Origin of the sequence: Blautia sp. Marseille-P2398, from assembly GCF_964240315.1 — a bacterium.
GTDB lineage: Bacteria > Bacillota > Clostridia > Lachnospirales > Lachnospiraceae > Blautia_A > Blautia_A wexlerae.
This window is the reverse complement of record NZ_CAXSTD010000002.1, coordinates 173015-230685: the sequence shown is the minus strand read 5'-3', so window position 1 is coordinate 230685 and position 57671 is coordinate 173015. Positions and strand designations below refer to the sequence as shown.

General features: G+C 38.3%; 50 protein-coding genes and 1 pseudogene (1 of these 51 cut by a window edge). 41 read left to right on the top strand and 10 right to left on the bottom strand.

Going from position 1 to position 57671, the window contains the following annotated elements:
• Positions 1 to 54: 54 nt before the first annotated feature.
• On the bottom strand, positions 55 to 1422 hold the full coding sequence (locus ACESZG_RS03730) for a nucleotidyltransferase family protein (RefSeq protein ID WP_373217591.1): 1368 nt from the start codon (positions 1420 to 1422) through the stop codon (positions 55 to 57).
• Between the two features lie 252 nt (positions 1423 to 1674).
• Here ACESZG_RS03730 and pta point away from each other — a divergent pair, with 252 nt between their 5' ends.
• The 7 genes from pta (at position 1675) to ACESZG_RS03695 (ending at position 10929) form a co-directional block, all read left to right on the top strand.
• The gene (gene pta, locus ACESZG_RS03725; protein WP_291806142.1) at positions 1675 to 2685 is read left to right on the top strand and encodes a phosphate acetyltransferase; all 1011 of its coding nucleotides are present in this window, start codon (positions 1675 to 1677) and stop codon (positions 2683 to 2685) included.
• Positions 2686 to 2922: 237 nt separating this feature from the next.
• Positions 2923 to 4113, top strand: a complete 1191-nt coding sequence (locus ACESZG_RS03720; protein WP_373217589.1) for an acetate/propionate family kinase — start codon at positions 2923 to 2925, stop codon at positions 4111 to 4113.
• Positions 4114 to 4387: 274 nt separating this feature from the next.
• Positions 4388 to 4915 carry a DUF177 domain-containing protein gene (locus ACESZG_RS03715; protein WP_008704711.1) on the top strand — a complete coding sequence of 176 codons (528 nt, stop codon included), beginning with the start codon at positions 4388 to 4390 and terminating at the stop codon, positions 4913 to 4915.
• A gap of 4 nt (positions 4916 to 4919) precedes the next feature.
• Positions 4920 to 5102, top strand: a complete 183-nt coding sequence (gene rpmF, locus ACESZG_RS03710) for a 50S ribosomal protein L32 (RefSeq protein WP_008704709.1) — start codon at positions 4920 to 4922, stop codon at positions 5100 to 5102.
• Between the two features lie 148 nt (positions 5103 to 5250).
• Positions 5251 to 6603 (top strand): MATE family efflux transporter, encoded by a 1353-nt coding sequence (locus ACESZG_RS03705; protein WP_373217586.1) that lies wholly within the window; start codon positions 5251 to 5253, stop codon positions 6601 to 6603.
• 152 nt (positions 6604 to 6755) lie between these two features.
• The gene (locus tag ACESZG_RS03700; RefSeq protein ID WP_373217584.1) at positions 6756 to 8972 is read left to right on the top strand and encodes a hypothetical protein; all 2217 of its coding nucleotides are present in this window, start codon (positions 6756 to 6758) and stop codon (positions 8970 to 8972) included.
• Positions 8973 to 9024: 52 nt separating this feature from the next.
• Positions 9025 to 10929, top strand: coding sequence for a sensor histidine kinase (locus ACESZG_RS03695; protein ID WP_373217582.1), 1905 nt, complete (start codon positions 9025 to 9027; stop codon positions 10927 to 10929).
• 44 nt (positions 10930 to 10973) lie between these two features.
• Here the strand turns inward: ACESZG_RS03695 and ACESZG_RS03690 are convergent, their stop codons facing one another.
• Positions 10974 to 11696 carry a LytTR family DNA-binding domain-containing protein gene (locus ACESZG_RS03690; RefSeq protein WP_008704705.1) on the bottom strand — a complete coding sequence of 241 codons (723 nt, stop codon included), beginning with the start codon at positions 11694 to 11696 and terminating at the stop codon, positions 10974 to 10976.
• Between the two features lie 248 nt (positions 11697 to 11944).
• On the opposite strand from ACESZG_RS03690, the gene ACESZG_RS03685 reads away from it, so the two are divergent.
• The 16 genes from ACESZG_RS03685 (at position 11945) to ACESZG_RS03610 (ending at position 32005) form a co-directional block, all read left to right on the top strand.
• Positions 11945 to 12757 (top strand): hypothetical protein, encoded by an 813-nt coding sequence (locus ACESZG_RS03685; protein WP_373217580.1) that lies wholly within the window; start codon positions 11945 to 11947, stop codon positions 12755 to 12757.
• A gap of 210 nt (positions 12758 to 12967) precedes the next feature.
• Positions 12968 to 14785 carry an ABC-F family ATP-binding cassette domain-containing protein gene (locus tag ACESZG_RS03680; protein ID WP_373217578.1) on the top strand — a complete coding sequence of 606 codons (1818 nt, stop codon included), beginning with the start codon at positions 12968 to 12970 and terminating at the stop codon, positions 14783 to 14785.
• A gap of 175 nt (positions 14786 to 14960) precedes the next feature.
• Positions 14961 to 15998 carry a phosphate acyltransferase PlsX gene (gene plsX, locus ACESZG_RS03675; RefSeq protein ID WP_373217576.1) on the top strand — a complete coding sequence of 346 codons (1038 nt, stop codon included), beginning with the start codon at positions 14961 to 14963 and terminating at the stop codon, positions 15996 to 15998.
• 37 nt (positions 15999 to 16035) lie between these two features.
• On the top strand, positions 16036 to 16263 hold the full coding sequence (acpP, locus tag ACESZG_RS03670) for an acyl carrier protein (RefSeq protein WP_020993747.1): 228 nt from the start codon (positions 16036 to 16038) through the stop codon (positions 16261 to 16263).
• Positions 16264 to 16388: 125 nt separating this feature from the next.
• Positions 16389 to 17072, top strand: a complete 684-nt coding sequence (gene rnc, locus ACESZG_RS03665) for a ribonuclease III (RefSeq protein WP_008704699.1) — start codon at positions 16389 to 16391, stop codon at positions 17070 to 17072.
• An 11-nt stretch (positions 17073 to 17083) separates the two neighbouring features.
• On the top strand, positions 17084 to 20644 hold the full coding sequence (gene smc, locus ACESZG_RS03660) for a chromosome segregation protein SMC (RefSeq protein WP_227226171.1): 3561 nt from the start codon (positions 17084 to 17086) through the stop codon (positions 20642 to 20644).
• Positions 20645 to 20659: 15 nt separating this feature from the next.
• The gene (gene ftsY / locus ACESZG_RS03655) at positions 20660 to 21610 is read left to right on the top strand and encodes a signal recognition particle-docking protein FtsY (RefSeq protein WP_173702469.1); all 951 of its coding nucleotides are present in this window, start codon (positions 20660 to 20662) and stop codon (positions 21608 to 21610) included.
• A gap of 79 nt (positions 21611 to 21689) precedes the next feature.
• Entirely contained in the window at positions 21690 to 22901 is a 1212-nt protein-coding gene (ilvA, locus tag ACESZG_RS03650; protein WP_161233299.1) for a threonine ammonia-lyase, read from the top strand.
• 378 nt (positions 22902 to 23279) lie between these two features.
• Positions 23280 to 23621 carry a nucleotidyltransferase domain-containing protein gene (locus ACESZG_RS03645; RefSeq protein WP_025576915.1) on the top strand — a complete coding sequence of 114 codons (342 nt, stop codon included), beginning with the start codon at positions 23280 to 23282 and terminating at the stop codon, positions 23619 to 23621.
• Positions 23608 to 24081, top strand: a complete 474-nt coding sequence (locus ACESZG_RS03640) for a HEPN domain-containing protein (protein WP_271726781.1) — start codon at positions 23608 to 23610, stop codon at positions 24079 to 24081. The genes ACESZG_RS03645 and ACESZG_RS03640 overlap by 14 nt, the downstream gene beginning before the upstream one ends.
• Before the next feature lie 11 nt (positions 24082 to 24092).
• A complete protein-coding gene (locus tag ACESZG_RS03635) occupies positions 24093 to 25763 on the top strand; it encodes a hypothetical protein (RefSeq protein ID WP_161233302.1) in 1671 nt (556 codons plus the stop codon).
• A gap of 181 nt (positions 25764 to 25944) precedes the next feature.
• Positions 25945 to 26550, top strand: a complete 606-nt coding sequence (locus ACESZG_RS03630; protein ID WP_055057356.1) for a hypothetical protein — start codon at positions 25945 to 25947, stop codon at positions 26548 to 26550.
• Between the two features lie 23 nt (positions 26551 to 26573).
• Positions 26574 to 27167, top strand: coding sequence for a sigma factor-like helix-turn-helix DNA-binding protein (locus ACESZG_RS03625; protein ID WP_055057355.1), 594 nt, complete (start codon positions 26574 to 26576; stop codon positions 27165 to 27167).
• Between the two features lie 25 nt (positions 27168 to 27192).
• The gene (locus ACESZG_RS03620) at positions 27193 to 29262 is read left to right on the top strand and encodes an ATP-dependent DNA helicase (RefSeq protein WP_226840172.1); all 2070 of its coding nucleotides are present in this window, start codon (positions 27193 to 27195) and stop codon (positions 29260 to 29262) included.
• Between the two features lie 184 nt (positions 29263 to 29446).
• Positions 29447 to 30364: a tyrosine-type recombinase/integrase gene (locus ACESZG_RS03615; RefSeq protein ID WP_055057354.1), complete on the top strand. Its 918-nt coding sequence runs from the start codon at positions 29447 to 29449 to the stop codon at positions 30362 to 30364.
• A gap of 267 nt (positions 30365 to 30631) precedes the next feature.
• Entirely contained in the window at positions 30632 to 32005 is a 1374-nt protein-coding gene (locus ACESZG_RS03610; protein ID WP_055057353.1) for an SIR2 family protein, read from the top strand.
• Here the strand turns inward: ACESZG_RS03610 and ACESZG_RS03605 are convergent.
• The 5 genes from ACESZG_RS03605 to ACESZG_RS03585 form a co-directional block, all read right to left on the bottom strand.
• On the bottom strand, positions 31972 to 32715 hold the full coding sequence (locus tag ACESZG_RS03605) for a toll/interleukin-1 receptor domain-containing protein (protein WP_226840173.1): 744 nt from the start codon (positions 32713 to 32715) through the stop codon (positions 31972 to 31974). The two genes, ACESZG_RS03610 and ACESZG_RS03605, sit on opposite strands and share 34 nt — an antisense overlap.
• A 705-nt stretch (positions 32716 to 33420) precedes the next feature.
• On the bottom strand, positions 33421 to 34005 hold the full coding sequence (locus ACESZG_RS03600; protein ID WP_055057352.1) for an accessory gene regulator B family protein: 585 nt from the start codon (positions 34003 to 34005) through the stop codon (positions 33421 to 33423).
• The gene (locus ACESZG_RS03595) at positions 34006 to 34170 is read right to left on the bottom strand and encodes a cyclic lactone autoinducer peptide (RefSeq protein ID WP_081026356.1); all 165 of its coding nucleotides are present in this window, start codon (positions 34168 to 34170) and stop codon (positions 34006 to 34008) included.
• A gap of 119 nt (positions 34171 to 34289) precedes the next feature.
• Positions 34290 to 34997 (bottom strand): LytTR family DNA-binding domain-containing protein, encoded by a 708-nt coding sequence (locus ACESZG_RS03590; RefSeq protein WP_161234285.1) that lies wholly within the window; start codon positions 34995 to 34997, stop codon positions 34290 to 34292.
• A gap of 17 nt (positions 34998 to 35014) precedes the next feature.
• The gene (locus ACESZG_RS03585) at positions 35015 to 35218 is read right to left on the bottom strand and encodes a helix-turn-helix transcriptional regulator (RefSeq protein WP_226852809.1); all 204 of its coding nucleotides are present in this window, start codon (positions 35216 to 35218) and stop codon (positions 35015 to 35017) included.
• Between the two features lie 241 nt (positions 35219 to 35459).
• On the opposite strand from ACESZG_RS03585, the pseudogene metK reads away from it, so the two are divergent.
• The 3 genes and pseudogenes from metK to ACESZG_RS03570 all read left to right on the top strand — a co-directional run bounded on the left by metK (position 35460) and on the right by ACESZG_RS03570 (position 38745).
• Positions 35460 to 36646 (top strand): annotated as a pseudogene (metK, locus tag ACESZG_RS03580) (methionine adenosyltransferase).
• Between the two features lie 53 nt (positions 36647 to 36699).
• Positions 36700 to 38070 (top strand): B12-binding domain-containing radical SAM protein, encoded by a 1371-nt coding sequence (locus ACESZG_RS03575; RefSeq protein ID WP_161234287.1) that lies wholly within the window; start codon positions 36700 to 36702, stop codon positions 38068 to 38070.
• A gap of 339 nt (positions 38071 to 38409) precedes the next feature.
• A complete protein-coding gene (locus ACESZG_RS03570) occupies positions 38410 to 38745 on the top strand; it encodes a hypothetical protein (RefSeq protein ID WP_155512404.1) in 336 nt (111 codons plus the stop codon).
• Between the two features lie 525 nt (positions 38746 to 39270).
• Here ACESZG_RS03570 and ACESZG_RS03565 read toward each other — a convergent pair.
• The 3 genes from ACESZG_RS03565 to ACESZG_RS03555 are packed head-to-tail and all read right to left on the bottom strand — an operon-like array spanning position 39271 to position 41733.
• Positions 39271 to 39969 (bottom strand): ATP-binding cassette domain-containing protein, encoded by a 699-nt coding sequence (locus tag ACESZG_RS03565; protein ID WP_119243069.1) that lies wholly within the window; start codon positions 39967 to 39969, stop codon positions 39271 to 39273.
• Positions 39962 to 41389: a hypothetical protein gene (locus ACESZG_RS03560; protein WP_055058935.1), complete on the bottom strand. Its 1428-nt coding sequence runs from the start codon at positions 41387 to 41389 to the stop codon at positions 39962 to 39964. The genes ACESZG_RS03565 and ACESZG_RS03560 overlap by 8 nt, the downstream gene beginning before the upstream one ends.
• A 17-nt stretch (positions 41390 to 41406) precedes the next feature.
• A complete protein-coding gene (locus ACESZG_RS03555) occupies positions 41407 to 41733 on the bottom strand; it encodes a hypothetical protein (RefSeq protein WP_055058936.1) in 327 nt (108 codons plus the stop codon).
• Positions 41734 to 42077: 344 nt separating this feature from the next.
• On the opposite strand from ACESZG_RS03555, the gene ACESZG_RS03550 reads away from it, so the two are divergent.
• The 15 genes from ACESZG_RS03550 to ACESZG_RS03480 form a co-directional block, all read left to right on the top strand.
• On the top strand, positions 42078 to 43712 hold the full coding sequence (locus ACESZG_RS03550) for an ABC transporter ATP-binding protein (RefSeq protein ID WP_055058937.1): 1635 nt from the start codon (positions 42078 to 42080) through the stop codon (positions 43710 to 43712).
• 16 nt (positions 43713 to 43728) lie between these two features.
• Complete coding sequence (locus ACESZG_RS03545) at positions 43729 to 44607, top strand: PqqD family peptide modification chaperone (RefSeq protein WP_055058938.1); 879 nt, start codon at positions 43729 to 43731, stop codon at positions 44605 to 44607.
• Entirely contained in the window at positions 44601 to 45635 is a 1035-nt protein-coding gene (locus tag ACESZG_RS03540) for a radical SAM/SPASM domain-containing protein (protein WP_055058939.1), read from the top strand. The genes ACESZG_RS03545 and ACESZG_RS03540 overlap by 7 nt, the downstream gene beginning before the upstream one ends.
• Positions 45636 to 45663: 28 nt before the next feature.
• Positions 45664 to 45834, top strand: a complete 171-nt coding sequence (locus ACESZG_RS03535; protein WP_155512398.1) for a hypothetical protein — start codon at positions 45664 to 45666, stop codon at positions 45832 to 45834.
• 261 nt (positions 45835 to 46095) lie between these two features.
• Entirely contained in the window at positions 46096 to 46803 is a 708-nt protein-coding gene (locus ACESZG_RS03530; RefSeq protein ID WP_055058940.1) for a LytTR family DNA-binding domain-containing protein, read from the top strand.
• Between the two features lie 2 nt (positions 46804 to 46805).
• The gene (locus tag ACESZG_RS03525) at positions 46806 to 48092 is read left to right on the top strand and encodes a sensor histidine kinase (RefSeq protein WP_055058941.1); all 1287 of its coding nucleotides are present in this window, start codon (positions 46806 to 46808) and stop codon (positions 48090 to 48092) included.
• An 818-nt stretch (positions 48093 to 48910) separates the two neighbouring features.
• The gene (locus ACESZG_RS03520; RefSeq protein WP_055058942.1) at positions 48911 to 49261 is read left to right on the top strand and encodes a helix-turn-helix domain-containing protein; all 351 of its coding nucleotides are present in this window, start codon (positions 48911 to 48913) and stop codon (positions 49259 to 49261) included.
• Positions 49262 to 49692: 431 nt separating this feature from the next.
• Complete coding sequence (locus ACESZG_RS03515; protein ID WP_161233677.1) at positions 49693 to 50076, top strand: IS66 family insertion sequence element accessory protein TnpB; 384 nt, start codon at positions 49693 to 49695, stop codon at positions 50074 to 50076.
• Positions 50070 to 50429: an IS66 family insertion sequence element accessory protein TnpB gene (tnpB, locus tag ACESZG_RS03510; RefSeq protein WP_081019426.1), complete on the top strand. Its 360-nt coding sequence runs from the start codon at positions 50070 to 50072 to the stop codon at positions 50427 to 50429. The genes ACESZG_RS03515 and tnpB overlap by 7 nt, the downstream gene beginning before the upstream one ends.
• A 311-nt stretch (positions 50430 to 50740) precedes the next feature.
• The gene (locus tag ACESZG_RS03505; RefSeq protein WP_055056075.1) at positions 50741 to 52402 is read left to right on the top strand and encodes an IS66 family transposase; all 1662 of its coding nucleotides are present in this window, start codon (positions 50741 to 50743) and stop codon (positions 52400 to 52402) included.
• A 357-nt stretch (positions 52403 to 52759) separates the two neighbouring features.
• Positions 52760 to 53584 carry a recombinase family protein gene (locus ACESZG_RS03500; protein ID WP_373217567.1) on the top strand — a complete coding sequence of 275 codons (825 nt, stop codon included), beginning with the start codon at positions 52760 to 52762 and terminating at the stop codon, positions 53582 to 53584.
• A gap of 33 nt (positions 53585 to 53617) precedes the next feature.
• The gene (locus ACESZG_RS03495; RefSeq protein WP_147418534.1) at positions 53618 to 53845 is read left to right on the top strand and encodes a DUF6870 family protein; all 228 of its coding nucleotides are present in this window, start codon (positions 53618 to 53620) and stop codon (positions 53843 to 53845) included.
• A 154-nt stretch (positions 53846 to 53999) separates the two neighbouring features.
• Entirely contained in the window at positions 54000 to 55667 is a 1668-nt protein-coding gene (locus ACESZG_RS03490) for a recombinase family protein (protein ID WP_161233676.1), read from the top strand.
• Complete coding sequence (locus tag ACESZG_RS03485; RefSeq protein ID WP_147418535.1) at positions 55660 to 57339, top strand: recombinase family protein; 1680 nt, start codon at positions 55660 to 55662, stop codon at positions 57337 to 57339. The genes ACESZG_RS03490 and ACESZG_RS03485 overlap by 8 nt, the downstream gene beginning before the upstream one ends.
• Positions 57329 to 57671: the 5' portion of a recombinase family protein gene (locus ACESZG_RS03480; protein ID WP_161233675.1), read on the top strand. It continues 1244 nt past the right edge of the window; 343 of the gene's 1587 nt are visible here — the first part of the coding sequence; its start codon is at positions 57329 to 57331; the stop codon falls past the right edge of the window. Before ACESZG_RS03485 ends, ACESZG_RS03480 begins: the two co-directional genes overlap by 11 nt.

Genomic DNA, 57671 nt, shown 5'->3' with positions numbered 1-57671 from the left:
TATCCTTATCCTCACTGTTTGTATTTTAACATAAGTGCATCAAAACAACAAGAATTATAGGATAATAAGCTGTTTCTGGGACTCGTGGCAGAATTTTCTGCCGGTTTTCAGACACAGAAGTTTTTCATATAAATTGGAAGAAAAAACAGTTTCAGATAAAATCTGATTACCTTCACTGCCCAAAAGATTTTGTGCGTCCGCAAGCTTGGTGATAAGAGGAATTCGGCTGTGCTGCTTGATCTGGCTTAGCAGTTCACTGCTTTCCCTGCGGAAGCCAAGAACCCTGGCAAAGGGAATCTGAGTGGGTGCAGTGTGGATATTTAATATAATATGAAGCAATGCCCTCTGTATCCTTGTCTGAGTCAATTCTCTGGTTTTTAAAACAGATACAGATTGGGAAAAGGACAACAGAAGATTCTGCTGATTTATGATTCGCCGGGCGAGATCCTCGGAAACATCCATATAGGAAGAAAGGCTTTCTACATTTTCTTTCATAAGGCAGTAAGAAAGAATAGAGTCCAGAGAATTTTCTGTGAGAAATTCACCGGAGTCTAGCGCCTTTTTGAAAACGTAAAAAGCATCTGGTGGAATCTGGGATGATAATATATTGGCAGTTTTGGTATCCGGATTCCTGACTGGATTATTTATGTCTGAGATTGCCTCTGAATGGCCACCTCCCGGATTCTGAATAAGACTGCGTATAGCAGTTGCAGATGCAAAGAAATCAGTAGATGACTGTAAATCAGGGGAGGAGCTTGCTGAATCACCTTCAGGGACAGCGGTTTCATGATACCCCATTCCTTCCCTGCGGATGGTAACAGGGCGGATTTGGCTGTTCAGGCGGAGAAGTGCCTTGCAGTATTCGATTCCCAGAATATTATTCGGTGTATTCAGAATCTGTGTAACTTCATTTAACAGAGGAGTAAGAACTCCGTCAAAATCGTCACCATTGAAGTTGCGCGGATTCTTAAAATATTCTGTCAGTGCCTGGCTTCTGGCAGCGGGAAAAGTCAGACCTTCGCTTAAAAAGCTTTTCAGCAGTTTTTTATATTCTTCAGGTTCTTCTACAAGAATCTCGGCCAGTTCTCGCAGTGCGCTGATCTCCCCTGACTCACTTCCAAAGCAGAGCATATCAACAACACCAAGGCTGTCTAACAGGGAAACACCGCCCATTGCGAAGGCTTCCGCACTTGCTGTAGAGATGGATACCGGCATTTCAAGCACAAGGTCAGCGCCGCACCGCAGAGCCATTTCTGCACGTGTATGTTTGGAGATGAGAGCAGGGGTGCCACGCTGCACATAATCTCCGCTCATGGCAACGATAACATAGTCTGCTTTTAGCTTTTCTTTTGTATACCGGATCTGATATTCATGTCCTTTGTGAAAAGGATTATATTCTGCAATAATTCCTGCTGTTTTCATAAATTTACACAGATGCTCCTTCCTGAAATTCTGTAGAGTTCTCTTTTTTTAACCATATTGCATCTTAAAAAATACTTTTTTATGTCATATTCTACCATTCAGATGCTTGAAATACAAGGCTTCAGGAGTTATAATGAAAACAGCGCAGAAAACAGATTACTGTTCACTGTATATATTCGGTGAATGGTAATGACATCTGGTATACAGATATTGTGATATCAGAACTGCTATATGAAAGGAGCCATTTTAATCATGGGATTTATTGACACACTCAAAGAGAGAGCAAAAGCAAACGTAAAAACAATCGTACTTCCGGAGACAGAGGATAAGAGAACTCTGGCAGCTACAGAGAAAATTTTAAAAGAAGGAATTGCAAAGGTTATCCTTGTTGGTAACGAAGAAGCTGTTAAAAAGAGTGCAGCTGAAGACGGATATGATATTTCCGGCGCACAGATCGTAGATCCTGCTACATCAGAGAAAACACAGGGATACATTGACAAGTTAGTAGAATTAAGACAGAAAAAAGGCATGACACCGGATCAGGCTAAAGAGATTCTTCTTAACCAGTATCTGTACTATGGTGTAATGATGGTAAAAATGGGCGATGCAGACGGTATGGTATCCGGTGCATGTCATTCTACAGCTGATACATTAAGACCATGCCTTCAGATCCTGAAAACAAAACCAGGTACAAAACTTGTATCCGCATTCTTCTTAATGGTAGTTCCGAACTGCGAATATGGCGCAAACGGCGCATTTGTATTTGCTGATTCCGGTCTGAACCAGAACCCGAATCCAGAAGAACTTGCAGCAATCGCAGCATCTTCTGCAGAATCTTTCGAACTTCTCGTTCAGGAGAAACCAGTTGTAGCTATGCTTTCACACTCCACTAAAGGCAGTGCAAAACATGCTGACGTAGACAAAGTTGTAGAAGCTACAAAGATCGCAAAAGAGCAGAATCCAGACCTTGCACTTGACGGAGAATTCCAGCTTGACGCAGCTATCGTTCCAAGCGTAGGTGCATCCAAAGCTCCGGGAAGCGAAGTAGCTGGTAAAGCTAACGTACTTGTATTCCCGGACCTTGATGCAGGTAACATCGGATACAAACTTGTACAGCGTCTTGCAAAGGCAGAAGCTTATGGACCTGTAACTCAGGGTATCGCTAAACCTGTAAACGACCTGTCCCGTGGATGCTCTGCAGACGATATCGTTGGTGTAGTAGCTATCACAGCAGTACAGTGCCAGGCTGACGACAACAAATAAGATTTCGTCATATAACAGATTCCAATCGGATCGAAAATATTTGATCGACTACATAATTAAAGGCATCGGAGGAGATATGTTCTGATTCTGATGCCTTTGATATCATTGCTCATATTTCCTTGGAAATAGTGAGAATATTAATATTATAATATGAAAGGAAAAGCTGACAGAAATATCCGAAGACTTGTACCGGGATTATGGACAATATTCGAAATTTGTTGCCGGCAGAATATGAAAATGAACGTATTAGTAATCAACTGTGGAAGTTCATCCCTGAAATATCAGCTGATCAACTCTGATTCAGAAGCAGTTCTTGCAAAGGGTCTCTGCGAGAGAATCGGTATTGACGGAAGATTAGTATATCAGAAAACAGGCTGTGACAAAGAGATCACAGAAGCTGCAATGCCTACACATAAAGAAGCAATCCAGATGGTACTGGATGCTCTCACAAATGACAAAACAGGCGCAATCGGAAGCCTGAAAGAAGTAAACGCTGTTGGACACCGTGTTGTACATGGTGGTGAGAAATTTGCCAAATCTGTAGTGATCACAGACGAAGTTATCGCAGCAGTAGAAGAGTGCAACGACCTTGCACCGCTTCACAACCCTGCAAACCTGATCGGTATCCGTGTATGCTCCGAGCTTATGCCAGGTGTACCTCAGGTAGCAGTATTCGATACAGCTTTCCATCAGACAATGCCTGCAAAAGCATATCTCTATGGTCTTCCGATCGAATATTACAAGAACTACAAAGTAAGAAGATATGGTTTCCACGGAACATCCCACAGCTTCGTTTCCAAACGTGCTGTTGAATTCCTTGGTCTTGACAAAGACAACTCCAAAGTTATCGTTTGCCACCTTGGAAATGGTTCTTCCATCAGTGCTGTTGTAAACGGCAAGTGTGTTGATACAACAATGGGTCTTACTCCACTTGAAGGTGTTGTTATGGGAACACGTTCAGGTAACATTGACCCGGCTATCATGGAATTTATCGCTAAGAAAGAGAACCTTGACATCACAGGTATGATGAACGTTCTCAACAAGAAATCCGGTCTTCTTGGATTATCCGGCGGATTATCCAGTGACTTCCGTGACCTGAACGATGCAGCTCAGAGCGGAAACGAAGATGCAGCTAACGCAATCGACGTTCTCTGCTATGGTATCGCTAAATTTGTTGGCGGATATGTTGCAGCTATGAACGGTGTAGATGCGATCGTATTTACAGCAGGTATCGGTGAAAACGCTATTCCTGTACGTGAGAAAGTTGTAAGCTATCTTGGATACCTTGGAGTTACACTTGACAAAGAAGCTAACGGCGTTCGTGGAGAAGAGATCGTGATCTCTACACCGGATTCCAAAGTTAAAGTTGCTGTAATTCCTACAAACGAAGAACTTGCAATCTGCAGAGAGACAGTAGCTCTGGTTTAATTTTCACAGATAATAAAGTGTCTGTTTTGTGTCCAAACGAGAGAAATATAACTGGATAAAAGTTATATTTATATAGAAGGGAAGGGTGCATCTGTCAGGAGCACCCTTCTTTGTGCCCGTAAGGCATGTGGAAATTACCTGATAATAATGCCGCCGGATGATAAAATACTTCGTAAAGGAATATTACTTGACAAAATGTGAAATTTTTCTAATTTATCGTTGACAAAAGCAGAGGCGGTATGTATAATAAAACAAGTGTGGATAGGAGAAAAGTATGCAGATACATTTATCAGATATTTCATCCAGTGAAGGAATGCGTATTCAGAAGACTGCAGAGTTTGGAATGGATACGATCACCTTTCAGTCAGGAAGCTTTCCGGTACTTGCAAAAGAACCCATAGAGCTTACGATCACGAATACAGGTGACAGAAATCTTGAAATCAGAGGAACAGGTAAGATTACCGTAGGTATTCCCTGTGACAGATGTCTGGAAGAGGTTTCAACAGAGATTCCTTTGGAGATTGAGCGAAAACTTGATATGAAGCTTACGGATGAAGACCGTGTGAATGATCTGGACGAAAGTTCTTATCTCACAGGTATGGACCTGGATGTGGACCAGCTGGTCTATCTTGAGGTACTGATGAGCTGGCCTTTGAAGGTTTTATGTAGAGAAGACTGCAAAGGAATCTGTAGCCAGTGCGGGAAAAACCTCAATGACGGTCCCTGTGGATGCGTCGAGGAACCTAAGGATCCCCGTATGGCAGCTATCAGTGATATATTTAGTAAATTTAAGGAGGTGTAACATAATGTCCATCTGTCCGAAGAATAAATCTTCCAAAGCAAGACGCGATAAGAGAAGAGCAAACTGGAAAATGAGCGCTCCGAACCTTGTAAAATGCAGCAAATGTGGCGAACTGATGATGCCGCACAGAGTATGCAAAGCTTGCGGAAGCTACAACAAAAAGGAAATCATTAAAGTTGAAGACTAATTTTTAATGATTGCAAAGTATGGCAGGTTCTCACATTTTGTGGGATGCCTGCTTTTTTGTATGTTAAAATATAATGCCATGGAACCCATGGTGCTCAGACTGCGGTAAAATGCAGAAATATTTTTAAAATGTGGATGAGGGAAAAGAAATGGAGAAAAAGGAAAAGGTAAATCAGATTACAGAAGGGGTGATCTGGAAACAATTGCTGTTATTTTTCTTTCCTATTGTATTTGGAACGTTTTTTCAGCAGATTTATAACACTGCAGATACGATCGTTGTCGGCCGTTTCGTAGGAAAACAGGCACTTGCTGCAGTTGGAGGTTCTGCCAGTCAGATCGCCAATCTGATCGTTGGCTTTTTTGTAGGACTTTCTTCAGGGGCAGCAGTTGTGATCTCGCAGTTTTATGGGGCAAAAGATAAGAAGAATCTGAGTAAGGCACTGCATACAGCATTTGCATTCTCCATTGCAGCGGGAATTGTTCTTACTGTAGTGGGGATTTTTCTGACCAGACCTGCATTGCTGCTTATGAAGACACCTGCAGATGTAGTAGCGGACTCTGCAGTGTATCTTCATATTTATTTCGGCGGAATGGTTTTTAACCTGGTTTATAATATGGGAGCAGCCATCCTGCGTGCAGTAGGAGACTCCAAAAGACCACTGTATGTTCTGATCATTACCTGTGTGCTGAACATTATTCTTGATCTGCTGTTTGTGGTTGCGTTTGGCATGGGTGTGACAGGAGTAGCTGTTGCTACAGTTACTTCTCAGGTGATCAGTGCGCTGATCGTAACAGTAATGCTTCTGAAAACCAGAGAGATATATGTGCTGAAGATCAATCAGATCCGTTTTGACAGAAGAATGCTGTTTTCAGTTCTGAGAATCGGTATTCCGGCAGGTCTGGAATCTGTAATGTATAATATTTCCAATATTGTGATACAGGTATTTGTAAATAATCTGGGAACTGACACAGTGGCGGCATGGGGAACTCTTGGGAAAATCGATGCTATTTTCTGGATGGTGATCAATGCGTTCGCAATTTCCATTACTACCTTTGTGGGACAGAATTTCGGAGCCGGCAAATATCACCGTATGCGAAAGAGTGTGAGTGTCTGCATGGTCATGAGTATGGTCAGTTCTGCGGTGATGATCATTTTGATGTATTCATTTGCTCCCTGGATTTATCGTCTGTTTACCACAGACAGCGCAGTGATTGTCCATGGTGTTCATATGAGTCGTTTTTTACTGCCGTCCTATTTCATTTATGTGATCATAGGGATTCTGTCCGGGGCACTGAGGGGTACCGGGAAGGTTCTGGTGCCTATGCTCCTTACCTGCGGCGGTGTGTGTTCCCTGAGAATCCTGTGGCTTTTTACAGCCGGACAGATGTACCCGGGAATTAATACGATCATGCTCAGCTATCCGGTTTCATGGAGCATTACGGCAGTATTGTTTATTGTATATTATTTTATGAAATTTCCAGGAAAGAAAAAGGAGAATTAATCATTTTTCGGTACACCATTTTTCATGAAATAATGCAGTTTATCCTATGTCTGTTGCCGAAATTCACCAGATAAGGTAAGCTAAGAACAAAGGAAATTGAGAATAAAGATAACGGATCGAGTAGTAATGTAAAATGAAAGTATGAAAAAAGCATGAGAAAACAGAAAATAACAGTTCTGATTTTAATGATAACTCTGTGCCTGACTGGCATATGGGGAATGAAAAAAAATACCACAGTATGGGGCGCGGTGATCCGGGTAAATGATGTGATCGTACCGAAGGATATTCCTGCAGTAGCTGTAGAAATAAATAAAAGCAGCGAACTGATCGCTGAGAAACTGTCTCGGGTTTTCTATACAGTTTATACAGACACAGATACACTGCATATTCCAGTGTTCTGGGATGTTTCGTCTGTAAATATGAAACTGGCAGGCGTTTACACAATGAAAGGTGTACTGAAGCTTCCGCCTGAGTATGCTTTTGATGAGAGTGAAAGTCTGCAGGTACAGACAACTGTTTCTGTGCAGTACCCGGACAAACCGGATATTAATATATATTACAGGCTGACTGCGGCAGGAATCTATATATTTCCCTGGTTGAAGCAGGAAAATTTTGACTCCATGGAAGCTTATCTGAAGAAAGAAAGCGGACAGTGGATCAACCTCACTGAGGAGGGCTTTGCTCTCTGTGAAGAGGAGGGCCTGTATGTATCTAACCAGAGTATGGTTGTGGGCAATACCTATTCTCTGTTGGTAACCTATGATAATGGAAGGAAGCAGACCAATACTCTGCGGTTTCAATATCAAAAAGACGGCAGTCTTAAAATTTACGGTTATCAGCACAGTTTGCTTGGAAACACACAGAAGCCTGGAAAGATCATCTGCTCTTATGATACCGGAGATGAGAAATATCTCAGCAGATGTGCTGCCTATGCAGTAAAAACGGGGGGAAGCCTGAAGCAGATTGAGAAAGAATTGAAGGAGAATGTCAGACTGAGGGTCAGTACTGCTGAAACATTTGAAAATACAGCCGAGAATCCGGAACTGATTCTGGAATCTTCCTGGGATCTGAGCCGGGTGAACAGGGAAAAACAAGGCGTGTACAAGGTAACCGGATCATTTGTGATCCCAGAGGGATATGAAGTATCTGACAGCCTGACGCTGCCAGAGGCATATGCATATCTTTCTGTACAGAAAAAAGGAGAACCACAGATTAATACCTACAGCATGCCGATGGTAGACCTGCTGGAATTTCCTATGCTGCTGGATGGATTTTCAGCAGAGGAACGCCGGAACATACAGGTTTACCTCTCTGAGAATGCGGGAAATTACCGGAAAATTGATGATGACCTGGTGGAAGTGACTTCTGATGGAATTCAGATTTATTACAGAGAGATATTAAAGAAAGGACAGAACTACCAGATCTGTGCTGTCTATGAGAAAGGGAGCACAGGAATTTATTCTTTTTCCTATAATGATGCGTTTATTGTCAATGAATACTGGCATGAGCGAAATTTTTCGGACAGAGAGGAAAAAGATCTTCCTGACATTGTGCAGAAAACACCTGCTTCGTCAGAAGTAGTACAGGAAGAAAAGAAAGAGAATCTGAATACGGGAAGTGCCGGATATCATTATGGTGACTCTTACGGAACAGACAATAATACAGAAGGACAGAATAGCAGCAGTAACAAAGCTTCTGATGCAAAATCTGCTGAAATATCGGATACAGAGAATTCCGTGACAGAGTTAAGCACCGACACCATTACTGCAGTCAGTGGAAAGAGAATGCTTCTTATGATCCAACAGAATGGAAGTGCAAGGTTTGAGAAACAGGGAATCTCTGTAACATTTTCTCCGGATACAGTGAACGGATGGAAGATCAATGCAGAGGATGAAATCCAGATAAGAATCGAGAAAACGTCAGAAACTGCATTTTCTCTGCGGATTTTTGTCAGAGGTGAGGAGGTAACAGAAGTTCCGGGAACAGTGGTGGAATTTCAGACATCTGTGTTTGGCGGAATCCAGTTACCTGAAACAGTAAAAGCGGAGGATGTGCAGGGAAATCAATATGCAGTGAATTATCAGGAAAAACAAAATGTTCTCCGTATGGAGATCAACCAGACAGGGGATTATTTTTTGACAGATGGAAAGTCAGAAAGTATAGGAAATCAGACGGATGAAGAAAGCGTGGAAGCTGTTTCAGATGGAGAAGACACAGGATTTACAGAAGAAGAGTCGGTGTCGGAAGAGAAAACAGAACAGAAAGCAGAAGCTTCCGCCAAACAGTTTCTGATGATAATACTTACATTACCGACAGTATGTATCCTGGTGGCTGCCATTATTTTTGCAATTCGTAAAAAACGCAGATAAGCGACAGTGGAAAGGCAAACAAAGCACCTGAAAACAGAAGGAGGTGTCAGCAATGAAGAAGAACTGGAAATATTCATTACTACTCATAGCAGTTGTATTTGCATTGACTATGGGCATATTCTTTCTGTTTTACCGATTTGATAACAAATATACGGCCAGGGGGGACCAGGCCATTCAGGGAATCCTCTATGTGCCTGATGATGATTCTGTGCATTATCTTGCCAGGGAATGGGAATATTATCCGAATGTATTGCTGACACCGCAGGAAATAAAGGAACAGAAGGAGGACTACTACAGCCGTTATGTTTCCATTGGCGAGTACGGTGGAATGGACCTGGGCGACAAAAATAAATCTCCTTTTGGAAGTGGTACCTATCGGATGACCCTGGTGCTTCCTGAAAAAGAAAAACAATATGCTATTGGCCTGACAGAGATTTTTTCTGCTTACAAGCTGTATATTAATGGGGAATTGATGGGGCAGATGGGAAATCCGGATCCGGACAATTACCAGGAGCAGATTCAGAACAGGGTATTTACCTTTGAGGGAAAAGGAACTGCAGAGATTGTGATCGCAGTGACAGACAAACATTCGGTGTCATCGGGAATTCAGTATGTGCCGGTTTTGGCTTCTCCTTTTAAAGTGAATATTATCCGCGGGTTGTCACTTATGATTGCTGTGGTATTTATGGCTTTTACATTTTTTGTCCTGATTTTTTCAGTGTATATGTATATGCGAACTAAAAAAGTGGAGTTTGGACTTTTTGCCCTGCTTTGTATCTGTGTGCTGGGATATGGTTCTTATCCGATCCTGCATTCCTTTGTTGCAGTAAAAGTACAGCCTTGTTATGGAATGGAGGCATTGTTCTATTATCTGATGTTTGCCGGTGTTATGCTGGTACAACAGAAGATCCTGGGAGGTGAGGAAAGGATTCCGGAAATTCTTGCAGGTGTGGCCGCAGCAGCCGGAGTGATGGTTTTTGTGGCAGAAATGCTGTGCAGCAGAGCCCAGTCTGCAACAGGGCTGTATCTGATCTCTAAGCTTACAGAGATTTTGAAGTGGGCAGCAGCCGGTTATCTGCTTTTCAGAAGTGTAAAGGAGATAAAACAGAAGTACAGTAATGTACTTTTAGTCGGAATTGTTGTTTATGCAGCGTCTCTGGCAGCAGACAGGATATGGAGATTATATGAGCCGATCATTGGCGGGTGGTTTACGGAAATTGGTGCAGCAGTGCTTGTAGCCAGTGTGGGACTGACTCTGTGGATGGAGCTTGCCAATGCTTACAGATTTCAGCTTACCTATGGAGAATACAGCCGTCAGATGGAACAGAAACTGCAGATACAGAAACAGAATTATGAGGAACTTACAGAAAAGATGGATGAGATCAGCAGGATGCGCCATGATATGAGACACCATCTGCGCACCATCATGTCTTACACCCAGCAGGGAAAATATCAGGAGATGATGGAATACCTGCAGGAGTATGCATCCGTTATAACAGAAAAGGAAAAGCTAATCTGTTATTGCAGAAACATGGCCGTAGATGCAGTGATCCATTTTTATGCAGGAGAACTGAGGAAGAAAGGGATTCCTTTTGAATGTGATATGATGCTGCCGCAGAATATTGGCATTTCAGATACAGATCTGTGCAAAATATATGGAAATCTTCTGGAAAATGCCGTAGATGCAGTAAAAGATCTGCTGACGGAAAATAAGCCTTATGTAAAGATGCTTACAAAGGTTAAGAACAGGAAGCTTCTGATAGAGATTTCAAATCCATATTCCAATGGAATCCAGCGAAGGGAAAAAGTTTTTTATTCAACAAAGCATGAAGGCTTTGGAATCGGAACAGCGTCTGTGGTAGAAGTGGTACAACGAATGGGCGGATATGTAGTTTTTAATACAGAAGAGGGTATTTTTAAAGTAAATATCTTTCTGCCGGTGAAAACAGTACAGTAAATAAATAGTTACTGCCCGGAGGGGAAGAGGCATATCGGAAATACTTATTTATCAGAGTCTGAAGAGAATAAGTATTCCAGATATGCTTTTTTTATTGCGTTGGAGCCACGCTTGCGTACAGTAACAAGCTCCTGATTGTCCATAACAAAGCCTTCATCTGTGGATTTCTCGATGTGATCCATATTTACGATACAGCCTCTGTAACAGGAGAGAAAACATTTCATTCCCTCCAGAAGCTCTTCGAATTTCTGGAAGGTTATGTAGGAGCGTATAATGCCTGCATCTGTGGTATGTACCTGAACTGCATTGCGGTAGGTATCCACGTACAGGATGCTCCTGACAGGAATCTTTACAGGGGTACGGTCGGAGATCAGCTCTATATATCTGGAATTCTGCGACTGCCTGAACTGGATTGTTGAGAGGATCCGGCAAAGCTTCTCCGGGTCAAAGGGCTTCAGCAGATAGTAGGATGCCTGTACATCATAGCTTTCCACAGCAAAGGAATCACTGCTTGAAATAAAAATCAGAGCAGCTGTATCCCTGGCTTCGCGGAGCTTTCTGGCTGCATCCATACCGGTCATACTGCCCATATAAATATCCATAATGATCAGGTCGTAAAATCCGGGTATGTATTTAGTAAAAAAAGCTTCTGCGCTGGAATACAAATGGATGTCTGCGGATGTGTTCTGGGATTCATAATAAGAAGAAATGACAGATTTTACCTGACGCAGATCTTCCTTTGAATCGTCAAGGATTGCAATATTCAAAAGGAGTACCTCCTAAATTAACTTAAACATAATTTGTATTTTAGCGTATTTTCATGAGTTATTCAAGTACGGATTCCTTACTGAAAGCAAGTAATACCATAAGTATTTATTCATTTTTCCATATTTCATGAAAAATGTCATTTAATCCCATGTATCTTGAAAATAAGACTGAAATTTTTTATAGTAAGAACATAGAAATTCAGTTTAGAAAAATGTACACACATTTTAAGAAAGGGATGGTAAAAAATATGAAAAACTGGAAAAAAATAATGGCAGGTCTTTGTGCTGCTGCAATGGTAAGCTCTATGGTTGTTCCGGTATGGGCTGCAGAGGAGACTACAGAAGAAGCAGCAGATGACGGAGATGTCGCAGATGTATCAGAGGCAATGTTAGGACTCTGGAAGGACAGCGCAGGAGATATCTACGGATTCTACAAAGATAATTCGTTTTTTGGTCAGTGGAAGGATGAAGAGCAGGATGTTCTTGGTGTATATGCCCTGAGTTCAGACGGAGAATATACAGCTCTGGTAATGCAGTTCGCAAATGACGACGGCACGTATGATGATGAAAATACGGTAACTTATCTGGTGCAGGCAAATGAGGAAGAGAATCTTCTGGAACTTTATGATCCGGACAGTCTGGATCTGACTGCAACTCTGGAGCCTTATCAGGCAGACGGAGATGAGGCAGATTATAATCAGACCTATCAGGATATGGGTGATATCCTGACAGAGTGTTATTCCGGCGAGACAGAAGCAGGTGAGAACTTTATTTATGCAGCTAATGATGATGGAACTTTCTGCTCAGTACTTGTGATCGATCAGGATGATAACTATGTAAGCTTTGTTGGTGAAGGTACTTTTGATGAAGAGAAAGGTACTGTGACGATTACTGATGAAGTTTCTGAGATGGCACTTACTTTTGGCGTGGCAGTGAATGATGATGATACACTGACACTGGATATGGGTGATCTTGGAAGCGCTACTGTACAGGAAGCTACACTGGCGGTTGCAGTTCAGGGACTGAAGTATGCAGTTGAGAATGGAACTGAGATGAACTAAGCAATTCCTTTTCAGGGACAAAAATATGTGATTTTGAGGATACTCCTCTTCGGATAGATTTATTCGGAGGGGAGTGTTTTTTCTGTGCCGGGGGTTTTAGAATGGCTGGGAAGATGGTATAATGAGGAACGAATTCTATAGTTTTTGTGGAAGTGTTACAGATGAGCAGAAACAGACAGGAAGCGAAAATTACGAGAGAGGTTTGAATTTATGAATATTCTGAATATAGAGCATGTTTCCAAGGTGTTTGGTGAGAAGGTGGTGCTGGATGATGTTTCCTACGGGGTGCATCAGGGAGATAAGATTGGGATCATCGGGATTAATGGGACCGGGAAGTCTACAATTCTGAAGATCATCGGCGGTCTGGAGGAGCCGGATGAGGGGCAGGTGATCACTCAAAATGGCCTGAGAATCACGTATCTTCCACAGATGCCGGAGTTTCCGCAGGGAGCTTCTGTCCTGGATTATGTGGCAGAAGGAAAGTGGCAGAAGGACTGGAGTACTGAGAGCGAGGCAAGGAATGTTCTGAATAAGCTGGGAATTACAGACCATGGGGAGAAGATCGATCATTTATCCGGGGGACAGAAGAAAAGGGTGGCACTGGCAAGGACTCTGGTGAATCCCTGTGATGTGCTGCTTCTGGACGAGCCTACCAACCATCTGGATAATGAAATGGTGACCTGGCTGGAGGACTTCCTGAGAAGTTTTAAGGGCGTTGTGATTATGGTTACTCATGACAGATATTTCCTCGACAGGGTTACTAATAAGATTCTGGAGATTTCCCATGGCGGCCTTTATGCTTATGAGGCTAATTACTCGAAGTTTCTGGAACTGAAGGCAGAGCGTGAGGAGATGGAGCTTGCCAGTGAGAGGAAGAGACAGAGCGTACTCCGCATGGAACTGGAGTGGGCAAAGCGTGGATGCAGAGCCAGAAGTACCAAGCAGCGGGCACGTCTGGAACGCCTGGAGGCACTGAAGAACGGAAAAGCTCCGGTGCGGGATGCGAATGTGGAGCTGGATTCTGTTGAGACACGTATGGGAAAGAAGACGATCGAACTTCACCATATCAGCAAGAGTTTTGGTGAGAAGAAGATCCTGGATGATTTTAATTATATTGTGCTGCGCAATCAGCGTCTGGGAATTATCGGCCCCAATGGATGCGGAAAGTCAACTTTGATCAAGATTATTGATGGGATGATACAGCCGGATGCAGGAGAAGTGGAAATTGGAGAAACCATTCGCATAGGGTATTTTGCACAGGAAGTGCCGGATATGGATACCAATCAGCGTGTGATCGATTATATCCGCGACGTGGCAGAGTATATTCCGACCAGAGACGGGAAGATTTCCGCAACAATGATGCTGGAGAGGTTTCTTTTTGATTCTGCCATGCAGTATGCACCCATTGCCAAATTGTCAGGTGGTGAGAAGAGGCGTCTGTATCTGCTGAAGGTTCTGATGGAGGCGCCGAATGTGCTTCTTCTGGATGAGCCAAGTAATGATCTGGATATTCCTACACTGACCATTCTGGAGGATTATCTGGATTCTTTTGCAGGGATTGTGATCGCAGTGTCTCATGACAGGTATTTTCTGGATAATATTGTGGACAGGATTTTTGCTTTTGAGGGGAATGGACATCTGACCCAGTATGAGGGCGGATATACGGATTATACAGAGGCGCTGGCGAGAAAAGGCGGGGCAGTATCTGAAGGACAGAGCACTGCAGTTGGTGCGGAAAAGAAGAAGTCGGCTCAGGCAGACTGGAAGCAGAATCGTCCCCAGAAGCTGAAATTTACCTATAAAGAGCAGAGGGAATTTGAAACCATCGATGATGATATTGCAGCGCTGGAGGAACTGCTGGAGAAGCTGGATAAGGATATGGAGGCCAATGCCACCAATTCTGTGAAGCTTCGTGAGATCATGGAGCAGAAGGAGAAGGCACAGGCAGATCTGGATGAGAAGATGGACAGGTGGGTTTATCTGAATGATCTGGCGGAGCGAATCGAAGCACAAAAAAGTGAAAAGTGATTTTTTTCAGATGCTATTGACTTTGCAGAGGGTTCTTTAGTATGATACAGATTATGGAAGATTGCAGGAGCTGCTTTGCAGCGGGGCAATTTGCGGATGCCGGGTCAGTAACAGAAAATATCTTTTGATTCTGACATCTGTAAGTGAACAGTAAGTGAACAGGAGATATAAAAATATGACAGAACAGGTCAGAGTTGTAGTGGACGCAATGGGCGGGGATAATGCCCCGGCAGAACCTGTCAGAGCTGCAGTGGAAGCTGTAACAGAGAGACAGGACATAAAAGTAATTCTTACAGGAAAACAGGAAGTGATAGATAAGGAACTGGCGAAATATTCCGGATATCCGAAGAACCAGATCCAGGTTGTCAATGCATCCCAGGTGATCGAGACAGCAGAACCCCCTGTTTTTGCAATCCGTAAGAAAAAAGATTCATCAATCGTAGTAGGTTTGAATATGGTTAAGAAACAGGAGGCAGATGCCTTTGTTTCATCAGGAAGTACAGGAGCTGTTCTTGTTGGCGGACAGGTACTGGTAGGCAGAAGTAAAGGTGTGGAGAGGCCGCCTCTTGCACCGTTGATCCCTACCACGAAGGGTGTTTCCCTTCTGATCGACTGTGGTGCCAATGTGGATGCACGTCCATCGCATCTGGTGCAGTTTGCGAAGATGGGCTCTATTTATATGGAGAACGTAGTTGGTATTAAAAATCCAAAAGTTGCCATTGTAAATAACGGGGCGGAAGAGGAGAAGGGAAATGCACTTGTAAAAGAAACTTTCCCCCTTCTGAAAGAATGCAAAAGCATTAATTTCATCGGAAGTATAGAAGCCAGAGATATCCCGGCAGGATATGCGGATGTGGTCGTATGCGAAGCATTTGTGGGAAATGTGATCCTTAAATTATATGAGGGAGTTGGTTCTGCCCTGGTCCAGAAGATCAAAGAAGGAATGATGACCAGCACAAGAAGTAAGATTGGTGCACTTCTGGTAAAGCCTGCACTGAAAGAAACTCTGAAATCCTTTGATGCAACGGAATATGGCGGAGCACCGCTTCTGGGGCTTAAAGGACTTGTGGTAAAGACGCATGGAAGTGCCAAAGCCATTGAGATCAAACATGGTATTTTCCAGTGTGTACAGTTTAAACAGGAGAAGATCAACGAGAAGATCGCAGAGCGTATCCTGGAGGATCAGGAAGTACTGAAGTCCGGAGCAGAATAGAGCAGGACAGGAACAGAAACAGGAAGGAGGGTTGAAGATGGAACTGGAGAAAATAAAAGCTATCATAGCAGAGGTTCTGAATATTGATGCAGATTCGATCACAGAAGACACTACATTTGTAGATGATCTTGGTGCAGACTCTCTTGATATTTTTCAGATTATTATGGGGATTGAAGAGGAGTATGACATTGAGCTGGATAATGAATCTGTCGAACAGATTCAGACAGTCGGTGATGCTGTTGAAGCAATTCGGACAATTAAATAAAAATGTAACTGTCCGGCAGTCTGAAATTTGACAGGAGCATAATACAGGCGCACTGAGCAGTTGCAAAAAATGATGCCGCAGGGTTGTCAGATGACAGCCCTGTGCATGTGGAGAGGGTTAGAGGAATGAATAGAAAGACAGAAGAATTAGAAGAAATCATAGGATATCATTTTAAAAATAAACATTATCTTACACAGGCACTGACTCACAGTTCCTATGCAAATGAGAAGAAGCTGGGGAAGCTGGGCAGCAATGAGAGACTGGAGTTTCTGGGAGATGCTGTGCTGGAGCTGATCAGCAGTGATTATCTGTATGCAAGATTTACCCAGATACCGGAGGGAGAGCTGACAAAGAAGAGAGCCAGCCTGGTGTGTGAGCCAAGCCTTGCCTATTGTGCAAGAGAATTCGGACTGCCACAGTTTCTGTTGCTTGGAAAGGGCGAGGATATGACAGGCGGAAGAAACAGGGATTCTATCGTCTCTGATGCAACAGAGGCTTTACTGGGAGCTATCTATCTGGATGGTGGTTTTGCTAATGCAAAGGAGTTTGTGCTGAATTTTATCCTGAATGATATTGAACATAAACAGCTCTTTTATGATAGCAAGACCATCCTGCAGGAAATCGTGCAGGAAAACGGAACACAGCCGGTGGAATATATTCTGACAAAAGAAGAAGGCCCGGATCATAACAAAAACTTTACTGTGGAGGCAAGAGTAAACGGAAAAGTGATGGGACAGGGAAGCGGTCATACAAAGAAAGCAGCAGAACAGGCCGCAGCATACCAGGCGATTCGTGTACTCAGAAAATAAACAGGAGAATTATGTATTTAAAGAATATAGAGGTACAGGGATTTAAGTCTTTCGCCCAGAAGATCAATTTTGAATTTCATAACGGGATCACCGGTATTGTAGGTCCGAACGGAAGTGGAAAGAGCAATGTCGGTGATGCGGTGAGATGGGTGCTGGGTGAACAGAGTGCCAGATCTCTGCGAGGAGGAAATATGCAGGATGTTATTTTCTCCGGTACAGAGACAAGAAAACCCCTGGGTTATGCATCGGTGGCGATCACACTGGATAATTCAGACCATAAGCTTCCGGTTGATTTTAACGAGGTTACGGTTACCAGAAGGCTTTACCGTTCAGGAGAGAGTGAATATAAGATCAACGGAAGTGCCTGCAGACTGAAAGATATCAATGAGATGTTTTATGATACAGGTATCGGTAAAGAAGGATATTCCATTATCGGACAGGGACAGATCGACAGGATCCTAAGCGGTAAACCGGAAGAGAGAAGAGAGCTTTTTGATGAGGCAGCAGGTATTGTTAAATTTAAGAGAAGAAAGAATACCACGATCAAAAAACTGGAGGAAGAACGCCAGAACCTGGTCAGAGTGACAGATATCCTCTCGGAGCTTACCAGACAGCTGGAACCACTGGAGAAACAGTCAGAGACAGCAAGAGTTTATCTTTCCAAAAGAGAGACTCTTAAGGAACTGGATGTGAATATGTTCCTGATGGAGTATGCTGCTGCAGCCAAAGAACTCAAGGAACTGGAAGAGAAGAACATAATTGCGCAGAATCAGCTGAAGGATACCCAGAGTTCCTATGACCGGACCAAGGTGGAATATGAACGTCTGGAACAGGAGCTGGAAGATTTAAATTCCAAAATGGATGCACTTCGCATTTCCGGTCAGGAGCAGGCAATCCGTAAACAACAGCTGGAAGGCCAGATCAATGTATTAAATGAGCAGATACTGGCAGGGGCACAGAATGAAGAGCATTATAAGGGACGTATCCAGACTATTGAGGCTGAACTTTCAGTAAGAACAGATTCAAAGAAGAAACTTGAAGAAGAAAAAACGGATATTTATGCACAGTTAAAGGCTGTCCGTAAGAAACTTTCTGAGGAAGAAGAGAAATTAAGGACAGCGCAGGAGAATATGGAAGCCTGTACTCTCGAAGTGGAGAATGGCAAAAATGAGATCATTGAAATTCTGAACAGCCGCGCCAATGTCAAGGGTAAAGCCCAGAGATTTGATGCAATGATGGAACAGGCAGAAATCCGTAAGGCAGAGATCAGCCAGCGTATTCTCAGACTGAAGAGTGAAGAGGAAGAGCAGCAGACCATTCTGACTACAGCCCGGAAACAGTATGATGAGATTACATCCCAGATTGAAAATGCCAATGAGGAATGTGAACATCTGAATCTGAGTGTGATGAAGATTCAGGAAAAGCTGAAGGAACAGAACACAAAGCTGGAAGCAGAACAGACAGCCTATCACAGAGAGGCATCCCGGCTGGATTCTCTCAGAAATATCGCGGAGCGTTATGATGGATACGGAAACAGTATCCGGAGAGTTATGGAACAAAAAGAACGTGTTCCGGGAATCCAGGGTGTTGTCGCAGATCTGATCCAGGTAAACAAAGATTATGAGATCGCTATCGAGACAGCTCTTGGTGGGAGCATTCAGAATATTGTTACAGATAATGAGCAGACCGCCAAAACCATGATCGAATTTCTGAAAAAGAATCGTTATGGACGTGCAACCTTTCTTCCCATGAGCAGCATAAGTCCCAGAGGTGAGTTTACACCGAAAGAAGCACTGAAAGAGCCGGGCGTTGTGGGGATTGCCAGCGAACTGGTGTCCGTAGCTTCTCAGTATCAGCAGATCACGAAATTCCTTCTTGGAAGAGTGCTGGTAGTTGATAACATTGATCATGCCATTGCAATAGGAAAAAAATACAGACACAGTCTGAGAATGGTCACAACAGAAGGTGAATCCTTAAGCCCGGGAGGTTCCATGACCGGCGGTGCCTTCAGAAACAACAGCAATCTGCTTGGAAGACGGCGTGAGATAGAGGAACTGGAAACAAAAGTAAACCAGCTGAAGCAGAATCTGACCGAAATGCAGAACGCTGTTGAGGAAAATAAAAATCAGAGAAACAGGCTTCGTGATGCCATTGCAGGATTTCAGGAAAAACTCCGTCAGAAATATATAGAACAGAATACTGCCAGAATGAATATCAAACAGCAGGAAAAGAAAGCTGAGGAGATCCGAAGCGGATATGCGCAGATCAACAGAGATCAGGCAGAGATCAAACGCCAGGTCATGGAAATCCGGCAGGATCATGAACGGATTGCCAGGGAACTGGAGAGCTCAAAGCAGGATGAGAAAGAACTGGAGAGTTTTATTGAGGCAAAGCAGTCAGAACTGGATGAATGGAAAGAAGAAGAGAAGAAAATCACCCGGGAGTTAGAAGAAATCCGTCTTCAGTCATCCGCTCTTGAACAGAAGGAGAAATTTGACCAGGAAAACCTGAGCCGTCTGAAATCAGAAATCACAGCTTTTATGACTGAGAAAGAGGATATTTATCAGTCTCTTGCTCACAGCAGTGAAGAGATGGAAAAGAAGCAGGAGATGATCACTCAACTGAAAAAAGAGTCAAAAGAGTCTGTCCTTCATGAAGAACAGGCACAGATGCAGCTGAAAAATCTGCAGAAGGAGAAAGAGAGCAGAACTTCTCAGCATAAAGATTTTTTTGAGAAAAGAGATTATCTGTCCGGTCAGATCGGACTTCTGGATAAGGAATGTTACCGTCTGCAGGGACAGATGGACAAGCTGGAGGAGAACAGGGAAGAGCGGATTGCCTATATGTGGTCCGAGTATGAGATCACTCCCAATAATGCCGTTTCCTACAGAAAAGAGGAACTTACTGATCTTTCGCAGATGAAGCGACAGGCAGCTCAGATTAAAGATGATATCAGAAAGCTGGGACCTGTAAATGTAAATGCTATTGAGGATTATAAGGAACTTCTGGAAAGACACACCTTTCTGTCCGGCCAGTATGAGGATCTGGTCACAGCGGAGAAAACTCTGGAACAGATCATTCAGGAGCTGGATGAGGGAATGCGGAAACAGTTTTCTGAGAAATTCGGCGAGATCCGGAATGAATTTGACAAGGCATTCAAGGAATTGTTCGGAGGCGGAAAAGGAACTCTGGAGCTGGATGAAGAGGCAGATATCCTGGAGGCAGGAATTAAGATCATTTCCCAGCCGCCGGGAAAGAAACTGCAGAATATGATGCAGCTTTCCGGCGGGGAAAAAGCTCTGACAGCTATTGCACTTCTTTTCGCGATCCAGAATCTGAAGCCGTCACCGTTCTGTCTGCTGGATGAGATCGAGGCAGCACTGGACGATTCCAATGTTGGACGATTCGCCGGATATTTACAGAAGTTGACGAAAAACACACAATTTATTATAATAACACATAGACGTGGAACTATGAACGCCGCAGACCGGCTTTATGGTATTACCATGCAGGAAAAAGGGGTATCAACACTGGTTTCCGTCGATCTGGTGGAGAACCAGCTTACCCAGTAACAGGAGGAGTTTCACATGGCAGAAGAAAAAAAAGGTTTTTTTAAACGATTAGTCAGTGGACTGGCAAAGACCAGAGACAATATCGTAGCCGGATTTGACAGTATTTTCAGTGGCTTTTCCAGCATTGATGAAGATTTTTATGAAGAGCTGGAAGAGATTCTGATCATGGGTGATATCGGGATCAATGCGACCACTTCTATTATTGAGAATTTAAAGAAAGAGGTTTCCGAACGTCATGTTAAGGAACCGATGGAATGTAAACAGCTTCTGATCAATGAGATCAAGGATCAGATGCGTGTGGACAGCACAGAGTATGAATTTGAGAACCGCAAATCCGTAGTCTTGGTGATCGGTGTCAATGGTGTCGGAAAAACCACCTCAGTAGGAAAACTTGCAGGAAAATTAAAAGACCAGGGCAAGAAGGTTATCCTTGCAGCAGCAGATACTTTCCGCGCAGCAGCAGGAGAGCAGCTTACTGAATGGGCGAACCGGGCAGGTGTAGAGATCATCGGTGGACAGGCGGGAGCAGATCCTGCATCTGTTATCTATGATGCGGTGGCAGCAGCCAAAGCAAGAAATGCAGACGTACTTCTCTGCGATACGGCAGGACGTCTTCATAATAAAAAGAACCTTATGGAAGAACTCCGCAAGATTTACAGGATCCTGGAGAGGGAGTATCCGGATGCATATCTGGAGACACTGGTAGTGCTGGATGGTACTACCGGACAGAACGCCCTTGCACAGGCGAAACAATTTGCGGAGGTCGCAAATGTCAGCGGTATTATCCTTACCAAGCTGGACGGAACTGCCAAAGGTGGTATCGCAGTTGCAATCCAGTCTGAACTGGATATACCGGTGAAGTACATTGGCGTAGGAGAGAGTATTGACGATCTTCAGAAATTCGATGCAGATGCTTTTGTAAATGCGTTGTTTGATGTAGACCATAAAGAAAACCCGGACGCTTAAGATTATGATGTACTTTAGGAGTCAAATCAGGTAAAAAAAGATTCCGGGAGTACATTCAGGACAAAATGGAGGAAAAACAATGCTTACTTTAGAGAGTTTTGAACAGGCATCAGAGATCGTAAAACAGGTCACACAGGAAACAAAGCTGGTCAAGAGCAGCTATTTCAGTGAACTTACAGGAAACAAGGTTTATTTAAAACCGGAGAATATGCAGCGCACAGGTGCATATAAGGTTCGTGGTGCTTATTATAAGATCAGCACTCTTTCCGATGAAGAGAGAAACAAAGGTCTGATTACAGCATCTGCCGGAAATCATGCACAGGGCGTTGCCTATGCTGCACATAAATATGGAGTGAAGGCAGTGATCGTTATGCCTACCACAACTCCGCTGATCAAGGTTGAGAGAACAAAGAGTTACGGTGCAGAGGTTATCCTGCATGGTGATGTATATGATGAGGCATGTGCACATGCACTGGAACTTGCTGAGAAAGAGGGATATACCTTTATCCATCCTTTCGATGATCCGGCAGTTGCCACAGGACAGGGTACCATTGCAATGGAGATCATTCAGGAGCTTCCGCTTGTTGATTATATTCTGGTTCCGATCGGTGGAGGCGGACTTGCAACAGGTGTTTCCACACTTGCGAAGCTGTTAAATCCACATATCAAAGTCATCGGTGTGGAACCGGCAGGGGCTGCCTGCATGAAAGCTTCTCTGAAGAAGGGTGAGGTTGTGACTCTTCCGCACGTAAATACGATTGCTGACGGTACTGCAGTACAGACACCCGGAAAGAAAATCTTCCCGTATATCCAGAAGAATCTGGACGATATCATCACTATCGAGGATGATGAACTGATCGTTGCTTTCCTTGATATGGTTGAGAACCATAAGATGATCGTAGAGAATTCCGGTCTTCTGACAGTGGCAGCGCTTCGTCATCTGGATGTGAAGGGAAAGAAGATTGTTTCTATCTTAAGCGGTGGAAATATGGATGTTATTACCATGTCTTCTGTTGTTCAGCATGGTCTGATCCAGAGAGACAGAATCTTCACAGTATCTGTGCTCATTCCGGATAAGCCGGGCGAACTGGTACGCGTGGCAAGCGTGATCGCCAGGGCTCAGGGCAATGTTATCAAGCTGGATCATAACCAGTTTGTAAGCACGAACAGAAATGCGGCAGTGGAACTTAAGATTACATTGGAGGCTTTTGGCACAGATCATAAGAATGAGATTGTTAAAGCTCTCGAAGATGCAGGATGCAGACCAAAGGTGATCCGTCCAAGTCTGTGATTGTCTCAGAGCAGCATCTGCCATGTAAATAAATGAAATGGGAGCCCTGGTGTTCAGTATATGGATATCAGGGCTTTTTTGTAACTTATATTAGAGGTCTCAAAGGGACGCGCAGAAAAACAGTTTGTTTCGCTGGATATTTAGCGGTAATTTATGGAATTGCTATAAATTAACTTTGTCAAGAGAAGATGCTTGATATTAATTTTGAAAGAATGTCGTAAATACGCGCTTTTCCGGGCATATCGGCAGGAGTCTGTGACAATCTTGTGACAAATGCGGGAAAAATATGGATTTACAGTGTGAGAAAGCAGTAGAAAAGATATGGTGGTTCGGTTATAATAAAGAAAAAAGTATCGAAGCAGGAAAGGAGAAAACATTATGCCGGTAACAATAAAAATATTGTTGGATCAGTATACCGAAATATTACGGAAGATATATGGAAGTCATTTAAAGACAGTAATTTTATATGGATCCTATGCAAGGGGAGATTATAAGGCAGATTCTGATATAGATATAATGATTCTCCTGGACTTGTCAGACATAGATATTAAACAGTATCGCCATGAATTGTCAGGAGAAACTTTTGATTTCAATATGGATCATGACCTTGATATTAAACCGATAGCAAAAAGCCAACAGCATTTCCAGAACTGGGTTGATGTATACCCATTTTATGCGAATGTAAAGAAAGAAGGGGTGAAACTGTTTGATGCAGCCTAATGAAAAGGGAACGCAGAAAGATTTGGTATTGTATCGTATTGAAACCTCTAAAAGTGACATCAAAGCAGCTGAAATCCTTTTGGCAGCTAAAGAATTCCGTGGAGCAAATAACCGGGCATATTATGGGATTTACCATGCAATATCAGCTGTGCATGCGCTGGATGGCAATGCGTATAAAAGACATAAAGATGCTCTGGCGAATTTCAATAAGAATTATGTAAAACCGGAGATTTTTCCGAGAAAGCTTGGAAAGAAAATTGTTGAATCAGAAGAAATCCGTCATGCCAGTGATTATGATGATTTCTATATAGCGACAAGAGAAGAGGCTGAGGAACAGATCCAGACAGCAAAAGAGTTGGTATCACGTGTAGAAGAATATGTACAGGCAAGATGGAAGAAAGAGTCTGAAAAGACTGTTCGAAATGCGGAATACCTAGTACAGAATCGCATTAATTATTAAGTAATATCCCTATGGAAATTTTTCAAAATATATGGCATAATCAAAAGAAAAATCAAGGAGATCATTCAGAAGAAATTCTGCCTAAGTATAAAGAAAATGGACTTACTAAAACAGAGATTGTAGAAGGAATGGTATTAGAATTGGCAACAATTCAGCAGGCAGATAATCTCTCTGTTTCTGTAAATCAAAAAGAAGTAGAAGAAAGATATGATGAATTAGTTGAATTAGAAGAGCCCGTTTTTCACCAAAAAGCAATTAAACAATATGGAACGGAAGAGAAACTAAAACAAGCATTATATTATAAATTGGTTTATAATGCGATAAATGATAAAATAGATGAATTGTTTTTAGAGAACTATTCTATTAGAGAAGAACTACTTCAAGTAAGAGCTAGCGATTATGTTTCACAGTATACTGCTGCTGATTTTGAAGAAAATGATATGGATAAAGAAATTTTTTCAGATGAAGTAGTACAAAACTATTATGATTCTTGTTTGGATAGATTACAGGAGTTATATTTCAAAGTTTGGAAGTACAGAATAGCAAATGAAAGTAGCATATCATATAATAACTATAGTGGCAATGATTTATTAAAAAAGCAGGAGTTTGATATTACTGCTAATAAATTAAACTTTAAAGGAAAAAAATATGAATTAGAAATGTTTTCATTTGATGAAGTCCAAGAAAGATTTGGCGATTATTTTTATTTGTCAAATTCTATTATTAATAATTATGATAATATAGAGTGTAAGGGGATACATATTCCGGAAAAGGATGTTAGAGGTCTTTACATGACATTAGGTGCTGACTCACCTATAACATTTAAATTAATAGTTTCGCCAGTTCTTGCACTATACAACAATTTTCAAAAAAACGGAATACGGACAGGTATAGAAAATGGATTAAATAAAGTAGAGTTTATTCAAACAGATATGGGAATTTACTATTCTATAATTGCTGATATGGAGTATGATAAATTGGAGAAATTATTAACTGATTCTATTACTTATTCAGATAAAGATAAGAATTTAAAAAGAGAAAATAATATAAATATTGTGACTGACTTGGAAGAATATGTTCAGGAAGTTGAATTAACCGATGGGCATATATTTTTCAACTCTTGCTTGGCATTAGAAAGTGACATAGCTTATTATGACCCGAATATAGCACATTTAGAAAAATGGAATACAGAACAGGTTACTGCATATCTCGGAAATACTTTTGTTCCGTCATATATTCCAAAGGATCTTAAGACTTGTCAGGAATCCTATACTGGTACTTTTATGTCAGAATATCTAAATAATACAATGTGGTGGACTGTAGCGTATGATAATGATATAATTATTTATGATAACTTTGGAGTGTTCTATAGTGATTCTTTTACTGATGAATATAATCCTTTAAGACGTAAATTGCTGATTGAAGTGTCAAAAGATGAACTGCCGGTAGCAGATGTATTATATTCATTTGATAAAGTAGAAGTTTCTAAAGTGAAAAAAAATGAACTAACTGTAGGAGTATACAAAGCACCATATTATGATGGGGATTCAAAACCAGCAGGATATATAAATCAATATATTGCGGAATTTATTATTGATAATGTAGGATATCGCATTATAAGTGAAAATTTGTCACAAGAGGAATTTATTAAAGTTTTAATATCTATGCCTGTATTTGAATAATACACTTTTTGGAAATTATTAAACAGTCTTGTAATATTGATAACGGAAAAGTCAATGTTGCAAGACTTTGTTTATTGTAATTAGGTGATGATTGTGTGTAAATATGTAAAGAAGAATTTCATTTTACATACAACAATGTTATAATATCGGATGAAGGAAATAACAGCAAAGGAGAACTGGCATGAATATGTACAAAGAAATAGATCAGGAAACTATGGAACTACTTTTAGATGCATTGCTCAAACGCACCCTGGAAGGTAAACAGATATGGGAAAATCTGTATTATAATCCTATTGGCTTTGTACAGCAGGATGCCTATGAAGATAAGGGCGCATATATATCGCAAATGTTTGAGACAACGACATCTTTTAATGGCATTGAATATGAATTAGAGCTTTGTGAAGCAATAGATCTTCCGTCTTGTAAAGGAAATATTTTCGGAAGCATTAGCTACGAAGCGGAAGAAGAAATAAACAAATATGATTTTTCTTTATCATTTGATTCAGAGCACTACGATGACGCTGATGCAGCAGAACTGAAGAATATTTATAAAGATTCAGTAATTGTGCAGTTAGCAGATGCGATTGTTGGTGTGTTTGAAGATTCGGAAGCGATAGCGGATGGTTTCTCTTATGCAAGGTATTTCAGTCAAAAAGAAATTAATTCAAAATGGAAAAAAGATTCCCTTGTAAAACTTGGTGAGAAGCTAATGAAAGAGAAAGCAATGCAGGATTTCCATAAAATCGTTCTGGATACAGATTACCGGAGCAGCTTATTGAGAAAGTAATAGATTTATATGGAGAACAATGCATGAGAAATATTAAAGACAGTACATTTCCGGAAAATATTTTGGAAGAGATCGGAATTAACAAAGTAAGCGAGAAGAAAATAGATTATTCCCGACTAACAGATGACCAGGTAAATGGATTGCTGTATGCCATATCACAGATGAAGCGCAGGGACAGTATAATTTTATTGTGCCGTTATGAAGACAAAATGACTTATAAAGAAATTGGGGAACGTTTTTCCATAACGAGTGAACGTGTCCTACAGCTTGTTGCAAAAGGACTGAGAAAGCTGAGACATCCGGTTAGATATTGCTACATAATATGGGGATATGAGACATACACCCAAATGTTATCTGAGAGGAGAATGCAGCTTGCGGCATTAAAACGGGAAGAAATAGAAAAATCCGGCAGTGATATTCTTCAAACCGATGTATCAGTTTTACAGTTGACGATAAGGACATGGAATATACTTAATCGCAATGGAATACATACACTAGGTGAATTGATAAGCATATTGGCGGAGGATAAAGAGGGACTTGGTATAAGGATTGGGAGAAACAGTCTGTCAGAGGTAGTATGTAAACTGGAAGAATTAGGATTACTTAGTGACTGTTAGTGAAAAAAGCATTGGAGGATACGGATTGCTGAACGAAAACTGGTTATTTGGAATTACGAATACAGAGAGCAAGAAGCATAGGGCTGATTGTTTCCGGGAAATAGGAGAGCGTACGTTTTCCTTTTTCCTGGATACAGCGGTGGAACAGGGATTTGAGGATCGTGAAGGGCAATGGACAATGTCCTGTGAAATCGTGGATGCTATGCAAAAGAAAAAGCATATTGCAATTGAAGCAGGGGTGGGAATCGGTAAATCATTTGCCTATATCGTTCCTCTGCTTTTTTATCATCAGAAATACCATTGTCCTATTTTAATTGCAACGTCTACGATAGCTTTACAGGATCAGTTGGCTTCAGATATCAAAATTATTGAGGACATGATTGACTATCATCCTACGGTAACGATTGCTAAAGGTCAGACACATTTTCTGTGTAAGAAGAGATTTGATGAATTTTTTCTGGATAAGAAAACCAGGCAGAAATATTCAGAAATTTATGAAGATGTTGAAAGAGATGGCCACGAGAGGTCCGACTGGAATGCAGACATATCGGATTTTTTATGGAATCAGATGAATGTGAAAGAATATAATCCGATGTATTGCAGACAGAGATGCAGCTACCGGGGACAATGCTATTATCATAATTTGCGGCAGCGTCTTCCGATTGAATATGGGATTATACTCTGCAACCAGGATCTCCTTGCTGTGAATATGCGAAAACGGCTGACGGATTCCAAAGAACTGTTCCCACATCAGTTTGAATTTGTTGTTATTGATGAAGCACATAATCTGGAAAGCAGGGTACGTTCTTCATACACCCAGGATATGAATTATAGAAAAATGTTTCAAGAGGCGGATGCAGCCAGACAGATTAACCGCAGTATAGGGGAACCATTAGATAATAAGCTGCGGGAATATCACAAACTGCTCAATGAAGTTTTTACAGCTTTGCAGGAACAAATCCGGAAACAGGATGCATATGCGGAAAAAGAAGGAAGAGAAATTGAACGATATTCCGTAGAACCAAAGAAACTTCGTGCATTGGAGAAGTTCTGCGGATGTATACATGATATCAATTTTTATATATCTATGGATTTTGGTCTTGATGATTATTCCAGAAACCGGGACTATTCCAGAGAAATTGAAGCATTGGAGGAACAGGAAAGGTTCTTCAAATCCTTAAAAGCAGAAGACAGTGAGGATATTTTCTGGATGACTACAAAAGGAAAAAGCCGAGAGAATATATGTCTGTCAAGCTGCCCAAAGGAAGTAGATAAACTGACAAGCCGTTTGTTATTTCAGAGTGAGGATTTTACTACAATTCTGACCTCTGCCACTATTACCAGTGGAAACAGCGATAATTACCTTATGAATTACAGATATTTTATAAACAACATAAAGTTTCCATACAAAAAGGGAATCGTATCAGAGCCTAAACAGTCTCCATTTGCCTATGACGAACATGCTATGATTTATTACACAGAAAATATGCCACATCCAAGCAGGCAGCGGGAACAGTTCATAGCTGCAGGCGTTCAGGAGATTATACGGCTTCTTCGCCTCACAGAAGGAAAGACATTGATCTTATTTACAGCTAAAACAGATATGAGAGAAGTCTTTCAGCTCCTGCAGGGCAAGGTTCCTTATCAGCTTATGATGCAGAAGGAAGGGGATTCTCAGAAAGAAGTGCTGGATAAATTCAAGAGTAATATCAATTCGGTCCTTTTGGGAACCGGTTCTTATTGGGAAGGAATCAGTGTAGAGGGAATGGCTTTATCCAGTGTGATTATTTTCAAACTTCCGTTCCCGGTGCCGGAACCGATTATAGACTATAAATGTAGTTTAAGCGGTGATAAGCATTTAATGGAAGTCCTGGTACCGGAGATGGTGATAAAACTAAAGCAGGGGATTGGCCGGCTGATCCGGAATCAGACGGATAAAGGGATTGTTTCTATCATTGACAGCCGGGTAGGAGAAGAATCCAGGGCACCGTATAAGCAGATTATATGGGATTCATTGCCGATAAAGAATAAAACGAATAATTTTGAAGTGATAACGGAATTCTATCAGAAAATTATCACCAAAGAGGATATCTGAATATGAGAAGTATTACTTCAGACGTACAGGATTTTAAAGAATGATTTTAGATAGTCTTGTAATATTGATTATGAAAAATGTCAATATTGCAAGGCTTTATTTTTTATATGGTGGTCTATATTGGAAAATATTGGCGAAAACGATAGTATGGTACTTATCAGTATCAAAATGGAGGATATTTAAAATGAAGCTTAAAAACAAACTGGCTGGATATTTAGAATATTGCAAATTTAGGAAAGAACTTGATGAAAAAACACTCAAGGCATATCGGATCGATCTAAAACAATACTTTAATTTTGTTTCCTGTGACGAACCGGATAAAGAAAAAATTGAGGAATATATTACAGAACTTCATAAGAAGTATAAGCAGAAGACTGTAAAAAGAAAAATTGCAACGTTAAAGGCGTATTACAATTATCTGGAAGAGGAAGAAATCATCAATGATAATCCGTTTAGAAGAATAAAAGTAAAATTTAAAGAGAATGTTACTCTTCCAAGAATTATTCCTCGGGAAGAAATTGAACAGCTTTTAAATTTTATGTATAATCGCTTGGATGAAAACGATAATTCAGTTTACAAATATCGTTTGAGAGACGTGGTGGTTGTGGAAATGCTTTTTGCAACGGGTGCCAGGGTATATGAAATATCAAATATTCGAGAAGATAGCATTGATTTGAATTCCGGTTTGATCAGAATAATGGGTAAGGGTGGGAAAGAAAGATATGTTCAGATTAGCAATTCATCTCTTCTGGCCATGATGAAAAAATATTTTGTGGAGAATCGAACTGAGATTAAAGAAAGCGGATACTTTTTTGTAAATAATAGGGGAAACAGATATACTGAACAATCAATCCGGTTAATGCTGAAAAAATATACTAAGCAGGCAGGGATTGAACGAAATATTACTCCGCATATGTTTAGACACTCATTTGCAACGTATCTGATTGAAGAAGGCGTGGATGTAAGTTGTGTGCAGCAGATTTTGGGACACAGCTCTATAAAAACAACACAAATATATATTCATGTGGCTGCAAAAAAACAGGCGGAAATACTCCGTGAGATGCATCCCCGAAATAATATGAAAATAGCAGGAGCAGCATAATTCTTTAGTATTCATACAGTTCTTATTGACCGGTCAAAATGTGAGTGGTTTTTTTGTTGTACAAAATTTTTGACCAGAGAGGAATATACAAAAGGTTATAATGGAATTGGACAGAAAAATCATTATAAGGTGAACGATTTGTTATCACCGTATTTGTTACTATGGAAAAATATGGGATAATCTGTTATAATAAGTATCAGATAATATATAATTATCCGATATAGAAACACTTGAAATATCTTATGGAAATTAACGGAGACAAAGAATATGCCAATAGACAAAGAACAGTTTCTCAAACAATTCGTTAAGCAAGCCCTTGATGAAAGGATTTCTCTTTTTTTAGGTGCTGGTGGTTCATGTGATGCAGGCTACCCCAATTGGGCAGACTTGTTTGCACCATTTGCAAGAGACTTAGGAACCCCTATTAATGAATCCACAGATTATTACCGACTAGCTCAGTATTACTCAAATAGTTTTGGACCGGGAGAACTTAGAAAAAGAATTAATGAACGCATAAATAGAAATAATTTTGAAAGTCAATTACTTGAGGAACTTATAGATATTGGTTTTACAAACGTATGGACTACTAACTTTGATAATGCTATTGAACTTAATTATCAAAAGCGTGATATCTTAACAAATAAGGTGTTTAGAGATTCGGATTTTTCAAATATTGATATTAATAAACGAATCAATATATTTAAAATGAACGGTGATGTAACAAACTTAGAGGGTATCGTGGCTACACAAAGCGATTATGAGAAATATGCGGACACACATCGCATTATGCTGATGTTTTTTAAACGTGAGCTTATATCAAGCACATTTCTTTTCATCGGTTATAGTTTTACAGATCATCTGGTATTGGATTGCTTGAGCGAAATCACAAGATATTTGGGATACTCAGCAACATATCACTATACAATTATGAAAAATAATCCAAAAGATCCGTACTTCAAACATTTTGTTGAAGATATTGAACAACGTTATCATATTCGTGTTCTTTTAGTCGATGATTATAAAGAGATACAAATTATTTTAAATGAATTAAATTCAAGGATACGAAGTAAACGTGTATTTGTTTCAGGAGCTTTCAGTTCTTTCACATCAGAAATCGAAGAATATTCGCATAATTTATCACGAAATTTGGCATCATCACTTCTTGAAAATGATTACCGGATAGTTAATGGAATCGGGCGAAGGTTTGGCACACACCTTATTGGTTATGCAAATGAATACTTGGCAAAACAAGGTGTTAAAGATATAGAAAAACATCTTATTGTAAAACCATTTGTCGGTAATACACAAGCTGCGGCTGAAGAAAAATACCGGTCAAGAAAAAAAGTAATTGGTCAATGTGGAACAGCAATTTTTGTGTTTGGCGAAATGAGCGAAAATTCTTCAGCTACAAAAAGCGGTGTCATGGAAGAATTTGAAATTGCATGTGAACAGCACAAAACCATTATTCCTATAGCATATCCGGGAATGGTTTCTGAAATTATATGGGAAAAGGTAAAGGGTGAACTGACTCGATATCCTTATTTAGAAGGTAGAATTGATTTACTTACTTCGGTTCAATCACCCGAATTCCTTTCACAGATTATTATTCATATTCTTGATTCTGTGCAAGAATCTATGTAAAAATCAATTAATATACAGAGTGAATTTTCTAATAGCCATAATTCTCTGTAATCTACAGGAAGGTTGAGGCGTGTCTCAGAAAATAATCTGTCAAAAACACAAGAAACCATATTTGTGATAGAGTTTGCATTTATTCTTTTTGTATCAGTAATAACCAAGTATGCTGCATAAAGTAAAGAGATTCTGCTGTTAAGATTTGCATGATCAATTTGTAAATAACTACGGATGATGTCATACACCCCAGATGGCAGAATTTCTTGAGATGTGGAGATAATATCTCGCACTTTTTGATGAATGCAATTATTCAAGATGTTTCCCGTAATTTTGCATACGATATGACTGCATACTTCACGAGTACCGGAATGTCTATCCACTTCTTTAAAGATAAGTTCTTTAATCCAACACAACCTGTCCGGAATATCATTTGGTGATAATTCATATACCACTGGAAAGACAATGATTTTCCCTTGTCTATACTTCGATTCTATTATAGAAAGTTCCTCCATTGCACATACAGAATCCACAGTAAATTTACTAATAACAACAAGAGCGTAGTTACACTTCCAAACACCTTTCTCAAGGTTTATCTCTTCGCGATTATCCCCCATTAACAATTTATCACGATCATACCAGGTTTTGATACCATAATTTTTAAGATGATATACTAGAGGTTCTACAATACTATATCTGTCTTCAGCAGCAAAACAAATGAATAAAGAATATGAGCAATTATTGATAGTATCATCCCCCTTGTTAAGTATTTTGAGTTCAGTGTATTTTTTATTGATAATTATATATTATCTTCATATAAGGATAAGCCGCCGAGAACAGCATCCGTCCATTTGTAGTTGGAAGAAAAGGCGGGTTATTCTGGATATTCCTGCTGGAGTTGAAGCAAGCACCATGGCTTATACCACGGTAGAGCTGGTCAAAGTCAACAACGTGAATGTTGCTTGAATGTTATCATTATCTTACATTTTTGTCGGAACATCAGTTCGGTTCACAGACGATTGATTAGGAACTGGAGATCTACAGAATGAAAGTTTTCTATTTCCTTACGGATTCAGGGGAAAACTGAACGATAGGAGGTGTTATTGCTTCAAAGCCAAAAGTGTTTATGGATGGAATAACAAGTGATAAAAAGCAAGAGTGGAATTGCCCGTCCAGACACAGGAAGCAGATGAAAAATGCGGAAATAAATAAACAACGCTGAATTCTCTTGGCGAATTGAATATGTTAGACAGATTAGTTTTGAAGTGATAATTTAAATAGGAACAGGGAATGTTTAGTACTATAGGATGAACATTCCCTGTTAGGAATTGTCTTTACGAGAAATATACTTTTCCATAATATCCGCCAGAGGATTTTATGGAAACCAGTTTAAATAATTATTATATAGACTATATTTTTAAATTTCAAAATAAATGACGCATTTTATTAGTTAGAAAACCAATTATCAGTAAAAATGCAACCACTATTGGAACTAACATATATAATTTCGACCAATAGTCAAAATTAAAAAAAGAAGTGAATATAACAAAACAAAATTCGATTAGTAGAACGTAATGTGTTCTTCTTTTAAAAACGATTTTTTCGCTAGGGTCGAAAATGCGGTTGAAATTCGGAATAGGAGCTAAACAAAGTATTAGTAGATTACTCAAAACAAATAGTATAGCTATTATCCCGTAAGCGGTTTTTGAAATTATTAAGTTAGGAATATAAACAATTGCCAAAAGCATCAAATTTGAAAAACAGTAACAAGTTAGCTTTTTCTTGGTATGAAATCCGCCGGCATTACTTCTCAAGGGAATGAAAAGAATTAAAAACATAATTATTTCCAGCAAATGATTTGTAAAGTAGCCTAATAAAAGGGATGTTAATAAATTCACAAACAAAAGTATAAAGCCATTTAATCCATATAGGTATAGGTCTTGATTCTGTTTTGTTATAAGATTATCTTTTAGTAATTTATTTATGATGACCGTAGATAATGCATTCATCTAAAAGTTTCTCAGTTTTTTGGAGCCTTTTGGCAATTCATCCTGGTTCATAACAAACCAACAGGCTGTATTCACCCCATTATAGGTAACAAATAAAGCTAAGGTAGCTATAAATGATAGGCAATTTTTATTAAGTGTAGTTGCCAATTTTTTTAAATGTTTCATATTAGGTAATCCTCCATTTGTTTATATGATATAAGCTATCATACCAGAAAGAATATACATGTTCTAAAACATGTAATAAAAAGTCACTTATCTGTAATGAAAAGGAACTATCCTTAATATTAAAAGTGATTTCTAATAAAATTGAGGTGTTGACTTTTAATGGTATGTCTATAATTCCTACTTACAAATAGTGATTCACCATTTTTTAGGAGAAGTTCATCACGGACAACCTCTTGGACATATTCCAGATTTACGATGCAAGAAGAACGAATTTTTCCAAAAAGGTTTGGATCTACATGTGTTAGAATATTGCTAAGTGTCATGTTAAGAGTATAGGTAGATTTAGGAGTATGTAAAAATGCTTTTCGCCCAGATTTATCAATGTACATAATTTCTGAACAAGGAATGCTAAAATTCTTTTTACAATAACTAAATGAAAATAATTTTTTATTCATATTAAGATATGTGGAAGCTTTTTGTAAAACTTTCTGGAAACGTTTAAAAGTAATTGGTTTTAATAAAAAATCAAAAGTAATAACTTCGAACACATCAAAGACATATTCTGAATAGCTTGTTAGAAAAATGATAAGAGCATTTGGCTCGTTCGTGCGAATCGTTTTAGCTAGTTCTAAACCATTCATGCCCTGCATCTCGATATCAAGGATATAAATGTCATAGGTCAATTCATTATTAAGTTTATATCTATATAATTCTTCGGCACTAAAGTAGACGTCGTAATCAATTGTTGAATCGTTTAATATGTCAAAGTATTTTTCTAAGATTTCAATAGAAGCAGGGTTATCATCACACAAAGCAATATGCAACATTGTAATATTTCTCCATTTCATTCATCATCATAAATTTCGTAAAAATAATCTGTGTTAAAGAAGGTACCAAGGCTAATATCAAAGCCACCACATATTTTTTGGATGGTTTCTATTGTTGGATTAGTGCCATGTATTATATTTAATAAGGTACTTTTAGGAATAGCGGCCTTATAAGCTAATGCATAATAATTGAGATTATGTTCTTTGCATAGTTCATTAATTCTTTTAACAACAAGTTTTTGTGCAGTAATAATAAATCACTCCAATGCTTTATATAATGATATTCATTTTAAAGGAAATCATTATATAATCAGCACTATATATAGTCCTTGGTGAATAGGATGTGACAGATAAATGGCAATCTATTACAACTATCATGAAATGAATATTCTTTTTGATATACTTTTTATATAAGTTGTATAAAAAACGGAAGGAGAAAGATTGAAAATGAGAAGTAGAATTATGGAAAAAAGATTTTATACTGCTGAGTCAGTGACTGAAGGGCATCCAGATAAGATATGCGATCAAATTTCAGATGCAATTCTGGATGAGTTAATAAAAAAAGACCCTAATAGTAGAGTCGCTTGTGAAACATGTGTCACAACTGGTTTAGTTCTGGTTATGGGGGAAATCACAACAACAGCATATATTGATATTCCAGGAGTCGTTAGAAATACGATAAAAGAAATAGGTTATACAGATTCGACATTGGGATTTGACGGGAATACTTGTGCTGTGGTTACTGCGTTAGATGAACAGTCTCCTGATATTGCAATGGGGGTTGAGCAGGCACTAGAAGTAAAAGAAAATGGACTATCTGAAGACGAGAAAATGGAACGGGAGCAGGAGACCAAGGCATGATGTATGGTTACGCCACAAATGAAACCGAAGAACTTATGCCTTATCCAATTACATTAGCTCATAAATTGGCATATCGCTTGTCAGAAGTACGGAAGCAGGGGATTTTAAACTATTTGCGCCCGGATGGAAAGACACAGGTTACCGTAGAGTATGATGAGAACGATATTCCGGTAAGATTGGAAAATGTAGTGTTATCTACACAGCATAATTCAGACATTTCACAAGATAAAATTTTCAGCGATATTAAAAAATATGTTTTTGATGTTGTTCTTGATACAAAAATGGTTGATGAAGACACGAAATTTTATGTTAATCCAACGGGACGCTTCGTTGTCGGCGGACCGCATGGGGACAGTGGTCTAACAGGGCGCAAGATTATTGTCGATACTTATGGTGGCTACGCACGTCATGGTGGAGGTGCCTTTTCTGGCAAAGACTGTACAAAGGTAGACCGTTCCGCAGCATATGTAGCTAGGTATATTGCTAAAAATATAGTAGCGGCTGGATTAGCTGATAAATGTGAAGTCCAACTATCTTATGCAATTGGAGTAGCTGCCCCTATGTCAGTAGGTGTTGAAACCTTTGGAACTGGTAAAGTATCTAATAATAGGATTATCGAGATTATAAGAGAAAATTTTGAATTACAACCTACTGGTATTATTGAGATGCTGAATCTGCGGCAACCAATATACAAAAAAACGGCAGCATATGGACATTTTGGTAGAGGGAACTGTGGTTTTCCGTGGGAGAAAACTGATAAGGCAGAAATAATAAAAAAATATCTGTAAAGGGATAAAAGAGGAATCTGGTGATTCCTCTTTCTTATAGACCAGGAGGGAATATGAATATATTATTGATTAGTTTACCGGAAAAAAACAAAGATATGAAACTTGAAGCAACAGAAGTTTTACCGCTTGCTTTGTATTCGTTAAGTAGTGTTTTAAAATGCCAAGGATATGAAGTCTCAATTATTGATCCGTGTGAATTTGTTTATCTAGATGAAAAAGAAAATGCAGAAACAACATGTGTTACTTTGATTGAGGAATGTTTGGAAGAAGGATATGATATTGTTGGATTCTCTGTGAATACTTTCAATTGGGGAATAACTAAGACGGTTGTAAATCAAATTAGTTGGAAAAAAAATACTACTGTAGTTTTAGGAGGACTTCATGTAAGCGTTTTTGATGAATATTCACTCTTAACTACAAAAGCGGATATTATTATGAGAGGGGAAGGAGAATTGACCTGGTGTGAGCTCGTAGCAACACTTAAGAATGTTGCTCCTTTAGATACAATAAAAGGGATTACCTATAAAAGTGGAAAGAATATCATAAGGAATCCAGACAGAGGTGCTATGACAATCGAAGATTTAGAGGCATTACCCCTTCCGGATTATGAATTATTGCCGATTGATAATCCGTATGTAGAAATGCCGGTTGAATCATCAAGAGGGTGCCAGTTTAGCTGCTCTTTTTGCTCTATACCTCATAGGCATAACTGGAGAGGGCTTTGTGAAATTCAGGTAATTGAAAGGGTTAAACATGCTAAAAGACATATGAAAAATATTATGCGAGGCGGAAATATTTTATTTGTAGATGACTGTTTTTCAATGCACCCAAAAAGAGCTATTAAAATTTTGGATGCGTTACATAAATGTTATGGAGAAGAAATGAAGTATTTTATAGAAGCAAGAATATCAAATATTTTATCAGGAGAGTTTTTAGAGGGATTTCAGAGAAATCTTATTTCTCAGATGCAAATCGGTGTAGAATGTGGGTATGATGAGGGATTAAAAAAAATAAAAAAGGGCCTGACAATAGCGCAGCTATACAAAGGGTTAAGAATTATAGAAGAAAAAGGATTATCTAGTGTTGCCAATTTGTCGTTCATTATTGGTTTTCCATGGGAAGATTTTGGTACGATAGAAAAAACATTAGATACTGTGGAATATATTGTTAATAGATTCGGTATACTGTGCCGGGTAAATTGGTTTATGCTATTACCATCTGATATATGGTGGGAGCGTAAAAAATATGGCATAAATGTTGAATCGGATATTTACGATAATCCGTCATGGAGATATGATACGGACATTTTCTATAGTACGAATCCGCTTATAAGTGAAGAAGAGATAAATAGAATTGAAAAAAGAATTAAGTTAATTTATGCATGTACAAAGAAAATAAGCTATAATAGAACTTTTGCTATATAGCTATGAAGCAAAATAAAAGGGGGCGTTGCAAAATCAATATCAATAAGTTAAAGTAACATTTTCAAGAGCAGATTATACAATGTATGACCTGCTCTTTTTTGTAATAATTCAAAAAAAGCTTGACAAATCACTCGAAATTTGCGGCGAAGCCACTTAAATATACATTTATTTAAGGAGACTTTCCGATGAAAAATAATTCACCTATTGATCTAAAGAATCAGTTGCTTTCTGTTATCTCACAGATGCAATCTGTATCTCACCTATTTGTAGAGACTGGAAAAGATTTTTCCAGAAAACGAAAAAATTTCTTTCTCAGATACCATTCAGTTTCTCTTATCTATGGGCGGGAATACCATTCGGAAAGAATGGTTCGATTTCTGGGATTTTTCTCCGGATATGGCTTCGGTTCCCGCCTTTTGCCAGCAACGTCAGAAATTGTTGCCTGAGACAATGGATTTCTTATTTCATTCTTTCAATGATTCTTTTTCATCGCTGGAAACTTATCGTGGATTTCGTCTGCTTGCTTGCGATAAATCTGATCTGGCTATTGCTTACACTCCTGATGATAAGGATACCTATAGGCGGCATAATTCTTTGGAACGGCATGAGAAAGGATATAACCAACTTCATTTAAATGCTCTGTATGGGGGATTGAACGATCTTTTCGAGAACTAAAATATACAATAGGATTAACCAATTTTCACGCAAAAAAGGTGGAGTATATCCTGCAGGAAATATTCGCTCGACTAACAATCTACAACTTTTGTGAACGGATTATCACAACTATTGCAATTCAACAGAAAAACAGGAAATATACTTATCAGACCAACTTCACTGTAGCTGTTTTTATTTGCCGGGAATATTTCAGAGACAGAATACACCCATCAGATTTAGTAGCACTCATTCGGAAGAATATTCTTCCAATCAGAGAAGGACGAAAGGCTCCACGAAAAGTCCGTCCTAACTCAAGCAAACAGCTTCTTATATAGAATAGCATAAATAATACAAAATAGCATTCGAAAAACAGAGCTTATATCTGTTTTATTTGTTGTGCAAAAAAATGACCAAAAGCTTAAAACTACTTTTGGTCATTTAATCCGTGAGGCTTAAATCAATATCCGTAGGCTTAACTTATTGACATTGATTTTACGACACCCTCTTTTGTTTTGCTTCGAAAAACATTTTAGAATATATATGAAGTTAGATGACACAATGCTTAAAGAAGTAATCTTCTAATTCTGAGATATTCTGAGTGTTCTTTAATGATAATAGTTGACGGTCTTTATTGATTAAAATAATAGTATCACTGAAATTAGAAACAAGGTCTAAATTGTGTACTGAAAATAATATCATATTATGCTTGCAGTAGCAATAATCCTTTAAGAGATTTTTTATAACGATACAGCTTTCTGGATCAAGACCATTAAAAGGTTCATCAAGTATTAAATTTGTAGCACCAGAAATCAAAGCACCAGTAAGATATATCTTTTGCTTCATACCTAACGAATAGGAAGAAAGAGGTTTGTTTAAGTCCGCAGATATTTTAAGAAGAGAGGTTATCTTATGAGCTGCAGTACTGGCAGCAGTAAAGTCACACTTATAGATATTAATTATAAAGCTTAAATATTCGTTTCCAGAAAGATTTAAGAACATATCTTTATGGTCGGGAATGAAAAAAAAATGATATTTACTTTCAAAAGCGGAATTTGGTATAGAATCTATAAGAACATTTCCATTAGTCCGAAAGGCAGACTGAGTGATTGAGTTTAAGAAAGTTGTTTTTCCGATTCCATTTACTCCAACTAAAGCGTAAATTTGGGTATCATATAGTGTTAAGGAAAGGGCATGAAATATATTTTTCTTTTCATAGGTCTTAGATAAATTTTCTATTTTAATCACGAGTATTCCTCCTAGATTTTTTTGTGTATATTAGTATTAATATTAATATTAATAGGATTATATCTATGAAGCTAACTATTGGTAATAAATATTTCTTACAATCTAATTGATTAATGATATAAATTTCAAAAATAGTTTTCAAAGTCATAACTATTAGTGATAAAAATTTATTTGAATTTCCATGTAATAATTCTGTTTTATTCTTTGTATAGTCGGGCATTAAACAATCAAAAATAACTCCGATGAAGGAACAAAGATAATTATTGACAAGTCCATATAGAACTAGAAAAAAAATATCCTTTTTTGTATGTATAATAAAAAAATTTAATAATATAAAAATTAGAACAATTGTAGAATTAAGAAAAAAACTCATTCGTACTTTACTCTGAAAAATTTTATATGAGTCGATTGGTGTTGTTAAAACAAGCTGATTGATATAAGGATCGCTTGAATATGCAGTGACCGAAAAAGGATTAATTGAGCACAAAATAATAACAATTATCATATTAACTAAGGTTGTATCGAGAGAATATCTAGTTGTAATAAACTTATAAAGCAAAATAATTAATATTATATTTTTTAGGACGGCATAGAACAATATATCTTTATTAGCGAAACATCGTTTCTTTTCTAAAAAGAAATAAGGTGTCCTTATGTAAAATAATTCTTTTTTGGAGTAGAAGAGCTTATTATACTCAAAATCAATTATCTTATAGATGTTTTGAAAAAAAATATGATCAAATAAAATAAAAGTAATTATAGCTAAAACAATACTTCCTATAAAAACAGCAGGTAGAAAAAGTGGCGCTTGAACTATAGAAAGAAATAAAGTAACTGAGGCGGTTCTTTGAAAAAATAGTAAATAGGTTAGTAAATTTTTGAAAAGTAGAAGTGTTGTTAAAAAACCACCATATTGAAAAAAAATCATGATATATCCGCTATGCGTAGTGTGACAAATTTTTAGTATTATCAATAATAAGCAACAAAGGCTTAAAGAGAATAAGAATATTAAAGTAATGGAAGATAAGTAATATTTTACTACAGATAGAAGGTCAGGTGTATATAGGCCTAATGTTATAAAAAGTAGAGTTTCCAACTCAATAAAAGGAACATTTATTTCTGAAAGGTATATTTTGAATAAATGCTTTCTATTTATAGGCATGGTTAAAATATCTTTGATTCGTTTATTATAAAACATAGAATCAATGATTTTATAAATAAGCATAAGTGTACCAATAGGCAGACTTACTATAAATGAGAAAAGAGGAGAACTAATATTAAGATGATTTATTAGTTGAAGTCGCTCTACAACGTACCAGAATAAGTAACATAAGTAAAAACTTAAAATACAATATAATAATATAATTAATAGCGAACCTTCTTTTTTGAAATAAAGAATTTTTTTTAACAGGTCATTCATGGACTAGCCTCCAAATATTAAAGTGCGTTGATATAAAAAACAGTCATTATTATGGCGATAATACCAAATGCAATTGAATTTATAGGTGAAAGTCTTTTTTGCTTTATAAAAGAAAGATTGATGACTAAAGCAAGAACGGGGAAAAGCCAGACACCAAGGATACTTGGTACATTATAAGTCTTAGCCCCTTCGTGGATAATCGGTAATTGTTCGGGGAGGAATAGCAGCATAATCGCTGAAATAATAAACATTAAAAAAATAATTGTAAAGTTAATTTTTGCATATCGCTCATTGCTTTCTGTAAAATCATTTCCTAAAAGATTTTTTAATAATTTTCTAATCATAGTTTTGTCCTTTCTATGTATTAAGTTCTTAAATTATATTCCATGAATGACCTATAAAGAAGATAGCAAGTGCAGTAATCATGGAGGATTACTATGGTAATAAAAAAAGATATTCATTTGATTCCCCTTTATTAATTTGGAATACATCCAATTATATAATATTTTAGGAAGAAAAAAAGTAAAGTGTAACAAAAAGCGACATATCTGTAACAAAAGAATTTAACACCATATTGGTTAAATACCCCATTGCAGTTAAATGACAAATTGTGACAGTACAATAAAAAAGAGCAGATTTTTTGCTACAATGACCATGCAGTCGAGAAAATCACGGAAAAGGGGATAACATGAAACAGGCAGGGCGCTTTTTGAGTAAATATATAAAAAGAAATTTTGGTGTATTTGCTATTTATATGTTACTTTGCATATTGTGTTCTATACTATCGCTAATTGCACCATATATATCAGGCAACTTCATTGATGTTTTATTACATATAGAGCAACGAGAACAATTGGTAAAATATTGCGTAGTATTTGCAACTATGAGTTTTGGGTCTATTGCATGTAACTATATTATAAGTCAGATTTTTGCACGATTACGAATTAAAATGAATTATGAAATAAATATGGATTTCCTCCATCATATAAGGAAAATTTCAATACTGACATTACAAAAACAAACAACAGCTTCTATAACGCAAAAGTTAAATTATGATACGGGGATTGTCACTAGCTTTTCATTACAGACGTTACAAAATATCTTGACAAATATTATTACCATGATTCTTTCATTGATTGCATTGTTGCATTTTAGCTTGGATATTGGAATTATTTTGGTTTGTATGCTTTTGGTATATTCAGGTACCTATATCATATTTAAAAAGCCTCTTAAGCATTGTAACCAGGAAGCAAGAGAAAAAGAAACAAAATATTTTAGTACATTATATAAGCAGTTAGGCTATATAAAATATATTCAGATGAATTGTGTTGACCGATTTTTTGATGGGCTAATGAAAAAATCATATGTTTGCTTATATAAAGCTGGAATGCGTGTCCAGAAAATTGGTTTCCTTTTTACAAGTTTAGATAAAATAATTATGACTATAGCACAAATAACGCTTTTCTTTTTGGGAGGAATCCGTGTAATGGAAGGAATCCTAACTATAGGAGAATTTACCATTATTTCGACTTACTTTAGTATGATTCTAGGTGCAATACGATATTTCTTTGGTTTAGGGAAATCTATACAAGAAATGCAAGTTTCGTTGGGACGGCTTATCAATGTAATGAGCATTGAAGAAGAAAAATACGGTAAGAAAGTAATTAAACATATTCAAACAATTGAAGTGAATAATTTGGATTTCGTTTTAGATAAACGAGTAATATTAAAAAATTTCTCATATAAATTTCGACGTGGAAACATATACGGGATTACTGGCGAAAATGGAGCTGGAAAAAGTACGTTAATGAACATTATAACAGGGATGTACTGGATACCGGAAGCACCTATATTTATAAATGGAGTCCCAATTGTTAAATGTGACCTTGGAAAAATGAGAAGAACAAGCTATGGAATCTTAGAACAGGAACCGATATTACTTGAAGAGTCTATAAAAGATAATATGTTTTTGGGTGGCGAAGACAAAAGCGGTAGTCAGAAATTTATAGACATTACAAAATTATTGGGGTTAGATGTGTTTTTGAAAAAATTGCCGAATGGATTAGAAACTATTATAAATGAAAATGCTATGAATCTTTCAGGAGGAGAAAAACAAAAATTATCCCTATTAAGGATTTTATTAAAGGATTCAGAAGTTCTAATTTTAGATGAACCTGCATCAGCATTAGATACTGATTCCAGAGAACAACTATACAATTATCTGAATACAATAAAACGAAATAGTATCATATTTATTGTAACACATGATGATAAAATCACTGATAAAGTGGATCATATTATAAATTTATCTAAAAATGCATAAGACGGAGGAATTGAGTATGTATGACTTTAAAATGACAGCTCGACTTAGGACAAACATTATGAAGCAAAGACCGATTTTTGAGCAAAAAAACTTTAGTTTTCGTAGAGAAGAGAAGGAGGGGTATATTAGCGTAAGGAGTACGAATCTTCCACGATTACAGGAATTGTTTTTGAATAGGACTACGCAAAATATTTTAAAGAAATGTAACGGGAGCAATACGGTTGAACAGATTATAAGAATAATTAGTGATATGTATCCGGACATACAAAGGCAAGTAATAGCTAATGATGTTGTAAAAAATTTAAGTGTTTTATCAAGATTTCAATTAATTGAGTGGAAAGAGAGGAACCCATTTATGAAAAAATTATGTGTAGCATTTGAAGGAAACAAAGAATTTGAATTGTTAGATGAGGGAGATATTAGAGAGATTATTACATTTATCAAAGCAAATAGTAAGAATGTCCGATTTTTAAATGTTATGAGTCGATTCGAACCATATTATGATGAGTTGTTTATAAGAGATGTCTTATTTAATTTTACAGAAGACTTTTTTGCTGTTCGAGAAAACGGGGAAATTAAGGGGATTGCTACTTTGAAATATACTACAAACTTAGACAGTACAGTATGCTCTTTAGGACTTTTAATTGCACAGGCAGGATACGAAGAGTCTTTATTAACTGGAATTGTTGAGTACTCAGGCGGTACCTGCAACCGGGCAATGGTTAAAATTAAAGTTCAATTACCTGAAAAGGATTGTGACGCTAAAGCAGAATTTATTGAAAATTTGCAGACGCATGGTTTTATAAAAGAAAATATTTCCTTGGGGGAATTTCAGGGAGGAAACGTTTGCAATTACTGTTTCTTTTATGAGAAGGAGGGTTCAAAGGCATGTTAAGAGACTTGATTGTGGGGCCGCATCAGATTAGTTTTGATATTACAAACAAATGTAACTTGAGGTGTTTACATTGCTATAATAGTAGTGGTGAAAATCTGGCGTCCCAAAACGAACTTACGGATCAGGAAGTCTTAGATTTTATAGATGAGTTTAAGAGTATAAAATTATTAAATTTCTGCTTTTGTGGTGGAGAACCTCTTTTACGTAAAGAATTGATTGTAGAAGCTGCAAAGAGGCTACGAACTTATGGGTGTGAAAATGTAGCAATGGTGTCGAATGGGATTTTAATGACTGATGAAGTAATTGAAGAGCTTATAAATGCGGGAGTAACTAGAATACAGATTAGTTTAGATGGTATAAAAGCAGAATCTCATGACCGAATTCGAAATAAAAAAGGTGTTTATGAAAAAGCAACCAGGGCAATTGAAGCTTTGGTAAAACACGGAGTAGATACTGCAGTTGCTTTTACACCAACGAGTTTTAATATTAGTGAGCTTAGGGCAGTACGGGACTATCTTCACACAGTAGGTATTTCTGGGACTAGTTTACGGGTACAGCCGCTGATGATTATGGGAAGAGCAAGCCAGAATGTCAAAGCAATTGAAGCGACAAATGACCAATATAGGGATTTGGTTATGGAAATTAGAAAAATGAATATGGAAGGAAAGGACCCCCAGATTGACTGGGGAGACCCGATTGACCATTTAATACGTTTCCGGCAAAAAGATTTAATGTTGACGAATGCTATTGTTAGGTCTAATGGGGAACTAATTGTTGACCCATACTTGCCTATCATCTTAGGAAATCTGAAAAAACATTCCTTTACAGAATATTGGGAAAATGGTTTATACAAAATGTGGCAATTAGAGATTGTCAAAAAACTAGCAGAGAAAGTTATTTGTATAAGAGAAATGGATATAGAAAGCAATGATATGCCAGTTGAGTTTAAGAACGGCGATGTATACATTGATTTAATTGAGGACGATGTGAACGTCTTATCTGAGCGACTCCTCGAATTTTTTAAATAGATTACTTGAACGAAAGGAGATATAATATATGGGAGAAAACACATATGAAGCACCTGTAGTAAATACTTTAGATGGAAATGGAAATGGTACAGATCCAAATGTACAGCCGGCGGGACTGGTTTGGCAGACAGAAATTGCCGTTGCATATGCATATGCATTAGTACTTGTAGTGTGGTCTCAGATTGATGTCACACCCTAACCCTAGTAAAAAAACAAAATAAAACCAATAGTATTATGACACATAGAGGAGAGTAATTTGAGTGCAAGTAATCTAATTTAGATGTGTTTCATAATACATAAATAAGGCTATTCGGGAACCGGATAGCCTTTCCGATTTAGAGGCTTCCCCAATGGATATTCCGTTTGAAACGGAATACTCACCCCAATTTAAATAAATTTCTTGACATAAAGTTTTATTAAATTTATTATCTGTATAGTAATACCAGAGAGGAGATGACTTATGTTAGAAATAGCTATTTGTGACGATGATGCAATAATACTGAAAACTCTGGGGAAGTATTTCGGTAAACTCAATGATGCAACAATTAAATATGATATTTATAATAGTGCGGATACCTTGTATAGGTATGTAGAAGAACAAGGGACAGTCTATGATGTTTTTATCTTAGATATTGAAATGCAGGGGATGAATGGTTTAGAACTGGCACAGAAGATAAGAGAAAAGGATTCCAACTGTCTCATTATCTTTTTAACTAATTACTCTCAATATGTGTTTAGTGTATTTGAGGTCATCACATTTGATTTTTTGCGTAAGCCGCTAGAATATTCTGAATTTGAAAATTTAATAAAAAAAATAAAGCGATATTTTAATATTACAAAAGGAGTATTTGTTTTTAGCTACAGAAAAAATAGTTTTTCTATTCCCTTTGAAGAAATATATTACATAGAGAAATCCGGCAGAAGAGCATATTTATATTCTAAGGATAAAGAATATATTTTTAATATGACTTTAAATGAAATATGGAAGCAGCTTGATTCTGGAGCATTTGTAGCAATTTATCCTTCTTGTATTGTGAATTTATTTTATGTGCGAGAAATTGTAAGAGATGAGTTGATTCTAAAAACTGGAGACAAACTTTTTGTTAGTAAAAAATATTGTCAAGAGGTTAAGAAAAGGCATTTGAGATTTATTAAGGAGAAGGGATAAAGATGCTTATACTAACTTTTATTATGAATTTATTTGACTTTTATATAGTAGATAAGTATTATTATTGCTTTTCAAAAGAAAGAAAAAGGAATACTTTTTTTTCAATAACTACATTAGTAGCAAGTGCTTTTGTACTTAGTATTGTAAATGCTATTGGATATCCAATAGCAAACCTAATATGTAGTATGTTTTTAATATATCTATATTGTACTAATTTTATGTTGCCACGAACGTATTATCTGTTTTTGCCTATGCTTTATTTAGGGTTAGGTTTTATTACGGAGCCAATTGGCGTACTATTGCTGGATTCCTTTTCGGAGATTTTTCCGAACCTATCGGAGTCAGTAAACTATTTTATTTCTGTAATGCTATGCGAATTGATAAGATTATTTACTGTAATAATCATTAAAAATTATTGGAAGGGAAATCTTATTGACTTACCATTGAAAATCAATGTGTTTTTGTGCCTGATTCATATATTGGGAATTATAAGTTGCTGCATTGTTGTTCGAGTTATATGGCTATATGATATACCTGAAGAGTGGTTATTGTGTACGAGTATTATATTTATAGTTCTCTTTATTAATATATTAATATTTAGTGTTTTTAAAAAAATGAATACAATATATGCTTCAATCTATGAAAAGGAAATGATAATACAAGAAGCAAAGTTAAAAGAAGCATATTACAGTGAAGTTGATAAAAGTAGTCAGTATTTGAGAAAAATACGGCATGATTTAAAAAATAAATTGATTGGGATATATGGAATAGAGGATGATAATGAATTAATACGTACCAAAATTAAAGAAATAATAGGTGAATTAGAAGACAGTAAGAAAAATTTATATACGGATAATTGTATTTTAAATTCCGTATTAAATATAAAATATAGTGCCGCTCAGGTAGCAGATATTAAGATAGAAAGCAATATTTTTGTGCCTAAATATATGAATATTGACTATGGCGATATGGGAGTACTATTTGGCAATCTCTTGGATAATGCGATTGAAGCGAACCAAGGGGTAGATAGGAAAAAACGTTGGATTAATGTGTCAGTAAAATATGAAGAGCACATATTAATAATTAATATTAAAAACAGCAAAATACGGGGAAGTAGACGAAAGAAAAAGGGCTATTTGAATCATGGGATTGGACTCAACAGTGTTAAGCAAATTGTTGAAAAATTTAATGGGATTGTTGAGGTTCAAGATTTTGGTGAAATGTATGAAGTTAGCGCAATCCTTTATGGTATTTGTGATGACAAGGATTTGGGGAAAAGTGTACTGTAAAAATCAAAGGTAAGAAACAATAATAATTGACACTATTTATGAACAAAATGTACAGAATAAAATAAATATTGGATAGGTTATAATAAACTGGACAGATATAGAAGGATTCGACCTTAAAAGGTATGGTATGGACATTTCCTTTTAAGGTCTATATCTACGGCAAATATGTATTGTTTTTAAAATAAGTTTTCATCCTCACTAGGTGACATAAGCCGGTAATAAAAGGGAATATCCGATAATCATGTAGGGAGTTAATAGGAACTGAGTAACCCAGCTTCCGTGTTCTACTGTCCGGTAAAATGGAAACAGCATAATCCTTGTGTTTGATTCGCAGAATCTTATTAGAAATTACAGTACTGGTGATATATATTAATAGTATAAAGTGGGATAAATTTTATCCTAAACAATCCATGTGCATATCCCAGTTCAATCTGAGACACCGACGTTTGGAATACCATATAACGATTAATTTACTATTTTAATTGCCTTATAAAATCAAAATAGTATGGGATATGATGAAAAGACTTACATTTGTCTTTGTCTATTTAATCATTGTAAATATCCAATTAGACGAAAGTACTATTATAAAATTACTAATATATAGCTACAAGGAAGAAGCATATTTAGATAATTGATGTAGATGTAAAAAACTTTTATTTTATATATAAAAGTATTCTTGCAGAAAATAGTGATAACATTAGCTATAATTTGTCGAAAATTCTGAAACGGAAAGTAAGAAAAATATTTTCCCAAACAGTCCATTCTAATAACACGAAAACAAATCTATACTCAAGGTACATTAGTTTGGGAGTGATAAAATGTACGACGATTTTCAAATTATATCTGCAAATCTAAAGTATTTGAGAGAAAAAAGTGGATATACACAAGAGCAGTTGGCTGAAATTACTGGATTATCTGTTTCACATATCAGTAAAGTAGAAGCCGGTTTACGCAGGGTAGGAATGAAAACATACATAAGTATTCTGCAGGCATTGAATGTAGAAGGAAATGACTACATTAACCTGGCGGTAAAGGATTCCAATGAAAATAATATCAAACAGTATCTTGCTATCTTTGAAGGATGCAGCGAAGCGGAAACGAAGTTTCTGCTTAACAGCCTGGAAAGTTTGAAAGCTAACCTGAAACAATTAAATCCACATGCAGCGTAAGCATAAAAAAATGGCGTCAGGCCATTTTTTTATTTGCCCGAAAAGAAAAAGGCGACAGCATCTGTCAAGATATTCACCTATATAGTTAACTTCGTCAAATTTCATATTGGGAAAATTATCGTTTCCTATCATAAAATCTGAATTGGCAATTCACAAGAATTTTTGTCCAGCATAGTCACTTCTGCACACAAACATCCCTGTTTATAATGAAGACGGTTCAAACTTATTGGACAACTGTACCTTGAAAACAGAATATCGTAAGCGATGAATAATCCACCGGTTTTTCAGTATCCAAAATTTATGAGATAATCCCTCTAAGGAGTGGTATCTCTATAACTTTTCCAGTTTTTTGCACTTAGGACCATTTCACTTCAGTTCTTCTGGTACCTGTGCTAATCTCACTCCAAATAAAAAACAGGAGTTGAATTTTTATGCCTAAAAAAAATCCAAGACGTACAGATAAAGAATGGTTGGATCTGATCCAGGAATGCCGGTCCAGTGGTCTTTCTGATAAATGCTGGTGTCAGGAACATCATATCCATACAAGCAACTTTTATTACCAGATACGAAGACTTCGACAAAAAGCCTGTGAGATACCGGAACCAGTCCATTCTTCTTTCTCAGGAAAACAGGAAGTTGTACCGCTTTCTTTTGAGGAACCGGCAGTCTGCCCATCCTCAGTGCAGCTCAAAACGGATACCATTCCAGACTCTGTTATAAAGATCACTTATCACAGTTTCCAGATTGAGATCACCAACGCAGCAGACCGTGAGACCATATTTCATATGTTATCAGCGCTGCAGGATTTATGTTAGGTGATCTGTCCGGTGTGTCTAAGATCTTCGTTATCACCGGACGTACAGATATGCGAAAAAGTTTCGACGGGCTTATGGCTATCATACGCGATACTTATGAACTCGATCCGTATGCAAATGCAGTTTATCTTTTCTGTGGAAGGGATAGCCGTAAACTTAAGGCACTCCATTTTGATAAGGATGGTTTTGTGCTGCTCCAGAAAAGGCTTGACGGAAACGGCAGGTTCCAGTGGCCGCGGAATGCTTCGGAAGCCCGTCTTTTGACGCGTCAGGAATTCCGGTGGCTTATGGAAGGTCTTTCCATCGATCAGCCCAAAGCAATCAAAGGCACAGGCAGAAAAAAAGATTTCTGATCCTTTGTGCAAAACAGAGAATTTTAAATTTTCTATATCCGTGACAGCAGGCAGCCGCCAGACACTTATCCACTGCTTTCTTTTTTCCTTTCGAATGCGATGTGGATGAGACTCAAAAAAACATCTGTTTTAAAACAGCAGGTGGATATCTTTCCTAAAAGAATGAGCATACAGGCATATCTTTCATTTTTTTAGGAAAGATATCCACAACTGAGGTACCGTCAGATTGACAGTACCATCTGTCCCGTCTGTTTGCCATATCCCCGTACTTCTTTTATAATAGGGATAAGAAAACAAAGGACGGAAATGCCATGCCTCATGATACAGAAGATATGATCCAGCTTTTATTAAACACGAATAAAGAACAGGAACAGACCATTGTGGATCTCAGAGCTACCATAAAAGAGCTCCGCAGCACTATTGCGAACCTGAACGAGACGATAGATGAACTGAAAAGGAAGATCTTTGGAACATCCAGCGAAAAGACCAGGCGTCCTGATCAGGAGGAAGGAATCCAGGAGGAAGAAACGGTGACCGTTGTAAAAGAACATACACGGACCAGAAGAAAAAAGTCTGTTCGTGCAGATCTGTATGAGGCCCTTCCCATAAAAGAGATCTCCTGCGATGTTCCCCCGGAAGAAAGGATCTGTCCGGACTGTGGTTCCCCGATGGAACACCTGGGGTATAAGTTTGTCCGGGAAGAACTGCGTATCACTCCGGCAAAAGTGGTAAGGGTCCATTACATGCAGGAAACCCTTATGTGTCCTGTATGTCGGCAGGAGGATGAAACAATGATCGTAGAGGCAAAAACACCGACACCGCTTCTTGCCCATAGTCCCGCATCGCCGGATATGGTGGCAATGGTCATGTACCAGAAAAGCTTTCTGCACCTTCCCTTTTACCGTCAGTCAAAAGACTGGATGGAAAAAGGGGTGCCTGTCCCAAGAGAAACTGCAGCGCACTGGTACAATTACTGTTCATTGGAATATCTCTCTCCAGTCTATGAAGTAATGCATCAGGAACTGCTGGCAAGAGAGATCCTCCATGCAGACGAGGTACCCTGTCAGGTGCTTCATGAAGAGGGAAAAACTGCCACTTCAAAATCCTATATGTGGATCTACCTGAGCGGGACTGATGGAAAACCACCGATCATCCTGTATGATTACAGACCCGGACGGAGCGGGGATTATCCGATAGAATTTCTCCATGGTTTCACTGGGATGCTCCAGTGTGATGGGTATAGTGCATACGGCAGGATCGAAGATGTTGTCCTGGTCTGCTGTCTTGCCCACTGCAGGCGTAAGTTCTTTGAAGCAGTCCCAAAAGCACGTCAGAAAAAGCTGAAACTTCTGGACATTAATTCTGAACAGGAACTTGCAGAACCTCCGCAGGGAACTGCAGAAGACAGTTCCCTGCTCCCTGCCGAAAAAGGAGTTGCATTCTGTAACCGTCTTTTCTATATGGAACGTCTCTACAAAGAACTTCCACAGGAAGAACGAAAACAGAAACGCCAGGAAACAGAACCTGCCATCTGGAATGAATTCTGGACATGGTTGGAAACCCTGGAGCCTGCTGGCGGGAGTAAGCTTGAAAAAGCGGTAAACTATGCCTTTAATCATAAAGAGACCCTTATGAATTATCTACTGGATGGAAGATGCGAGATCTCTAATAATGCAGCGGAACGTCGGGCAAAAACCTATGTGACGGGGCGTAAAAACTTTCTGTTTCATGATACTGCTGATGGAGCAACGGCAAGTGCCATTGTATTGAGTCTCATAGAAACAGCGAAAGCCAATAACCTGAACATCTATCATTATCTCTACACCTTGCTGCTGTATATGCCGGACTATAAAAATGAGCCCGCAGGCATAAAACAGCTGCTGCCATGGAGTGACTTTATAAAAGAAAGATGTACCGGGATCATAGATATCGAAAAAGTAAGACCTGAAGAACGTGGGAACCTGAATATTTAAGGTTCCCAGGAAGTCGTGACCGGGTGATTATTCATCGCTTACAGAATATCAGTATGGTGATATTTTATTTTTGGTTAAAACATGTCATTTCTGACATTAAAAATATCTTGAAGGACACAAAAACATCCAGGACATCCAATAGGATGATGTGGAGCAATGAGCTGCGCGAGGAAGCATTTGTCTGCCAGACATAATTTTTTTTCATAACAGGGCAGATCAGACAAGGAATCGTAATAGAAGAAGGAAAAGTGTGAGCGGCACTCCGGCATGGGTTACCGGCGGCAGGTAATCCGAAACCCTGGATGATAATGATACCTTTACTGACAAAAACACGGTAACCAGGGTAGCGTCTGGGACATGCTGCAGCGGGAAAGGGTACTGCAGGGTGTCAGGCGGTCTGCTAAGACCGGTCCTACATACTCCCGTTTCACACCGGGGAGAGAGAATGAAAAAATCATGCTGGCAGGGAAGTTGCTGTCAGCATGGTGTGTGGAAATTAAAGAAGAAACTATTTATTTTATCCGTATTTGTTTTCAGGGATATGCAGAAAAGTCTTATTTTCTTCATATCCCTGGGATGAAATCCGGGAAAATCAGGAAGGAGAGCAACAGCATGAAACTATTTGCATTTAATGAATTGTTTTCAAAAGAGAAAAAGAGCAGGGGACAGGAATCTCTCGTATGCTTTGGAAAGATCAATAACGGAGAGGTTTTTATCAGTCCAGTCGTATGTCTGGATGCAAAGCCTTTGAATGCGGTGATATATAACCGTTTTGTATCTTCTGAAAGCGCACAGTGTTTTCTGGATTATGAACGTGAGATTGAGGTGTTATGCTGTGAGGTACAGGAATATAATCTGCTGGCAATGTTTAACTCCGTGGGCTGCAGTACGGCTGTGGAGGATATTGCATGGGATAAAATACTGGAGCTTGCCCGAAAACATTTGATTGATGTTGTAGTCCTTCAAAGCATGAGCCGGCTGTCGGGAAACTTTGAGGAGATCATAGAAATTTTGGATACTCTTTACAGTTATGGTGTAAAAGTAGACTGTATGGGCTATGGCATCCTGGAACAGGATGTTTTATATCAGTACATAGAAAAAAGAAAGAGAGAAACCCAGATTTTAGAAGAAAGGATTCTTGAAATCATGCTGGAAAGTATGGATGAGGGAATGGAAGGGTAAATTCATATGCTTACCAGGGAAGACTTGATGCATATGAGAAACATGTCTTTTGAGGATATCAATCCGGCAGAAATACCAGATTTGGATGAAATGAACATAGATGTTACAAAAAGTAAAAGGGAAAAGATTCTGGGCATCCTGGAATCAGGAAAGAATCCTTATTTCATAAAAAGCGGAAATATCGTTGTGAAAGTAGGGTTCGCTTCTACAAGCCGTACAATAGAGGAAGCACTTGAAAGCCTTGTGCAGATGAAGTGGTGATACAGAGGAGGAAACTGTGATTTGTGTCAGCGGATTGCGGGGTAGACAGGGGAATAGAACTATGGTAAGATGATGGCAAGTAGAGGACAAGCAGCTTGTGCTTCCAAACATCAAATTAGTTTAGCTGACTAATTTAATGATTGGAGTGCTTGCTATGAAAAACCAAATTATCGAAAAAATCTTTCGTGTTGTCATATATCTGCGCTTATCCGATGAGGACGGCGATAATCAGGAGAGTGACAGCATATCTAACCAGAGGATACTGAACAGGGGATTTCTGGAAGGAAAACAGGAGTTTCAGATTGTAAAAGAGTGCGTGGATGATGGATATACCGGCACGAATTTCAATCGTCCGGGTTTTCAGGAAATGATGAGACTGATTGAAAATGGAGAGGCAGACTGCATTGTTGTAAAAGACCTTTCCAGATTCGGCAGGGATTTCTCAGGAGTCCTTCAGTATGTAGAACGTATCCTGCCTAAAATGGGTGTGCGTCTGATATTGGTAAATGACCAGTATGACAGTATTGCACCAAACCATGATTTTATTACCCTTCGTTTAAAAAGTTTTATAAATGACATTTACCCTGCGGATACTTCAAGAAGTGTGCGTTCTAATTTACATGCCAAAATGGTGCATGGACAGTGTGTGGCGCCGTTTGCTTCTTATGGTTTTCTGAAATCTCCGGAGGATAAGCACCAGTTGATGATTGATCCGGTAGCCGGCTCTGTTGTAAAAGATATTTTTCACCTGAAGCTGAAAGGGCACAGTCTGAATGATATTGCGGAAAATCTGAACCTCCGCGGTATACTGACACCGCTTGCTTATAAACGGATCTGCCTGAAACAGAATTTAAAGACTGGATTCAAGGTATCGGGGAATAACCAGTGGGAAGCAACCATGGTACGGCGCATTTTATTGGACGAGCGTTATACCGGTGTGCTGATTCAGGGAAAAACCACAACGCCAAACCATAAGGTCAAAAAGCTGATTCGAAAAGAAGCGGATGAATGGGTACGCTATGAAAATGCTTTTGACGGTGCGATTGATAAGCATACCTATGAGGTTGTGCAGAATCTTATGAGCCGGGATACCAGGAAGTCAGCAAAAGGACTGGCACTTCTGGGCGGTTTAGTGGAATGTGCAGACTGTCATCAGAGCATGGTGCGTAAAAGTCCCAATGGAACAAATTATTATTATGTCTGTTCTACTTCTCTGTATGAGAAAACCTGCAGTCCTCACAGTATCAGTGAGGAAAAGCTGATAGAAGCTGTAAGAAAAAGCGTCATGCATTATATTTCGCTTATTGTGGAACTGAATGAAATTCTGAGCTATGTCAAAACGGCTTCAATTCCACAGCAGAAATTGTATGAAGAGGATCTGCAGTTAAAAATGCTGGAACAGGAAAGTGAAAGAATCCTGAAAATCAAGATGAATCTGTATAACAGTTTTTGCGAAGGGCTTCTTGATGAAGAGGAGTTCAAGTCATATAAGAAAAAATATGATGCTTCACTTAAACAAACGGAAGAAGCTATAAAGAAGCAGCGGACAGAGATTGCAGATATGCAGGCAGCATTAGAAAATCAGCAGGAATGGATGAAACATTTCCTGGTTTATAAGGACAGAGAAGAAATAGACCGCATTATGCTGACCATGCTGGTAAAAAGAATCTGTGTGGATTCAAAGAAAAGGCTTACCATACATTTTTGGTTTGCAGATGAATTTGAACGTCTGATTTCTCTGCTTTCTACAGTAAATAAGGTGCAGCCGGATACGGGGATTGAGAACTTCCTTCTTAGAGAGGGGGAAGAGATCAGTGCCTAGAGTAAGCAAGAGAACAAAAAAAGCGGAAACACAGCCGCAGATAAAGTATTACCGTACTTATATTTATTTGAGATTATCCGAGAAAGACGGAGGCCACGGACGCAGAGATTCCATTTATATTCAGAAACAGATCTGCGTGGATTTTGCAAAGAAACATCCGGAAATGCTGATTATGAAAGTCTATACAGATAATGGTGTAACAGGAACCACCTTTGAAAGAAAGGCTTTTGAAGAGTTGATGACGGATGTGCGTGCAGGGAAAGTGGACTGTATTATTGTAAAGGATTTTTCAAGATTTGGTAGAGATGCCTTAGATGCAGTTGATCTGATTGATGTGATTTTCCCAACACTTGATGTACGTTTTATTTCTGTTCTTGATGAATATGACAGTGAAAATCCGGCCTGTGTGCAGGACAGGGTAACAAACATCCTGAAGCATTTTATGAATGATTATTATGCAAGGGAAGTTTCCTCAAAACTGATTCAGGCACATAAGATTTCCAGAGAAAAAGGAGAATATTGGGGCGGAAGACCTCCATATGGCTATGAACGTGCCGAAGATAACAATAAGAAGCTGGTGCCGGAGAAGACAGAAAGAAAGATTGTCCAGAAAATTTTTTACTGGTACGTGTTTGAAGATATGTCAAGCTATGATATGGCCAGGGAATTGAATGGCGGAGGAATCCCAAGTCCGACAGAAAGTTATGAAATCCGGAGATTCGGAAAAGTGAAAAGGAAGAAACGGATATATTGGGGAGCGGATACTATCCAGCGGATATTACAGAATCCATTATATATCGGTGCTGCCGTAAGCGGGAAAACAAAACAGATGCTTTGTGAGAATCTTCCATTTCAGATAATACCAAAGGAACAGTGGGAAATACAGGAAAATGTATGGGAGCCGCTGATTGAAAGGACAGTATTTGAACAAGCACAGCAGATTCTAAAAGAACGATGGAAAGATAACTTGGAGATATGGGCTGCGAGTATAGCAGGTAAGGGTTCCGCAAATGGACCTCTTCTTGGAAGAATTTATTGTGGATGCTGTGGAAAAAGAATGAAACGTTCCAGAACCGGACGCAATGGAAAACAGGAAAGGATGAGTTATCGGTGTTCTACCGCAGAAATCACTGATGAAACGGAGTGCCTGAAATATATAAATGAAAAATGTGTATTCCAGGCAGTACGTGGTGCTTTGCAGTATCAAATGAAACTCGCATCGGACTATCATACCAAATATGGTATGGATTTTTACAGAAAATTAGAGAAAGAAACTTCCCTGATTATAAAAAAATCAAAAGGTGATTATGAAAAATACGAGGGAAAACTGGAACAGCTCTTTGAACATTATGCTACTGGGCTTATTGATCGTGAGGAGTATCTGGAATTTAAAGAAACTTATCTTTCGGAACAGGAGCAGGCTCATAAAAAACTAAAGGAAAAACAAATTTATTATCAGAACATTTTAGAACGTCTTATGGCAAAGATAGACTGGGCAGATGAACTGATAAAATATCAAGGGGTTACGGAAATCACCAGGGAGATTGTGGAACGGTTCATAGAAAAAGTTGTGGTAAAATCCGCAACAGAGATTACCGTATATTTTTGGTTTGGAGATATCTTTGAACAGGAAGTACCGGATATGGAAAGGGGGCTTTTGGATGCAGTATAAGTATGTCATCGGTTATCTCCGGCTTTCACAGGATGATGAAGATAAAAATGATGAGAGTAACAGCATCAAGAACCAGAGGCTTCTGATCCAGCAGTTCATCAACGGTAATGAAGAGTTTCAAGGAGCAAAAACGGTATTCTTTTCAGATGATGGATATAGCGGAACAAATTTTAACCGTCCGGATTTTAAAAAGATGATGGAACTGGTAAAAGCTGAAAGTTCCTGCTGTGTCATTGTGAAGGATCTGTCCAGATTAGGAAGGGATACCATTGATACGCAGCAGTATATAGAAAAGATTTTTCCGTTTTTACTTGTCCGTTTCATTGCGATAA

Coding starts and splice junctions, on each gene's coding strand:
- tnpB (WP_081019426.1), top strand. CDS start 50,070: ATGTTAGGTGATCTGTCCGGTGTGTCTAAGATCTTCGTTATCACCGGA.
- ACESZG_RS03715 (WP_008704711.1), top strand. CDS start 4,388: ATGCAGATACATTTATCAGATATTTCATCCAGTGAAGGAATGCGTATT.
- ACESZG_RS03490 (WP_161233676.1), top strand. CDS start 54,000: ATGAAAAACCAAATTATCGAAAAAATCTTTCGTGTTGTCATATATCTG.
- ACESZG_RS03720 (WP_373217589.1), top strand. CDS start 2,923: ATGAACGTATTAGTAATCAACTGTGGAAGTTCATCCCTGAAATATCAG.
- ilvA (WP_161233299.1), top strand. CDS start 21,690: ATGCTTACTTTAGAGAGTTTTGAACAGGCATCAGAGATCGTAAAACAG.
- ACESZG_RS03590 (WP_161234285.1), bottom strand. CDS start 34,997: ATGTTGCATATTGCTTTGTGTGATGATAACCCTGCTTCTATTGAAATC.
- ACESZG_RS03540 (WP_055058939.1), top strand. CDS start 44,601: ATGTTAAGAGACTTGATTGTGGGGCCGCATCAGATTAGTTTTGATATT.
- ACESZG_RS03530 (WP_055058940.1), top strand. CDS start 46,096: ATGTTAGAAATAGCTATTTGTGACGATGATGCAATAATACTGAAAACT.
- ACESZG_RS03615 (WP_055057354.1), top strand. CDS start 29,447: ATGAAGCTTAAAAACAAACTGGCTGGATATTTAGAATATTGCAAATTT.
- ACESZG_RS03630 (WP_055057356.1), top strand. CDS start 25,945: ATGAATATGTACAAAGAAATAGATCAGGAAACTATGGAACTACTTTTA.
- ACESZG_RS03505 (WP_055056075.1), top strand. CDS start 50,741: ATGCCTCATGATACAGAAGATATGATCCAGCTTTTATTAAACACGAAT.
- ACESZG_RS03680 (WP_373217578.1), top strand. CDS start 12,968: ATGAATATTCTGAATATAGAGCATGTTTCCAAGGTGTTTGGTGAGAAG.
- ACESZG_RS03550 (WP_055058937.1), top strand. CDS start 42,078: ATGAAACAGGCAGGGCGCTTTTTGAGTAAATATATAAAAAGAAATTTT.
- ACESZG_RS03610 (WP_055057353.1), top strand. CDS start 30,632: ATGCCAATAGACAAAGAACAGTTTCTCAAACAATTCGTTAAGCAAGCC.
- ACESZG_RS03545 (WP_055058938.1), top strand. CDS start 43,729: ATGTATGACTTTAAAATGACAGCTCGACTTAGGACAAACATTATGAAG.
- ACESZG_RS03700 (WP_373217584.1), top strand. CDS start 6,756: ATGAGAAAACAGAAAATAACAGTTCTGATTTTAATGATAACTCTGTGC.
- ACESZG_RS03730 (WP_373217591.1), bottom strand. CDS start 1,422: ATGAAAACAGCAGGAATTATTGCAGAATATAATCCTTTTCACAAAGGA.
- ACESZG_RS03555 (WP_055058936.1), bottom strand. CDS start 41,733: ATGATTAGAAAATTATTAAAAAATCTTTTAGGAAATGATTTTACAGAA.
- ACESZG_RS03625 (WP_055057355.1), top strand. CDS start 26,574: ATGAGAAATATTAAAGACAGTACATTTCCGGAAAATATTTTGGAAGAG.
- ACESZG_RS03595 (WP_081026356.1), bottom strand. CDS start 34,170: ATGAAACATTTAAAAAAATTGGCAACTACACTTAATAAAAATTGCCTA.
- ftsY (WP_173702469.1), top strand. CDS start 20,660: ATGGCAGAAGAAAAAAAAGGTTTTTTTAAACGATTAGTCAGTGGACTG.
- pta (WP_291806142.1), top strand. CDS start 1,675: ATGGGATTTATTGACACACTCAAAGAGAGAGCAAAAGCAAACGTAAAA.
- ACESZG_RS03695 (WP_373217582.1), top strand. CDS start 9,025: ATGAAGAAGAACTGGAAATATTCATTACTACTCATAGCAGTTGTATTT.
- ACESZG_RS03570 (WP_155512404.1), top strand. CDS start 38,410: ATGGGCGGGAATACCATTCGGAAAGAATGGTTCGATTTCTGGGATTTT.
- rnc (WP_008704699.1), top strand. CDS start 16,389: ATGAATAGAAAGACAGAAGAATTAGAAGAAATCATAGGATATCATTTT.
- ACESZG_RS03525 (WP_055058941.1), top strand. CDS start 46,806: ATGCTTATACTAACTTTTATTATGAATTTATTTGACTTTTATATAGTA.
- ACESZG_RS03500 (WP_373217567.1), top strand. CDS start 52,760: ATGCTGCAGCGGGAAAGGGTACTGCAGGGTGTCAGGCGGTCTGCTAAG.
- smc (WP_227226171.1), top strand. CDS start 17,084: ATGTATTTAAAGAATATAGAGGTACAGGGATTTAAGTCTTTCGCCCAG.
- ACESZG_RS03705 (WP_373217586.1), top strand. CDS start 5,251: ATGGAGAAAAAGGAAAAGGTAAATCAGATTACAGAAGGGGTGATCTGG.
- ACESZG_RS03685 (WP_373217580.1), top strand. CDS start 11,945: ATGAAAAACTGGAAAAAAATAATGGCAGGTCTTTGTGCTGCTGCAATG.
- ACESZG_RS03645 (WP_025576915.1), top strand. CDS start 23,280: ATGCCGGTAACAATAAAAATATTGTTGGATCAGTATACCGAAATATTA.
- acpP (WP_020993747.1), top strand. CDS start 16,036: ATGGAACTGGAGAAAATAAAAGCTATCATAGCAGAGGTTCTGAATATT.
- ACESZG_RS03515 (WP_161233677.1), top strand. CDS start 49,693: ATGCCTAAAAAAAATCCAAGACGTACAGATAAAGAATGGTTGGATCTG.
- ACESZG_RS03520 (WP_055058942.1), top strand. CDS start 48,911: ATGTACGACGATTTTCAAATTATATCTGCAAATCTAAAGTATTTGAGA.
- ACESZG_RS03535 (WP_155512398.1), top strand. CDS start 45,664: ATGGGAGAAAACACATATGAAGCACCTGTAGTAAATACTTTAGATGGA.
- ACESZG_RS03575 (WP_161234287.1), top strand. CDS start 36,700: ATGAATATATTATTGATTAGTTTACCGGAAAAAAACAAAGATATGAAA.
- rpmF (WP_008704709.1), top strand. CDS start 4,920: ATGTCCATCTGTCCGAAGAATAAATCTTCCAAAGCAAGACGCGATAAG.
- plsX (WP_373217576.1), top strand. CDS start 14,961: ATGACAGAACAGGTCAGAGTTGTAGTGGACGCAATGGGCGGGGATAAT.
- ACESZG_RS03560 (WP_055058935.1), bottom strand. CDS start 41,389: ATGAATGACCTGTTAAAAAAAATTCTTTATTTCAAAAAAGAAGGTTCG.
- ACESZG_RS03635 (WP_161233302.1), top strand. CDS start 24,093: ATGGAAATTTTTCAAAATATATGGCATAATCAAAAGAAAAATCAAGGA.
- ACESZG_RS03600 (WP_055057352.1), bottom strand. CDS start 34,005: ATGAATGCATTATCTACGGTCATCATAAATAAATTACTAAAAGATAAT.
- ACESZG_RS03495 (WP_147418534.1), top strand. CDS start 53,618: ATGAGAAACATGTCTTTTGAGGATATCAATCCGGCAGAAATACCAGAT.